This is a genomic window from Streptomyces sp. NBC_00207 (genome assembly GCF_045160965.1).
GTDB lineage: Bacteria > Actinomycetota > Actinomycetes > Streptomycetales > Streptomycetaceae > Streptomyces.
On record NZ_CP130715.1, the window covers coordinates 1,231,149 to 1,286,812 of the forward strand.

At 72.3% G+C, this 55,664-nt stretch carries 52 protein-coding genes and 1 pseudogene (2 of these 53 cut by a window edge); 21 read left to right on the plus strand and 32 right to left on the minus strand.

Features of this window, described 5'->3' with window-relative positions; genetic code table 11:
• From OG472_RS06240 to OG472_RS06250, 3 genes are all read left to right on the plus strand, one after another.
• A protein-coding gene (locus OG472_RS06240) for a YhjD/YihY/BrkB family envelope integrity protein (protein WP_401603462.1) crosses the window boundary here: on the plus strand, window positions 1-226 show its end. Its footprint begins 647 nt before the window's first position; only the last 226 of its 873 coding nucleotides appear in the window; its start codon lies beyond the left edge, outside the window; it ends in the stop codon at window positions 224-226.
• 72 nt (window positions 227-298) lie between these two features.
• The gene (locus OG472_RS06245; protein WP_405828341.1) at window positions 299-685 is read left to right on the plus strand and encodes a DUF4440 domain-containing protein; all 387 of its coding nucleotides are present in this window, start codon (window positions 299-301) and stop codon (window positions 683-685) included.
• Window positions 686-848: 163 nt separating this feature from the next.
• Window positions 849-1,463 (plus strand): hypothetical protein, encoded by a 615-nt coding sequence (locus OG472_RS06250; protein WP_405941082.1) that lies wholly within the window; start codon window positions 849-851, stop codon window positions 1,461-1,463.
• A gap of 49 nt (window positions 1,464-1,512) precedes the next feature.
• Here the strand turns inward: OG472_RS06250 and OG472_RS06255 are convergent, their stop codons facing one another.
• Window positions 1,513-3,075: a fatty acyl-CoA synthetase gene (locus OG472_RS06255; protein WP_405941083.1), complete on the minus strand. Its 1,563-nt coding sequence runs from the start codon at window positions 3,073-3,075 to the stop codon at window positions 1,513-1,515.
• 157 nt (window positions 3,076-3,232) lie between these two features.
• Between OG472_RS06255 and OG472_RS06260 the strand changes: the two genes are divergently transcribed.
• The gene (locus OG472_RS06260) at window positions 3,233-5,707 is read left to right on the plus strand and encodes a penicillin acylase family protein (protein WP_405941084.1); all 2,475 of its coding nucleotides are present in this window, start codon (window positions 3,233-3,235) and stop codon (window positions 5,705-5,707) included.
• A gap of 27 nt (window positions 5,708-5,734) precedes the next feature.
• On the opposite strand, the gene OG472_RS06265 is transcribed toward OG472_RS06260, so the two are convergent.
• The gene (locus OG472_RS06265; RefSeq protein WP_401603475.1) at window positions 5,735-6,865 is read right to left on the minus strand and encodes a calcium:proton antiporter; all 1,131 of its coding nucleotides are present in this window, start codon (window positions 6,863-6,865) and stop codon (window positions 5,735-5,737) included.
• Between the two features lie 130 nt (window positions 6,866-6,995).
• On the opposite strand from OG472_RS06265, the gene OG472_RS06270 reads away from it, so the two are divergent.
• Window positions 6,996-7,745, plus strand: a complete 750-nt coding sequence (locus OG472_RS06270) for a hypothetical protein (RefSeq protein ID WP_405941085.1) — start codon at window positions 6,996-6,998, stop codon at window positions 7,743-7,745.
• 70 nt (window positions 7,746-7,815) lie between these two features.
• On the opposite strand, the gene OG472_RS06275 is transcribed toward OG472_RS06270, so the two are convergent.
• Window positions 7,816-9,369 carry an acyl-CoA synthetase gene (locus tag OG472_RS06275; RefSeq protein ID WP_405941086.1) on the minus strand — a complete coding sequence of 518 codons (1,554 nt, stop codon included), beginning with the start codon at window positions 9,367-9,369 and terminating at the stop codon, window positions 7,816-7,818.
• 14 nt (window positions 9,370-9,383) lie between these two features.
• Complete coding sequence (locus OG472_RS06280) at window positions 9,384-10,490, minus strand: NAD(P)H-dependent flavin oxidoreductase (RefSeq protein ID WP_405941087.1); 1,107 nt, start codon at window positions 10,488-10,490, stop codon at window positions 9,384-9,386.
• A gap of 324 nt (window positions 10,491-10,814) precedes the next feature.
• On the opposite strand from OG472_RS06280, the gene OG472_RS06285 reads away from it, so the two are divergent.
• Entirely contained in the window at window positions 10,815-12,803 is a 1,989-nt protein-coding gene (locus OG472_RS06285; protein WP_405941088.1) for a serine hydrolase, read from the plus strand.
• A 71-nt stretch (window positions 12,804-12,874) separates the two neighbouring features.
• Here the strand turns inward: OG472_RS06285 and OG472_RS06290 are convergent, their stop codons facing one another.
• On the minus strand, window positions 12,875-13,774 hold the full coding sequence (locus OG472_RS06290; RefSeq protein ID WP_405941089.1) for an RNA polymerase sigma-70 factor: 900 nt from the start codon (window positions 13,772-13,774) through the stop codon (window positions 12,875-12,877).
• Window positions 13,775-13,969: 195 nt separating this feature from the next.
• Between OG472_RS06290 and OG472_RS06295 the strand changes: the two genes are divergently transcribed.
• Window positions 13,970-15,028: an NAD(P)/FAD-dependent oxidoreductase gene (locus OG472_RS06295; RefSeq protein ID WP_405941090.1), complete on the plus strand. Its 1,059-nt coding sequence runs from the start codon at window positions 13,970-13,972 to the stop codon at window positions 15,026-15,028.
• Window positions 15,029-15,035: 7 nt separating this feature from the next.
• Here the strand turns inward: OG472_RS06295 and OG472_RS06300 are convergent, their stop codons facing one another.
• The 4 genes from OG472_RS06300 to OG472_RS06315 form a co-directional block, all read right to left on the minus strand.
• Window positions 15,036-15,737 carry a DNA alkylation repair protein gene (locus OG472_RS06300; RefSeq protein ID WP_405941091.1) on the minus strand — a complete coding sequence of 234 codons (702 nt, stop codon included), beginning with the start codon at window positions 15,735-15,737 and terminating at the stop codon, window positions 15,036-15,038.
• 163 nt (window positions 15,738-15,900) lie between these two features.
• The gene (locus tag OG472_RS06305) at window positions 15,901-16,518 is read right to left on the minus strand and encodes a GNAT family N-acetyltransferase (RefSeq protein WP_401603495.1); all 618 of its coding nucleotides are present in this window, start codon (window positions 16,516-16,518) and stop codon (window positions 15,901-15,903) included.
• A gap of 108 nt (window positions 16,519-16,626) precedes the next feature.
• On the minus strand, window positions 16,627-17,004 hold the full coding sequence (locus OG472_RS06310) for a VOC family protein (protein WP_401603497.1): 378 nt from the start codon (window positions 17,002-17,004) through the stop codon (window positions 16,627-16,629).
• A gap of 9 nt (window positions 17,005-17,013) precedes the next feature.
• A complete protein-coding gene (locus OG472_RS06315; protein WP_405828360.1) occupies window positions 17,014-17,673 on the minus strand; it encodes a TetR/AcrR family transcriptional regulator in 660 nt (219 codons plus the stop codon).
• Window positions 17,674-17,758: 85 nt separating this feature from the next.
• Between OG472_RS06315 and OG472_RS06320 the strand changes: the two genes are divergently transcribed.
• Both OG472_RS06320 and OG472_RS06325 read left to right on the plus strand, forming a co-directional pair.
• Window positions 17,759-18,967, plus strand: a complete 1,209-nt coding sequence (locus tag OG472_RS06320) for an FAD-dependent monooxygenase (RefSeq protein ID WP_405941092.1) — start codon at window positions 17,759-17,761, stop codon at window positions 18,965-18,967.
• Between the two features lie 38 nt (window positions 18,968-19,005).
• Complete coding sequence (locus OG472_RS06325; RefSeq protein ID WP_401603504.1) at window positions 19,006-19,455, plus strand: nitroreductase family deazaflavin-dependent oxidoreductase; 450 nt, start codon at window positions 19,006-19,008, stop codon at window positions 19,453-19,455.
• Window positions 19,456-19,546: 91 nt separating this feature from the next.
• Here the strand turns inward: OG472_RS06325 and OG472_RS06330 are convergent, their stop codons facing one another.
• The 5 genes from OG472_RS06330 to OG472_RS06350 form a co-directional block, all read right to left on the minus strand.
• Window positions 19,547-20,560: an alpha/beta fold hydrolase gene (locus OG472_RS06330; RefSeq protein WP_405941093.1), complete on the minus strand. Its 1,014-nt coding sequence runs from the start codon at window positions 20,558-20,560 to the stop codon at window positions 19,547-19,549.
• Between the two features lie 113 nt (window positions 20,561-20,673).
• On the minus strand, window positions 20,674-22,236 hold the full coding sequence (locus OG472_RS06335) for a phytoene desaturase family protein (RefSeq protein WP_405941094.1): 1,563 nt from the start codon (window positions 22,234-22,236) through the stop codon (window positions 20,674-20,676).
• Entirely contained in the window at window positions 22,233-24,368 is a 2,136-nt protein-coding gene (locus OG472_RS06340) for a protein kinase domain-containing protein (protein WP_405828365.1), read from the minus strand. Before OG472_RS06340 ends, OG472_RS06335 begins: the two co-directional genes overlap by 4 nt.
• Window positions 24,369-24,394: 26 nt before the next feature.
• Window positions 24,395-25,426 (minus strand): oxygenase MpaB family protein, encoded by a 1,032-nt coding sequence (locus OG472_RS06345; RefSeq protein WP_405941095.1) that lies wholly within the window; start codon window positions 25,424-25,426, stop codon window positions 24,395-24,397.
• 394 nt (window positions 25,427-25,820) lie between these two features.
• Window positions 25,821-27,236 (minus strand): hypothetical protein, encoded by a 1,416-nt coding sequence (locus OG472_RS06350; protein ID WP_405941096.1) that lies wholly within the window; start codon window positions 27,234-27,236, stop codon window positions 25,821-25,823.
• A 445-nt stretch (window positions 27,237-27,681) separates the two neighbouring features.
• Here OG472_RS06350 and nadE point away from each other — a divergent pair, with 445 nt between their 5' ends.
• Window positions 27,682-28,512 (plus strand): ammonia-dependent NAD(+) synthetase, encoded by an 831-nt coding sequence (gene nadE / locus OG472_RS06355; protein ID WP_401603512.1) that lies wholly within the window; start codon window positions 27,682-27,684, stop codon window positions 28,510-28,512.
• A gap of 46 nt (window positions 28,513-28,558) precedes the next feature.
• On the opposite strand, the gene OG472_RS06360 is transcribed toward nadE, so the two are convergent.
• From OG472_RS06360 to OG472_RS06400, 9 genes are all read right to left on the minus strand, one after another.
• On the minus strand, window positions 28,559-29,953 hold the full coding sequence (locus tag OG472_RS06360) for a carotenoid oxygenase family protein (protein WP_405828369.1): 1,395 nt from the start codon (window positions 29,951-29,953) through the stop codon (window positions 28,559-28,561).
• A 95-nt stretch (window positions 29,954-30,048) separates the two neighbouring features.
• Window positions 30,049-30,489 (minus strand): SRPBCC family protein, encoded by a 441-nt coding sequence (locus OG472_RS06365; RefSeq protein ID WP_401603515.1) that lies wholly within the window; start codon window positions 30,487-30,489, stop codon window positions 30,049-30,051.
• Window positions 30,438-32,015 carry an MFS transporter gene (locus tag OG472_RS06370; RefSeq protein ID WP_405941097.1) on the minus strand — a complete coding sequence of 526 codons (1,578 nt, stop codon included), beginning with the start codon at window positions 32,013-32,015 and terminating at the stop codon, window positions 30,438-30,440. The genes OG472_RS06365 and OG472_RS06370 overlap by 52 nt, the downstream gene beginning before the upstream one ends.
• A gap of 97 nt (window positions 32,016-32,112) precedes the next feature.
• Window positions 32,113-32,679, minus strand: coding sequence for a TetR/AcrR family transcriptional regulator (locus OG472_RS06375; RefSeq protein WP_401603518.1), 567 nt, complete (start codon window positions 32,677-32,679; stop codon window positions 32,113-32,115).
• A gap of 62 nt (window positions 32,680-32,741) precedes the next feature.
• The gene (locus OG472_RS06380) at window positions 32,742-33,056 is read right to left on the minus strand and encodes a hypothetical protein (RefSeq protein WP_401603519.1); all 315 of its coding nucleotides are present in this window, start codon (window positions 33,054-33,056) and stop codon (window positions 32,742-32,744) included.
• Between the two features lie 8 nt (window positions 33,057-33,064).
• Complete coding sequence (locus tag OG472_RS06385) at window positions 33,065-33,931, minus strand: hypothetical protein (RefSeq protein ID WP_405941098.1); 867 nt, start codon at window positions 33,929-33,931, stop codon at window positions 33,065-33,067.
• On the minus strand, window positions 33,931-35,469 hold the full coding sequence (locus tag OG472_RS06390) for a PrsW family intramembrane metalloprotease (RefSeq protein ID WP_405941099.1): 1,539 nt from the start codon (window positions 35,467-35,469) through the stop codon (window positions 33,931-33,933). The genes OG472_RS06385 and OG472_RS06390 overlap by 1 nt, the downstream gene beginning before the upstream one ends.
• Window positions 35,470-35,473: 4 nt before the next feature.
• The gene (locus tag OG472_RS06395) at window positions 35,474-35,863 is read right to left on the minus strand and encodes a hypothetical protein (RefSeq protein ID WP_405941100.1); all 390 of its coding nucleotides are present in this window, start codon (window positions 35,861-35,863) and stop codon (window positions 35,474-35,476) included.
• A 9-nt stretch (window positions 35,864-35,872) separates the two neighbouring features.
• The gene (locus OG472_RS06400) at window positions 35,873-36,439 is read right to left on the minus strand and encodes a DUF3558 family protein (protein WP_405941101.1); all 567 of its coding nucleotides are present in this window, start codon (window positions 36,437-36,439) and stop codon (window positions 35,873-35,875) included.
• Window positions 36,440-36,688: 249 nt separating this feature from the next.
• On the opposite strand from OG472_RS06400, the gene OG472_RS06405 reads away from it, so the two are divergent.
• Both OG472_RS06405 and OG472_RS06410 read left to right on the plus strand, forming a co-directional pair.
• The gene (locus OG472_RS06405; RefSeq protein ID WP_405828384.1) at window positions 36,689-37,291 is read left to right on the plus strand and encodes a hypothetical protein; all 603 of its coding nucleotides are present in this window, start codon (window positions 36,689-36,691) and stop codon (window positions 37,289-37,291) included.
• A gap of 307 nt (window positions 37,292-37,598) precedes the next feature.
• Complete coding sequence (locus OG472_RS06410) at window positions 37,599-38,297, plus strand: response regulator (RefSeq protein WP_405941102.1); 699 nt, start codon at window positions 37,599-37,601, stop codon at window positions 38,295-38,297.
• 43 nt (window positions 38,298-38,340) lie between these two features.
• Here the strand turns inward: OG472_RS06410 and OG472_RS06415 are convergent, their stop codons facing one another.
• The 3 genes from OG472_RS06415 to OG472_RS06425 all read right to left on the minus strand — a co-directional run bounded on the left by OG472_RS06415 (window position 38,341) and on the right by OG472_RS06425 (window position 41,927).
• On the minus strand, window positions 38,341-40,071 hold the full coding sequence (locus OG472_RS06415; protein ID WP_405943145.1) for a GAF domain-containing protein: 1,731 nt from the start codon (window positions 40,069-40,071) through the stop codon (window positions 38,341-38,343).
• A gap of 87 nt (window positions 40,072-40,158) precedes the next feature.
• Complete coding sequence (locus OG472_RS06420; protein WP_405941103.1) at window positions 40,159-41,022, minus strand: universal stress protein; 864 nt, start codon at window positions 41,020-41,022, stop codon at window positions 40,159-40,161.
• Complete coding sequence (locus OG472_RS06425; RefSeq protein ID WP_405828389.1) at window positions 41,019-41,927, minus strand: universal stress protein; 909 nt, start codon at window positions 41,925-41,927, stop codon at window positions 41,019-41,021. The genes OG472_RS06420 and OG472_RS06425 overlap by 4 nt, the downstream gene beginning before the upstream one ends.
• A 252-nt stretch (window positions 41,928-42,179) precedes the next feature.
• Between OG472_RS06425 and OG472_RS06430 the strand changes: the two genes are divergently transcribed.
• The 3 genes from OG472_RS06430 to OG472_RS06440 all read left to right on the plus strand — a co-directional run bounded on the left by OG472_RS06430 (window position 42,180) and on the right by OG472_RS06440 (window position 44,963).
• Window positions 42,180-42,848: a CBS domain-containing protein gene (locus tag OG472_RS06430; RefSeq protein ID WP_405828391.1), complete on the plus strand. Its 669-nt coding sequence runs from the start codon at window positions 42,180-42,182 to the stop codon at window positions 42,846-42,848.
• A 35-nt stretch (window positions 42,849-42,883) separates the two neighbouring features.
• On the plus strand, window positions 42,884-43,753 hold the full coding sequence (locus OG472_RS06435; protein ID WP_405941104.1) for a universal stress protein: 870 nt from the start codon (window positions 42,884-42,886) through the stop codon (window positions 43,751-43,753).
• 217 nt (window positions 43,754-43,970) lie between these two features.
• Window positions 43,971-44,963 carry an Acg family FMN-binding oxidoreductase gene (locus OG472_RS06440; protein WP_401603542.1) on the plus strand — a complete coding sequence of 331 codons (993 nt, stop codon included), beginning with the start codon at window positions 43,971-43,973 and terminating at the stop codon, window positions 44,961-44,963.
• Between the two features lie 254 nt (window positions 44,964-45,217).
• Here OG472_RS06440 and OG472_RS06445 read toward each other — a convergent pair whose 3' ends face one another.
• Together OG472_RS06445 and OG472_RS06450 are read right to left on the minus strand one after the other, a co-directional pair.
• Window positions 45,218-45,901 carry a helix-turn-helix domain-containing protein gene (locus OG472_RS06445; protein WP_405941105.1) on the minus strand — a complete coding sequence of 228 codons (684 nt, stop codon included), beginning with the start codon at window positions 45,899-45,901 and terminating at the stop codon, window positions 45,218-45,220.
• Window positions 45,902-45,906: 5 nt separating this feature from the next.
• Window positions 45,907-46,983 carry a zinc-dependent alcohol dehydrogenase family protein gene (locus OG472_RS06450; protein ID WP_401603546.1) on the minus strand — a complete coding sequence of 359 codons (1,077 nt, stop codon included), beginning with the start codon at window positions 46,981-46,983 and terminating at the stop codon, window positions 45,907-45,909.
• A 183-nt stretch (window positions 46,984-47,166) separates the two neighbouring features.
• Between OG472_RS06450 and OG472_RS06455 the strand changes: the two genes are divergently transcribed.
• Window positions 47,167-48,588: an MBL fold metallo-hydrolase RNA specificity domain-containing protein gene (locus OG472_RS06455; protein ID WP_405828394.1), complete on the plus strand. Its 1,422-nt coding sequence runs from the start codon at window positions 47,167-47,169 to the stop codon at window positions 48,586-48,588.
• A gap of 38 nt (window positions 48,589-48,626) precedes the next feature.
• On the opposite strand, the gene OG472_RS06460 is transcribed toward OG472_RS06455, so the two are convergent.
• Window positions 48,627-49,898, minus strand: a complete 1,272-nt coding sequence (locus OG472_RS06460; protein ID WP_405828396.1) for an MFS transporter — start codon at window positions 49,896-49,898, stop codon at window positions 48,627-48,629.
• A gap of 190 nt (window positions 49,899-50,088) precedes the next feature.
• On the minus strand, window positions 50,089-50,610 hold the full coding sequence (locus OG472_RS06465) for a hypothetical protein (protein WP_405835049.1): 522 nt from the start codon (window positions 50,608-50,610) through the stop codon (window positions 50,089-50,091).
• Window positions 50,611-50,726: 116 nt separating this feature from the next.
• Between OG472_RS06465 and OG472_RS06470 the strand changes: the two genes are divergently transcribed.
• A protein-coding gene (locus OG472_RS06470; RefSeq protein WP_405941106.1) for an IS5 family transposase occupies window positions 50,727-51,562 on the plus strand; the annotation gives its coding sequence in 2 pieces (ribosomal slippage) (window positions 50,727-51,074 and window positions 51,077-51,562; 834 coding nt in all).
• Window positions 51,563-51,580: 18 nt separating this feature from the next.
• Here the strand turns inward: OG472_RS06470 and OG472_RS06475 are convergent.
• Window positions 51,581-51,739, minus strand: a pseudogene (locus OG472_RS06475) (transposase); the annotation flags it as partial.
• A gap of 234 nt (window positions 51,740-51,973) precedes the next feature.
• Here OG472_RS06475 and OG472_RS06480 point away from each other — a divergent pair.
• Window positions 51,974-52,381: a hypothetical protein gene (locus OG472_RS06480; RefSeq protein WP_405941107.1), complete on the plus strand. Its 408-nt coding sequence runs from the start codon at window positions 51,974-51,976 to the stop codon at window positions 52,379-52,381.
• A 639-nt stretch (window positions 52,382-53,020) separates the two neighbouring features.
• A complete protein-coding gene (locus tag OG472_RS06485) occupies window positions 53,021-53,368 on the plus strand; it encodes a hypothetical protein (RefSeq protein ID WP_405941108.1) in 348 nt (115 codons plus the stop codon).
• Window positions 53,369-53,624: 256 nt separating this feature from the next.
• Here the strand turns inward: OG472_RS06485 and OG472_RS06490 are convergent, their stop codons facing one another.
• Window positions 53,625-54,569: a LysR substrate-binding domain-containing protein gene (locus tag OG472_RS06490; protein WP_401603553.1), complete on the minus strand. Its 945-nt coding sequence runs from the start codon at window positions 54,567-54,569 to the stop codon at window positions 53,625-53,627.
• A gap of 116 nt (window positions 54,570-54,685) precedes the next feature.
• On the opposite strand from OG472_RS06490, the gene OG472_RS06495 reads away from it, so the two are divergent.
• Window positions 54,686-55,498, plus strand: a complete 813-nt coding sequence (locus OG472_RS06495; RefSeq protein ID WP_405941109.1) for an inositol monophosphatase family protein — start codon at window positions 54,686-54,688, stop codon at window positions 55,496-55,498.
• A gap of 49 nt (window positions 55,499-55,547) precedes the next feature.
• Window positions 55,548-55,664, plus strand: the 5' portion of a protein-coding gene (locus tag OG472_RS06500; protein WP_405941110.1) for an NADPH-dependent F420 reductase. 528 nt of this gene lie beyond the right edge of the window; only the first 117 of its 645 coding nucleotides appear in the window; its start codon is at window positions 55,548-55,550; the stop codon falls past the right edge of the window.

Consider the following 55,664-nt stretch of genomic DNA (forward strand, 5'->3'; position numbering starts at 1 on the left):
CCCGCTCATCGCGTCCAATGCGGTGACGTACGGCCCCTTCGGCACCCTGCTGGTCGTCCAGTCCTGGCTGGTCGGCGTCGGCTTCGTGGTCTACGGCGGCGCGCTCGTCGGCCGCCTCGTCCACGAACACCTCACCCTGCGGCGCCTGCGCAACAGCGGGCTCCTGCCCCCCGAGGCCTTCCCGCCCCACGCCCCGCACCCCCACTGGCCGCGCCCGCCGCACTGACCGCGCCGGCCGGGTCCCGGGCGCGTTCAACCCGGTTGCGGTGGACTCGGCCACCTGGGCGAGGATGCGCACATGAGCAGAGAAACCGACGGGGTGGATGAAGCGATCGCAGGTGAGCTGCGCCTGATGGACCCCACCGTGCGCATGTCGAAGTCGCTGGCCCGGCAACTCCTTGACCCGGAGTTCGTGGAGGTCGGCGCCTCGGGCCGGCGGTGGACGTATGAGGAAATGCTCGCCGCGTTGCCCGAGATGGACGGCGCAGCGGAAGACGGCCCGCGCTATGAGCCCTCGGAGATGATCGGCGTCATGCTGGCGCCCGGGCTGGTGCACCTCACCTACGAGACCGTGATCGGCGGGGATCGGGCACGACGGAGTTCGCTCTGGCGCAAGCGGGGTGCGGGAGCCGGGTGGCAGATGTACTACCACCAGGCCACGCCCGTTCCGCCCGAGGCCAGGTGAGCGCGCGGCTGCGGGAGACCCTTCAAAGGCGCCCGGCGGCGTCATCCTGTGGTCGCCCCCGGCTTCCGTCGCAGGGATGATCACCGGTCAACCCGGCGGCGGACGCTGAGCACCCACCCCGCACGCGAAGGTTGACGACGTCGGATCTCGCCGGGGGGCACGTATGACCACGCATGCCAGGGACACAGCAGAATCAACGGCAGCCAAGGTGCCCATCGGCGTGCCGGCCGGCCGCGAGCCCGTCGAGCCCGTTCCCCGCTGGGCGGTCCGGGTGGCCCATGCCATCCCGCTGTGTGTCCTGCCGTCCGGGTTATGGCGTGTCGCGCTGGTGCTGGGCCTGGCCGGCTACGACGCGGACTACCAGTGGGCGGTGTGGGAACGCCCGTACGTGATCGGGCTGTCCCTGGTCTCCGAAGGACTCGCGCTGCTCGCCCTCGGGCTGGTGCGGCCGTGGGGCGAAGTCGTCCCGCGCTGGGTGCCGGGGCTGCGCGGCAGACGGATCCCGATCCCGGTGGCGGTCGTTCCGGCCGCACTCGGGGCAACGCTGATCATGATGTTCTGCGCGTACGCCGTGCTGAACCAGATCTTCGGTTTCGTGGAGCCGATGAACGAGAACGGCGAGGGTTCCCCCACCAGCGGTCCGGCCGCCTGGGCGCTGTGGACGGCGTACGCCCCGCTCCTCGCCTGGGGCCCGCTCCTGGCGATCCTCACCGTCGCGTACCACCGACGCCGCCGGGCGAACGAGACATCGGCTGCCGCTCCGCCCTCAGCCGGATAGGGGCCCGGCGGTGGCCGGGCGCGGGCCGGGCCCGAGCCGGGAGAGCGGCCTAGGAGTCGGAGGTGTCCGCGAAGCGGTCGCGGAGTTCCCGCTTGAGGATCTTGCCGCTGGCGTTGCGCGGGAGGGCGTCCACGAAGAGCACCCGCTTCGGGGCCTTGAAGTGGGCGAGCCTCTCCCGTGCGTACGTCATCAGCTCCGCCTCGGTCACTTCCCCGCGCGGGACCACCACCGCCGTGACCGCCTCGATCCACCGCTCGTCCGGCAGCCCGACCACCGCAGCCTCCGCCACCCCCGGGTGCGTGTAGAGCACGTCCTCCACCTGGCGCGAGGCGACCAGTACCCCGCCCGAGTTGATGACGTCCTTCACCCGGTCCACGACCGTGAAGTATCCCTGCGCATCGCGCACCGCGAGGTCGCCCGAGCGGAACCAGCCGTCCCGGAAGGCCTTCTCCGTGGCCGCCGGGTCGTTCCAGTAGCCGAGGCACAGCTGTGGCGAGCGGTAGACCACCTCGCCCGCCGTTCCGTCCGGCACGTCCTTGCCGTCCTCGTCGACGACCTTCGCCTCGACGTGGCGCACCGGCCGCCCGCAGGAGTCCATGCGCCCCTCGTGTTCGTCCGGCCCGAGCACGGTGGCCAGCGGGCCGATCTCGCTCTGGCCGAAGCAGTTGTAGAAGCCGAGGCCGGGCAGCCGCTCGCGCAGCCGTTCCAGGACCGGAACCGGCATGATCGAGGCCCCGTAGTACGCCTTCCTCAGCGCGCCCAGCTCACGCACCGCGAACTCCGGGTGGTTGGCCAGGCCGATCCACACGGTGGGTGGGGCGAAGAGACTGTCCGCCTCCCCCGCCTCCACCAGGTCGAAGACCTGCTCCGCGACCGGTGCGTCCAGGATGGTGTTGCGCGCCCCCACCGCGAGGTACGGCAGCAGGAAGACGTGCATCTGCGCCGAGTGGTAGAGCGGCAGCGAGTGCACCGGCCGGTCTTCCTCGGCCAGGTCCAGCGCCTCGATCGCGCTCTCGTACTCGTGGGCGAGGGCCCGGTGGGTCATCATCGCGCCCTTGGGCAGGGCGGTGGTCCCCGAGGTGTAGAGCAGCTGCGCCACCCGGCCCGGGTCCGCGTCGTGTTCAAAGGCCAGCGGCTCGGCCAGTGCCGCGAGGAAGGAGCCGGGTTCGTCGCGCAGCGCCCGTAGGGGATGTCCGCCGGGGACCCGCCCGGCCAGGTCCGGGTCGGCGAGGACCAGGGCGCTCGCGGAGTCGTCCAGGATGTGCGCGAGGTCCTCGCCGGTGAGGTTCTGGTTCACCGGGACGTGGGTGAGTCCGGCCCGGGCGCAGGCGAGGAAGGCCAGGAGATAGGCGTCGCTGTTGTGGGCGAAGGTGGCGACGCGGTCGCCCTCGGCCAGCCCGAACCGCTCCCGCAGGACGGCGGCGCCGGTGGTGACGGCCGCGTCGAGTTCCGCGTACGTCCAGCTCCGGTCGCGGTAGCGGACGGCGAGGCGGTCGGGAACCCGTCGTGCGGTGTCGCGCACCAGCCCGTCGACCGTGTTGCACCGCACGGCCTGCTCCGCCCGCCCTTCCCGCACGGTCTGCTCCGCCCGTCCTGCTCGCGATGCCGTCATGGCGCGATCCTCGTCCTCCGCACTCCCAAGGTCAATAACCGGGATACCAAACAGGATGTTGACAGATCATCGGACCGGCTGCATGAGTGTGAGGGCACGGACGCACCGCCTGTCCCACGGGCAACCATGCCCATCCGCAGGCTACTTGGGAGGCACTTTGCACCTCAGCACCCGTCCGATACTCCGCCGCGTCGCCCTCACCGGCGCCGCGCTGCTCGCGGCCACGGCCGCGGTGCCGCAGGCCTCGGCGGCGACCGGTGACCGGATACCGGCCGGCGGCGGTCTGTCCGCCGTCATCCGGTACACCGAGAACGGCATCCCCCACATCCTCGCCCGCGATTACGCCCAGCTCGGCTTCGGCACCGGCTGGGCTCAGGCGGCCGACCAGGTCTGTGTCCTCGCCGACGGGTTCGTGACCGTCGCCGGTGAGCGTTCGCGCTGGTTCGGGCCCGATGCCGCACCCGACGGATCCCTCTCCTCCGCGACCCGGAACCTCTCCAGCGATCTGTACTTCAAGGGCGTCCGCGAGTCCGGCACGGTGGAGAAGCTGCTGGCGACCCCCGCCCCGGCCGGTCCCACGAAGGACCTCAAGGAGCTGATGCGCGGCTGGGCCGCCGGGTACAACGCCTGGCTCGCCCAGAACAGGACCAGCGACCCCGCCTGCAAGGGCGCCGCCTGGGTCCGCCCGGTCACCACCACCGACGTGGCCGCCCGCGGCTTCGCGGTCTCCGTCCTCGGCGGCCAGGGGCGCGGCATCGACGGCATCACGACCGCCCAGCCGCCCGCCACCCAGCCCCCGGGCGCACAGCCACCCGCCGCGCCGGCGCCGGGCGCGCCGGCGCAGGCCCGCGGCCCGGCCTCCGAGCCCGATCCGGCGAAGGCGGCCGAGGCGGCGCGCGAGTTCTTCGACACCAGCCGGTACGACATGGGCTCCAACGCAGTGGCCTTCGCCGGTTCCACCACGGCGAGCGGCAGCGGGCTGCTGCTCGGCAACCCGCACTATCCGTGGCAGGGCGGGCGCCGCTTCTGGCAGTCGCAGCAGACCATCCCGGGCAGGCTGAACGTCTCGGGCGGCTCCCTCCTCGGCACCGCCGTGGTCAACATCGGTTTCAACGAGAAGGTGGCGTGGAGCCACACCGTGGCCACCGGCACGCCCGTCAGCCTGCACCAGCTCGTCCTCGACCCGGCCGATCCGACCGCCTACCTGGTCGACGGCAAGCCGGAGAGGATGACCCGGCGGACCGTCACCGTCCCGGTGTCCGGCGGTGATCCGGTCACCCGTACCCAGTGGTGGACGCGCTACGGACCGGTCGTCTCGAACCTCGGCCCGGGCCTCCCGCTGCCCTGGACGGCCGGCACGGCGTACGCGCTGAACGATCCCAACGCGGCGAACCTGCGCGGCTCCGACACCGCCCTGGCGATGGGCAAGGCCCGCTCGGTCGCCGGGATCCAGGATGCGCTGGCCCGCACGCAAGGCCTGCCCTGGGTCAACACGATGGCGGCCGACTCGGCGGGCGGCACCCTCTTCACCCAGTCCCAGGTGCTCCCCCGGATCACCGACGAGCTCGCGGCCCGCTGCTCCACGCCGCTGGGCCGGGCCACGTACCCGGCCTCGGGGCTTGCGGTGCTGGACGGCGCGCGCGGCGACTGCGCGCTCGGCTCGGACCCGGACGCGGTGCAGCCGGGCGTCTTCGGCCCCGCGAAAGCGCCGACGCTGCGCGACGCGCCGTACGCCGAGAACTCCAACGACAGCGCCTGGCTGGCCCATGCCGACCGGCCGCTGACCGGCTACGAGCGGGTCTGGGGCAACATCGCCACCCCGCGGTCCCTGCGCACGCGCGGCGCCGTCGAGGACGTGGCGGCGATGGCCGCGAAGGGCGGGCTGACGGTGGCGGACCTCCAGAAGCAGCAGTTCGCCAACCGGGTCCCGGCCGGTGATCTGGCGGCGTCGGACGCGGCGAAGGCCTGCGCCGCCCTGCCCGGCGGCACGGCCGCCGGCAGCGACGGGAGCGCGGTGGACGTCTCGGCCGCCTGTCCGGTCCTGGCGGGCTGGGACCGTACGGCCGACACCTCCAGCCGCGGCGCGCTCCTCTTCGACCGGTTCTGGCGCAGGCTGACGGCTTCGACCGCGGCCAAGGACCTGTGGCTGGTGCCGTTCTCGGCGGCCGATCCCGTCCGCACCCCCCGTACGCTCAACCAGGCGGCGCCCGGCCTCGGGCGGGCGCTCGCGGACGCGGTGGCCGAGCTGAGGGCGGCCGGGATCGCGCTGGACGCCCCGCTGGGCGAGCACCAGTTCGTGGTGCGGGGCGGGCAGAAACTGCCGGTGGGCGGCGGCACCGAGGCGCTCGGCGTCTGGAACAAGATCGAGGCTCCGTGGGACGCGGCGGCCGGCGGGTACCCGGAGGTCAGGCACGGCTCCAGCCACATCCAGGCGGTTGGCTGGGACCGCGGCCCCTGCCCGGTGGCGCGCACCCTGCTGACGTACGGGCAGTCCTCGGACCCCGGCTCGCCGTACTCCGCGGACCAGACCAGGCTGTTCTCCCAGGAGCGCTGGGTCACGGCCCGGTTCTGCGAGCGGGACATCCTCACCTCGCCGCAGCTGAAGGTGGTCTGGGCCCGCGAGCGGCGCTGACCACGGCCTCTTCCCGGCCGCCGGCCCTCAGGGGCTGACGGCCAGGAAGAGGTACGCGGCCAGCAGCACGATGTGCACACCGCCCTGGAGCAGGGTGGCGCGGCCGGGGGCGATGGTGAGGGCGCTGACCACGACGGTCAGGGCGAGCAGCACCATGTGGACCGGACCGAGGCCGAGCAGGAGCGGGCCGGAGAGCCAGATCGAGGCCAGGGCAATGGCCGGGATGGTCAGGCCGATGCTGGCGATGGCGGAGCCGTAGGCCAGGTTGAGGCTGGTCTGGACGCGGCCGCGGCGGGCGGCGCGGACGGCGGCCAGGGTCTCGGGCAGCAGGACGAGCAGGGCGATGATCACGCCGACGACGGCGTTGGGCAGGCCGGCGTCGGCGACGCCCTTCTCGATGGTCGGGGAGACGGCCTTGGCGTCGCCGACCACCGCGACGAGCGCGACCACCAGCAGGCCGAGGCTGATCAGGGCGGCGCGGGCGGTGGGCGGGACGGCGTGGTCCTCGTTCTCGCCTTGGCCGCCTTGGCCGTCGGGCTCGTCGGCCGGCCGCTCGGTTTCCACGGGCAGGAAGTAGTCCCGGTGGCGGACGGTCTGGACGGCGACGAACAGGCCGTACAGGGCGAGCGAGGCGACGGCGGCGAAGGTCAGCTGGGCGGTGGAGAACTCCGGGCCGGGCTTGCTCGTGGTGAAGGTGGGCAGCACCAGGCTGAGGACGGCGAGGGTCGCGACGGTGGCGAGGGCCGCGCCGGAACCCTCGGGGTTGAAGACCGCGACCCGGTTGCGCAGGGCTCTGACGAACAGGGACAGGCCGACGATGCCGTTACAGGTGATCATGACGGCGGCGAAGACCGTGTCCCGGGCGAGCGAGGCGGTCTTGTCCCCGCCGTCGGCCATCAGGGTGACGATGAGGGCCACTTCGATGACGGTGACCGCGACGGCGAGCACGAGGGAGCCGAAGGGCTCCCCGACCCGGTGGGCGACGACCTCGGCATGGTGGACGGCCGCCAGCACCGCGCCCGCGAGGCAGAGCGCGACCAGCACCACCCCGAGCGCGGGCAGGTCGCGTCCCCAGCTGAGGACGAGCGCGACGAGCGCCACCAGGGGGACCACGAGGGTCCAGTCGGTCAGGGCGGATCTGCGGGTAGCCGTACTCATATAAGCAAACTTGCCAGAAATGCCCCTCAAGTGTGGTGTCGTCCGCGTCACGCGTGGCGGGAGTGTCGGGCGTGGCGGGGCGTCAGGTGCGGTGTCCCGGAAACCCGGGCACGGCACCGCAGAATGGGGCATGACCTCAGCGGACGCACCCTCGCCCTGGACCGAGGAGGACCTGAACCGCCTGCACCGCGTCGTGGTCCGGGCTTTGCAGCGCCACGTCTCCCCGGCGCCCGGGGCCGAGGGCGCCGCCGGGGGCGCGGGCCGGCCCGTACGCGGGGTGGTGCAGCCGCCGGGACGCCCGGACACCACCCGCGTGGTCCTGTGGGACGGCCGCGACCTGGACAGTTCGGTCGCCTACGACCTGCCCCTGGTCGAAGACTTCCACGACGGCAACGTCCCGTGGAGCGTCATCGCCGCGGTGCTGCGGCAGCTGGCCGCCGCCGGCCCGGACCCGGCCGCCGCCACGTCCGTGGACGGCTTGGGCATCCCCGTCGTCGACGCCCGCCCCGCGACCTGGCGGTTCATGGAGGAGCCCGTGTACGACCTCACCGATGCGCTCCACGCCGCCGTCTCCATGATCGGGTACTACGGCGGGGATCCGGACCCCGAGCCGGAGCTGCTGCTCGGCGGCTTCCTGCTGGTCGGCCCCGACACGGTACGGCTGTACGTCGACCGGACGGCCGGCGCCGCCGCGGCTGCCCGGCCGGCCCCGCGGATCGGCGTGGACATCTCCCTGCGGTACGAGGGGGGAGCCGTACGAGGGGGGTTCACCGGGACGATGGCGGCGCTGCCCTCCCTCGTACGCGACGAGCTCGACTCGAACGCCTCGGAGGCCGAGGACCCCTACTGCTCGGCGGTCTACGACTTCACCCGCTGGTGACGCGGGATCAGCGGGACGGGCAGGACGAGCGGGACCGGCGGATCGGCCCGGTCAGCCGGGTCCCGCGCGATCACATGGCCCGGTCGTGGCCCTCCCAGTACGGGTCGCGCAGCCGCCGCTTGTAGAGCTTGCCGTTGGGATCGCGCGGCATCGTCTCGATGAAGTCGACCGTCTTGGGGCGCTTGTAGCCGGCGAGGTGGCGTTCGCAGTGGTGCAGGATCTCCGCGGCGAGCGCGTCGCCCGCGACGAAGCCCTCGGCCGGTTCGATGACCGCCTTGACCTCTTCGCCCCAGTCGGCGTGCGGGATGCCGAAGGCGGCGGCGTCCGCGACGGCCGGGTGGGTGAGCAGGGCCGACTCGATCTCGGCCGGGTAGATGTTCACCCCGCCGGAGATGATCATGTCGATCTTGCGGTCGCGGAGGAAGAGGTACCCCTCCTCGTCCATCAGGCCGAGGTCGCCGACGGTGAAGAAGTCGCCGATGCGGTTCTTCTTCGTCTTGCCCTCGTCCTTGTGGTAGCTGAAGCCGCCGGTGTTCATCTTGATGTAGACGGTGCCCAGTTCCCCGGCGGGCAGCCGGTTGCCGTCGTCGTCGAAGACGGCCAGTTCGCTGATCGGCCAGGCCTTGCCCACGGTTCCCGGTTTCTTCAGCCAGTCCTCGGCGGTCGCGAAGGCGCCGCCGCCCTCGCTCGCCGCGTAGTACTCCTCCACGCAGCCGCCCCACCAGTCGATCATCGCCCGTTTGACGTGGTCGGGGCAGGGCGCGGCGCCGTGGATGGCGTGCCGCATCGAGGAGACGTCGTACGCGTCCTTCGTCTCCTGCGGGAGCGCGAGCAGCCGGTGGAACTGCGTGGGGACCATGTGGGTGTGCGTGCAGGCGTGCCGGTCGATCAGGCGCAGCATGTCCTGCGGGGTCCACTTGTCCATCAGGACCAGCGGGTGCCCGATGTGCAGGGCGGCGCCGGCGAACTGGAGGACGGCCGTGTGGTAGAGCGGCGAGCAGACCAGGTGGACGTTGCCGTCGAAGGGGCGGATGCCGAAGATGCCGAGGAAGCCCCCGAGGTACGTCTCTTCCGGGAGCTTGCCGGGCAGCGGGCGGCGGATCCCGCGCGGGCGGCCGGTGGTGCCGGAGGTGTAGTTCATGACCCAGCCGAGGGTGCGCTCCCGGGGGGCCGTCCCGGGCTGCCCGGCGAGGAGGTCCCCGTACGGGCGGAAGCCCGCGACCGCTCCGACGGCGTAGCGGTGGCTCGCGGGGAGGGCCGCCTCGTCGGCCGCGGCGGTGGCGGCGTCGGCGAAGCGTTCGTGGGCTATGAGCACCTTGGCCCCGGAGTCGGAGACGATCCAGGCGATCTCGGGGCCGACGAGGTGGTGGTTGACGGGGACGAGGTAGAAGCCGGCCTGGGAGGCGGCGAGGTAGGCGGTGAGGAACTCGACGCCGTTGGGGAGGACGACGGCGAAGACGTCCCCCTTCTGCAGGCCTGCGGCGCGCAGGCCGTGGACGAGGCGGTTGACGTCGGCGTGCAGCCGGCCGGCGGTCCACTCCTCGCCTTCGGGGGTGACGAGGACGGTGCGCTCGGGATCGGCGGCCGCCTGGGCCCAAAAGCCGTTGGGGGGCTGGTCACTCATGCTGATCACACCTCTCAGGCCCGGCCGGCGATGCGGTTGATGCGGTCGATGGCGCGCTCGAAGCCGCTGGTGAGGTCGTCGAAGACGGCCTGGACGCTGCGTTCGCTGTTCATCCGCCCGACGATCTGGCCGACGGGGGTGCCGAGCAGCGGCTGGACCTCGTACTTCTGGATCCGGGAGACGGCCTCGGCGACGAGCAGGCCCTGGAGGGGCATGGGGAGCGCGCCCGGGCCTTCCGGGTCGTCCCAGGCGTCGGTCCACTCGGTACGGAGCTGGCGGGCGGGCTTGCCGGTGAGCGCGCGGGAGCGGACCGTGTCGCCGGAGCCCGCGGCGAGCAGCTTCGCGGTGAGGGCGCGCGAGTGGAGGTCGGCCTCGGTGGTGGTGAGCCAGAGGGAGCCGAGCCAGGCGCCCTGGGCGCCGAGGGCGAGTCCGGCGGCGATCTGCTCGCCGCTGCCGATGCCGCCGGCGGCCAGGACCGGGAGCGGGGCAACGGCCTCGACGATCTCGGGGACCAGGACCATGGTGGCGATGTCGCCGGTGTGGCCGCCGGCCTCGTAGCCCTGGGCGACGACGATGTCGATGCCGGCTTCCGCGTGGCGGCGGGCGTGCTTGGCGCTGCCGGCGAGGGCGGCGACGAGGACGCCGTGGTCGTGGGCGCGGGCGATGACGTCGGCGGGCGGGGAACCGAGGGCGTTTGCCAGGAGTTTGATGGGGTAGTCGAAGGCGACGTCGAGCTGGTTGCGGGCGACCTGCTCCATCCAGCCGGTGATCCGCCAGCCGGAGGCCTCGCCTTCGGCGAGCTCGGGCACGTGGTGCTTGGCGAGGGTGTCGCGGACGAATGCGCGGTGCCCGGCCGGGATCATCGCCTCGATGTCGGCTTCGCTGATGCCGTCGACGGCCTTCTTGGCGGGCATGACGACGTCGAGGCCGTAGGGCTTGTCGTCGGTGTGCGCCTGCATCCAGTCGAGGTCGCGTTTGAGGTCGTCGGGAGCGGTGTAGCGGACCGCACCGAGTACGCCGAACCCACCCGCGCGGGTGATGGCCGCGGCGACCGCCGGGAAGGGCGTGAAGCCGAAGATGGCGTGCTCGACTCCCAGTTTCTTGCTCAGCTCCGTCTCCATGGGCGGCAGGATGCCGCAGCCCGGCATGTGAGGGAAGAGATTTTCTGATGCTGTGTCAGATTCTTTGCGGGCCGGTCGGTGCGGAGGGTGCCCGACGGGCGGGCAGATACCCACTAGCGTGCGGATCGCCTGCGGCGCGCTCGGCGGATCCGCGGGGGCCCGAGGCCCGTTCGCCTGCGGCGCACCCGGCACCTGCCGGGTCCGGCCCGGTGGCGCGGGGCGGGCGCCGGGAGCGGCGGCCCGGCCGATGCGGGCGGGGGACGGCGCGCGGTCGGCATCGGACAGCGGGCGCGGGATGCGGAATGCGGATGAGGAGGGCCGGACATGGCAGCGGACACGGGGGCCGAAGCGGTGGCGGAGGCCGGCACGGAACGGACGGGCGGCACCGGCCGCGAGCAACCGCACGAGCACGGGCCTGCGCACGGGCACGCGCCTGCACTCGGGCACGGGCACGACGGCGGGGACGCTGCGGAGGTTCCGCCCCGACAGGGCTGCGGGCGTGAGCGCGAAGGCGGGGGCGAGCCGGGGCGAGTGCTGAGCCGCCGCCGGCTCGGGGCGCGGCTGCTCGCGCTCGGCGGGGTGCTCGTCCTGCACGCCGCGCTGCCCGGCGCCGCTGCCGGGGCCTCGGGCAACCCGGCCGAGCGACGCGCGCTCCAGGGACTGCGGCTGCGGTACGGCTCCGCCCGCCAGGCCGGGCTGCTGGAGAAGCACCTCGAAGGGGTCGCGGACGAAGCCCGGCGGTTCCTCGGCCCCTCCCCCGAACACCCCTACTACGCCGGTGCGGTGGTCCTCGCGGGCCGGGGCCGCACCATCGCCCTGCACCGGGCCATGGGCGAGGCCGTGCGCTACGCGGACTACGACGGGCGGACCGACCGGGTACGGGAGTTCCCGGCGGCCGAGCGGATCGCGATGGCCGAGGACACCGTCTTCGATCTGGCCTCGCTGACCAAGCTGTTCACCTCCATCCTGGCCGTGCAGCAGATGGAGCGGGGGCGCTTGGAGCTGGAGGCTCCGGTACGCCGGTACCTGCCGGAGTTCACCGGGGGCGGCAAGGAGGTGATCACCGTCCGTCAACTGCTCACGCACACCTCGGGGCTGCGCTCCTGGGCACCCTTCTACAAGGAGTCCACACGGGAGGGTCGCCTGAGGCTGCTGTGGTCGGTGAGGCCTCAGGAGACCCCTGGAACGGTCTACCGGTACTCCGACCTGAACCTGATCACCCTCCAGCTGCTCTTGGAACAGATCACCGGTCGCACTCTGGATGTACTGCTCCACGACGAGATCACTGCTCCACTCGGGATGCACCGCACTCGTTACAACCCACCGCTCTCCTGGCGCCGGGTCACCGCCGCCACCGAGGTGCAGCGCCCGCCCTGGTCCGGCCTGGACCGCGGACTGGTGTGGGGCGAGGTCCACGACGAGAACGCGTACGCGCTCGGCGGCGTCGCGGGCCACGCCGGCGTCTTCGGCACCGCCTGGGACCTGGCGGTCCTCGCCCGCACCCTCCTCGACGGCGGCGTCTACGCGGGCAAGCGCATCCTGCGCCCGTCCTCCGTCGAGCTGCTCTTCACGGACTACAACACCGCCTTCCCCGGCGACGACCACGGCCTCGGCTTCGAGCTCTACCAGCACTGGTACATGGGCGCCATGGCCACCCCGCACTCCGCCGGCCACACCGGCTTCACCGGCACCTCCCTCGTCCTCGACCCCTCCACCGACTCCTTCCTGATCCTGCTCGGCAACTCCGTCCACCCCGTGCGCACCTGGCGGGCCGGCAGCGCGCCGCGCGTCGCCGCCGGCAACCGCTTCGCCCGCGCCGTCCCGGTCCGTACCCGGCACGGCGGCACGGCCTGGTTCTCCGGGATCGAGCCGGGCGCCTCCGGCACGCTCACCCTTCCCCCGCTCACCCCGGCCACGGCCGCCGCCCGGCTGCGCTGCGCCGTGTGGTGGGACACCGTGCCCGGCGAGGGCGCCCTGCACCTGGAGGTCTCATCCGACGGGGAGCACTGGGAACCGCTGCCCTTCAGCACCCTCCGGTCCACAGGCGGCACGCCCGAGCCATGGCCCCGCGGATCGGTTAGCGGCTGGTCCGGCCGCATCTGGCACCGCCTCGAGGCCCCCCTCACCACCACCGGGCCGGGCCGGGAGGTACACCTGCGCTTCCGCCACACCGCGACCGGCCGCTACGTCGGCCGCGGGATCTACGTGGACGTCATCCGCGTGTCGGAACCGGCCCGCCTCCTCTTCTCGGAAGACCGCCCCGCCGACGCCATCCGCCTCGAGGCCGCCGGCTGGACCCGCTCCGCGGACTAGGGCGAGGTGACGTGGTCGAGGTGACGTGGGTGCGGTGACCTGGGTGCGGTCGTCGACGGGGTCCATCGGACTCAGCGGCTCACAGCGGTTTCCCGGTCCATGCGCGTCAGCTTCTCCGGGTTGCGCACCGTGTAGATGCCGGTGATGACCCCGTCGTCGACCCGCAGGGCCACGACCAGGTCGATCTCCCCGTCGATCCGCACGATCAGAGCCGGATGGCCGTTGATCTGCGCCGGCTCCAGCGTCGACACGGGTCCCCACGCCGCCACGCCGGCGGCCAGCAGGCGGGCGACCTTCTCGGCCCCCACGGTGGGCCGCGGCATGGCTTGCTTGATGCCCCCGCCGTCGCTCAGGGCGACGACGTCCGGCGCGAGGAGGTCGACCAGGTTCTGCAGGTCTCCGGTCTCGACGGCCCGCTGGAAGGCCCCGAGCGCGGCCCGGGTCTCGGCCGCGGAGGCGACGCCGCGCCGGCGGCGCGCGGCCACGTGCGCCCGCGCCCGGTGGGCGATCTGGCGGACCGCGGCCGGGGTCTTGTCGACGGCCTCCGCGATCTCCTCGTACCCGAGGTCGAAGACGCCGCGCAGCACGAACACCGCCCGCTCGGTCGGTGCGAGCGTCTCGAGGACCAGCATCATCGCCATCGAGATGCTGTCGGCCAGCTCGACGTCCTCGGCCACGTCCGGCGCGGTGAGCAGCGGCTCGGGCAGCCAGGGGCCGACGTACGACTCCTTGCGCCGGCCGAGCGTGCGCAGCCGGCCGAGCGCCTGCCGGGTGGCGATCCGGACCAGGTACGCCCGCTGCTCGCGCACCGTGTCGAGATCGACGGCCGCCCAGCGCAGCCAGGTCTCCTGGAGGACGTCCTCGGCGTCCACCGCCGACCTGAGCATCTCGTAGGCGACGGTGAAGAGCAGGTTGCGGTGGGTGACGAACGCCTCGGTGGCGGGGTCGGGACGGCGATCGTCCTCACTCATGCCGTGTCTCCTGCTTCCTTCGGTTCCTGCTGCTTGTTCTGTCTCTTGGCCGTCGACCGTGTCACCCACAAGACACCGAAACCCGCCGTCCTGTGACACCTCGTTCCCTTTGACGCGCGACACCTGGGAGGGGTGTCACAGGACCCGGCCCGCCGGCATCTCATGTCCGACCAGTCACCGAGGCAGGAGGCCGACATGAAGGTGGTAGTGGTGGGCGCCGGATACGCGGGGATGCTCGCGGCGAACCGGATCGCCAGGAAGGTGAGGACCGCCGAGATCACGGTGGTCAACCCGCGCCCCGACTTCGTGGAGCGCGTGCGGCTGCACCAGCAGATCGCGGGGACCGCCGCCGCCGCGACGCCGCTCGCGTCGATGCTGCGCGACGGGATCGCTCTTCGGGTCGCCGCGGTCGACAAGGTCGGCGACGGCAGTGTCGTCCTCGACGACGGCGCGAGCGTCGGCTTCGACTGCGCGTTCCTCGCCGTGGGCAGCACGGTGCGGCCGATGCCGGGCACCGTCCCCGTGGGCACGTGGGAGGGCGCCGAGCAGGCCCGGGTGGCACTCGCCGCGCTTCCTGCGGGCTGCACGGTCACGGTGATCGGGGGCGGCTCGACGGGCGTGGAGACGGCGGCGGAGGTGGCCGAGGCGAGGCCGGACCTCCAGGTGCGGATCGTCGGGTCGTCGGTCGGCCGGGACTTCTCCCACCGGGCGTTCCAGCGGGTCCGGTCCGGACTGGAGCGGCTGAAGGTCGCCGTCGTGGACGACGGCGTCACGGAGGTCGCCGACGGCGTGGTGCGCCTTCGGTCGGGAGGGGAGTTCGTCTCCGGCCTGACCCTGTGGGCGATCGTGTCCGGCGTCCCCGACCTCGCGGCACGCAGCGGTCTGAAGGTCGATGCCGGGGGCCGTGCGCTCGTGGACCCGTACCTGCGGAGCGTCGACGACGAACAGATCTTCGTCGTGGGCGACTGCGCGGCCGTGCCCGGAGGCCGTTTCGCCTGCGCCCTCGCCACGCCGCAGGCGGCTCACGCGGCCGACACACTGGCCCGCCTGAGCGAGGGCCGCACGCCCGAGCCGTACTCCCTGCGTTACGTCGCGCGGGCCGTCACCCTCGGACGCAGGGACGCGGTGGGCCAGTTCACCCGCCCCGACGACTCCCTCCGGCGCGCCTGCGTCACCGGACGCACCGCCGCCGTGGTCAAGGAGATGGCGTCCCGCGGCGGGAAGTACGGCGTCCGCACGGGAACCGGCGCCTAGGGAGTCGTCACTTGTCCTGCTGCCGGCTCACCATCTCGGTGATCCAGACGGGGGCGAACGGAGAGGTGCAGCCCGGTGAGGTCGGGTAGTCCTTGAGCACTTCCAGGCGCTCGCCGATGTCGAGGGCGCGGGCGCGGTACTCGGGGTGCTCGATCCCGATCTGGGCCAGGCAGTGGTTCATCGCCCACTGCAGGCGCCCGGGGGCGTCCTTCATCTGGGTCTCGATGACGTCGAGCAGTCCGGCGAGGTCGAGGCCCTCGGGCTTCTTCGCCACGCGTTCGGTGGTGAGCGCCCAGCCGGCACTCGCGACCACCGGGTCGGGATCGGCGCACCAGGCCGCGCGCAGCTCTTCGTGGTGCGGGTTCTTCTTCACCACGTAGTTCACGAGCCAGTCGTGCACCTTGGGGGTGCGGGCCCCGCGCAGCATGGCGTCCAGCTCGTCGCGTCCGAAGGCCTTCGGGCGGCAGATCAGGGTCGCCAGCAGTCTCGCCGCGGTGTCGTCCGTCGCCCAGAGCCCGGCCGCGAGTTCCTGCTGTGTCTTCAGCCGCTTGGCGAGCGCGCGCAGCCTGCCGAGGTTGACGCCGTGGTCGACACCGTGTTTTTCGTTGACCGCGCGGGCCTTCGGGTCCTCGAGCGCGGCCAGTTCGGCCATCACCTCGGCCACCGTCGCCCCGGCCACCACCGTCTCGGCCACCACCGTCTCGGCCATCTCAGCCTCCCGTCCGTCCCGTGCGGGATGCAGCCTACGACGGAAGGCGGCCCCTCCCGAACAGGCGCCGGCGCCGTGGTCGAGCGGACGACGCGGGGCGCGCGGCCGGCTGGGGCGGGCGGTCGTCCGTAGGCAGTCGGACGGGTCCGCCCGCCCCGGTGCGTCACACCGCCCGGGTGCCGGCCGGAGGCTGCGGTTCGCGGCGCATCGCCCACAGGGTCGGGCCGCCTCCGGGCAGCCGGACCTCCTCGCGCACGGTGAAGCCGAAGTGCTCGTAGAAGGGAAGGTTGGCCGCCTTGGAGGACTCCAGACAGGCGGGCAGGCCCGCCGCGTCGGCCTTGGCCAGGCCCGAGCGCAGCAGGGCCGCCCCCTGGCCCGTGCCCTGGGCGGCGGGGTCGGCGCCGATCACCGCGAGGTACCAGTGCGGTTCCCGGGGCGTGTGCTGGGCTGCCGCCTCGACAGCGGCCCCGAACAGCTCGGCCCGGTCGCCGAGGATGGTGCGCAGCTGCTGGATGGTTTCGGCGTCGGGAACGGCCTTGGCCTGCGCCTCCGGCGGCACCCAGAAGGCCGCCGCGGCCTCGGTGAACTCGCACACGGCGTTGGAGACGTACTGCCGGGTGAAGAGCGTCGTGAAGTAACTGCCCAGTGACGCCTCGCGCGAGGAGTCGTCGGGGAAGAACCAGCGCATCATCGGGTCGTCGTCGAAGGCCCGGGCCAGGGAGCGGCTGATCAGCGCTGCATCGTCGATCGCTGCCGTCTTCGGCGTGTTCGGTATCAGCATACGGACATTCTGCATCTGATGATCTTGAACGGTTCGGGCGGGGTCCGACTTGTCGGACACCCGACACCCCGACCCCCCGACACCCGGGACCCGGACACGCGACACCCGCTAGTGGCGGACCAGACAGAAGGGATGACCCGCCGGGTCCGCGAAGATCCGCCAGCTGCGCCCGCCCTCGCCCCCGTCGAGCAGCGCCGCTCCGGCCGCCAGCACCTGCTCCTGCGCACGGTCGAGGTCCGGGACGCCGAGGTCCAGGTGGAACTGCTGCGGCCGGGTGGGGTCCGGCCAGCGCGGGGGCTGGTGGTCCGCCGCGCGCTGGAAGGCCAGGACCTGACCCGACGGCGCGTGGAGCGTCGCCCAGTCCTCGCCGACCGCCCAGCGCCGGTCCGGCTGGTTGACGTTCCCGCCGAGCAGGGACTGGTAGAACTCGGCCAGCTTCTGCGGGTCGGGGCAGTCCAGGACCACGCACTGCAGTTCAGCGATCATGACCGGATCCTATCCACCGTGCGCGAGGGCCGCGTCGATCATCCGGCGGGCGACGGAGGCGAGTTCGGCCGGGTCCGGGGCCACGCGGGAGCGGGCGAGGGCGCCGGCCAGCCGGTCGTAGAGGAGCCCGTCCGTCCAGGCGACGAGCAGCTCGGCGGCCTCCTCGGGCCGGTCGGACCCGAGTGCGGCGAGGATGCCCGCGGCCCGGGCCCGGGGCCCCTGCCCCGCCCGGAGGAAGTCCGCCTCCAGAGCGGGGTTGCGGGCCGCCTCCAGGCTGAGTTCGAAGCGGGCCAGCTGGCGCTCGCGCCCCACCGTCAGCCAGCGGTACAGCAGTCCGGCCAGCGCGCCCGCGGCCGCCTCCCGGTCCAGCACCGGGGGCGCGGACGGGCTCTCACCGCCGTGGTCACCGAGCTCCAGGTCACCGAGGTCCAGCTCGCCGAGGTCCAGGTCACCGAGGTCCAGATCGGCCAGCCGCTGATAGCAGGCGCCGATCAGGGCCGTCCTCGTACGGAAGTAGTACGAGGTGCTGCCCGCCGGCAGCCCTGCCGCGCCGTCGACCGCGCGGTGGGTCAGGCCGCGGAGGCCGGTGGCGGCCACGAGGCCGATCGCGGTGTCGGCGATCAGCGTCCTGCGGTCCGTGACGTGTGCGCTCTGACGAGGGGTGGACATCCCCTCACTCTACAGCTGTAGAGTGAACTCCATCGGACTCTACAGATGTAGAGGACGGGGCAGAGTGAGGGGAAGGGGACTCGTCATGTCGGCACTTCAGCGTCACGCGGTCGTGGCAGGCGCGGGGATCGGCGGACTCACCGCGGCCGTGGCCCTGCACCGGCGGGGCTGGCGGGTCACCGTGTGCGAGCGGGCGCCCGGGCCGAGCGCCGTCGGCGCCGGGATCGTCCTGGCGCCCAACGCCCTGCGCGCCTTCGACGCCATCGGCTTCGACATCACCCGCGCGGTGGGCCGTGCCGTGCCCGCCGCGATGGGCCTGCGCCGCGCGGACGGCCGCTGGCTGAGCCGCGCCGACACCGCCGCGCTGGCCGCCCGTTACGGCGGACCGCCGCTCGCCGTGCACCGCTCGGCCCTCGCCGACGCCCTGGCCGGAGCCCTCCCCGAAGGCTCGGTACGGTACGGCGTCGCGGTCGGCCCGGTGGACGATCCGGACGGCTCGCCCGTGGTCCGCACCTCGGCCGGCGATCTCGCGGGCGCCGACCTGGTGCTGGCCGCCGACGGCATCAACAGCCCGCTGCGGCGCCGGTACTTCCCGGACCACCCCGGCCTCCGCTACAGCGGGGAGACCGCCTGGCGCACCGTCCTGCCCGCCGCCGCGGGCCGCGCCGAGGCGGCCACCGCCGAGACCTGGGGCCGCGGTGAGCGCTTCGGCGTCGTCCCGCTCGCCGACGGCCGGGTCTATGTCTACGCCACCGCCGTCGTCCCCGAGGGCTACCGCCCCGCCGACGTCCGCACCGAGCTCCTGCGCCGCTACGGCACCTGGCACGACCCGATCCCGGCCCTGCTGGAGCGGATCGACCCGGCGGCCGTGCTCCAGCACGACCTGTACGACCTGGCGGCTCCGCTCCCCCGCTTCCACCAGGGGCGCCTCGCCTGGCTCGGCGACGCCGCCCACGCCATGACCCCCAACCTGGGCCAGGGCGGCTGCCAGGCCATCGAGGACGCCGCGGTCCTCGCCCATCTCCTGGACGGGGCCGGCGCCGCGGACGTTCCGGCCGCCCTCACCGCCTACAGCGCGGCCCGCTGCGCACGCACCGACGCCATCCGCGTCCGCGCCCGCCGTGCGGGCCGGATCGCCGCCCTCACCCATCCGCTCGCCGTGGCCGCCCGCGATCTCGCCGTCCGGGCCACCCCCGCCCGCGCCACGCACCGGGCGATGGACGCCCTCTTCGACGGATTCACCGTTCCGGGTGGAATGGACACCGTGCCCGCGGGCGTTGGCACTCGTTGGTGAGGTTCGTTGACCGTTCAACCCGAAGGCAGGCGGATCCCGTGACCACCGACATCGACTGGGACAACCCGACCGACCCCAGGCCGGGGAGCTGGCAGCTGGACCACGTCAAGGAGTACGTGGCTTCCAACGGCGCCGAGGGTCAGTACTGGAAGGGCACCCAGACCCTCCTGCTGACCACCGTGGGCCGGGTCTCCGGCAACCCCGTGCGCACTCCCCTGATCTACGGCGAAGCCGACGGCCGCTACCTGCTCGTCGCCTCCAAGGGCGGCGACCCCCAGCACCCGCTCTGGTTCCGGAACCTGACCGAGCACCCCGAGGTCCGCATTCAGGTCGGCGCCGAGATCCTCCAGGGCGTGGCCCGCACCGCGAGCGCCGAGGAGCGCGCCGCCTACTGGCCGCTGATGGTGAAGCACTGGCCCGCGTACGACGAGTACCAGGCCAAGACGGACCGCGAGATCCCGATCGTGATCATCGAGCCGGTCGCATAGGCCCCGTCGGACGGACCGTCCCCGCCGGAGAGACCCGTCGGACGACACCCTCCCCGGGCAGGGCCCTTCCCCGCCCGGGGACTCCGTCACCTCAGCGGCACATCCGCGCCACCTGCTCCAGCTCGTCCCCCCACACGGCCACGTCCCGGGGGCCGATGTGCGGCGCGGCCAGGGACCGTACGCGGAAGGGGTTGCGCGGTGTCGTCGCGTCCGCCTCGCGGATCATCAGGTCCTGCAGCGCCGGCGGGATGGAGCGGTCCTCGGTGAAGCGCAGGAACGTGCGCGGCACCCGCCCCCACTTCTCCGGCAGCCCCCGGGCGTCGGCGGCCCCGATGGCGGCGGACTCGTCCGGCTCCAGGGTGTTGAGCAGCGCGCGCACCTCGGCGTCCGGCAGGTCACTGCCCAGCGCATCCTTGGCCGCCGCGAAGAAGGCGGGGTCGCCCGAGCGCCAGTTGACCCGGTTGACGCCGAGTTCCGGCGGGGTCTGGACGGCGGTGAGCCGGAACAGGGAGCTGGTGGACGCCTCCGGTGTCGTCATCAGCTGCATCACCGAGGCGTGCCGGGTCGGGCAGAAGGCGGACGCGTACACCAGGTGCGAGATCAGCTCGGGCACTTGGTTGGCGACCGCGTTCACCGTCACCCCGCCGAGGCTCTGGCCGACCAGGACCACGGGGCCGTTGCGGCGCACGGCGCGCACGACGTCCACGACGTGCGCCGCGAAGTCCGCCAGCGTCACCCCGGCGATCGGGGAGGGCTCGGTGCGCAGCCGCTCCAGGTCCTGGGGAGTCTGGTAGGAGAGCGGGAAGTACGCGCCCGCCCCGTGCCCGGGCAGATCCACCGCGACCGCCCGGTGCCCGCGCACGCCGAGTTCGCGCAGGACGGGCGACCATCCGTAGGAGTTGCTCCCGGAGCCGTGGACGAGGACGAAGGTGGGCGCGCCGCGGCTGCTCCCGTTCGCATGCGCGGCGGAGGTGGCCGCCCCCACTGCGGCGACCGCCCCCGCGCCGGCCACGGCCGCCTTCAGGACCCCGCGCCGCGACTGCCCGTCGGTGCGCACGCTGTCGCTCATGGCCTTCATGTCACTCCCGCCGCTCACGTTACCCATGAGTTCGACCCTACGAGCAGGCGCGCTCACGACCGGCTGATTCCGGCCAGGCGCCGGCGCCTCCACGAGCCGGGCGGCATCCCGGCCCTCCGGGCGGCGACGACACCCTGCTCTCAGTGCCCGAGCACCGCCATCGCCGCGTTGTGCCCGGGGACCCCGCTGACCCCGCCGCCCCGGACCGCCCCCGCGCCGCACAGCAGGACGTTGCGGTGGGCGGTCTCCACGCCCCACCGCCCGCCCCCGTCCGATTCGGCGAAGGGCCAGGACAGGTCGCGGTGGAAGATGTGCCCGCCGGGCAGGCCGAGTTCGCGTTCCAGGTCGAGCGGGGTCTTCGCCTCGATGCACGGGCGGCCGTCCGCGTCGAAGGCGAGGCAGTCGGTGAGCGGCTCGGCCAGGTGCGCGTCGAGCTGCGCGAGGGTGGCGGTCAGCAGTACCTCGCGGGCCTGGTGGTTGTCGTGTGCGAACAGCCGGGCCGGGGTGTGCAGGCCGAAGAGGGTGAGCGTCTGGTAGCCCTGCTCCACCAGCTCCGGCCCGAGGATCGTCGGATCCGTCAGCGAGTGGCAGTAGATCTCCGAGGGCGGTACGGACGGCAGTTCCCCGGTGGCGGCCTCCGCGTGGGCCCGGGCGAGCTCGGCGTACCCCTCGGCGATGTGGAAGGTGCCGCCGAAGGCCTCGCGCGGGTCCACCGCGGTGTCCCTCAACCGGGGCAGCCGGCGCAGCAGCATGTTGACCTTGAGCTGGGCGCCCTCGGGCACCTCCTGCGGCGGTGCCTCGCCGAGGAGTTCGGCCAGGGCCCGCGGCGAGGCGTTCACCAGCACCGTGCGGCCCACGACCCGGCCCTCGCCCGTGGCGGTACGGAACACCACCTCGGCCGGAGCGGTCCCGTCCGTGTCGATCCGCAGCACCTGGTGGCCGGTGGCGATCTCCGCGCCGGCGGCCCGCGCGGCGGCCGCGAGGGCGTCCGTCAGGGCGCCCATGCCGCCGACCGGGACGTCCCAGTCCCCGGTCCCGCCGCCGATGACGTGGTAGAGGAAGCAGCGGTTCTGCGCCAGGGAGGGGTCGTGCGCGTCCGCGAAGGTGCCGATCAGCCCGTCCGTGAGGACCACCCCGCGGACCAGGTCGTCCGTGAAGTGCCGCTCCACCGCCTGCCCGAGCGGCTCCTCGAACAGCATCCGCCACGCGGCCTCGTCGTCGATCCGGGCCCGCAGCTCGGCCCGGGTGGGCAGCGGCTCGGTCAGGGTGGGGAACACCTTCCGGGCGACCTGCCCTGTGGTCCCGTAGAAGGCGCGCCAGCTCTCGTACTCGCGGTCCGAGCCGGTCAGCCGGGCGAAGGAGTCCCGGGTGCGCTCCTCGCCGCCGACGAGCAGTCCGCCGGGCCGCCCGTCCCGTTCGACGGGCGTGTACGAGGAGATCGTCCGCCGGCGCACTGCGAACCGCAGGTCCAGGTCGCGCACGATCTTCGCCGGGAGCAGTGAGACGAGGTACGAGTACCGCGAGAGGCGGGCGTCTACGCCCGTGAAGGGGCGGCTGGAGATCGCGGCCCCGCCCGTGCTGCCGAGCCGTTCCAGGACGAGGACCGATCTGCCCGCCCGTGCCAGGTACGCGGCGGCAACGAGGCCGTTGTGCCCGCCGCCCACGATCACGTCGTCGTACACGTCCCGCCCGAAGGTCGTCATGGCTCTTGGTAACACACCTGGCCGAGCTGCTCCAGACAGTGGGCTTCGTCGGCGTGGGCCAGCGCCGTGTCGGGATGCTCGTCGCCCAGGGACCGCTCGCGGATGCCCGAGAGCTCCCGGTAGATGGGCAGAGCCTCCTCCCAGCGGCCCAGCCGGCCGAGCCCGACGGCGAGTTCCCGGCGGCTGACCAGGGTGTCCGGGTGCTCGACGCCGAGCACCTCGGCCCGTACCGCGCCGACCTGCCGGGCCTCGGCCACCGCCTCCTCCCAGCGTTCCAGCCGGCCCAGGTTGACCCCGAGGACGTGCCGGGCGCGCAGGGTCTCGGGGTCGGCGGCCCCGTAGGCGCGGGTGCGGTCGCGGACCAGGGCCCGGAACAGGTCGAGGGCCTGGGCGCTGTTCCCGGTGCGGCCGAGCGCGATGCCGACCTCGTAGCGTGCGGCCAGGGTGTCGGGGTGGTCGCGGCCGAGCACCCGTTCCCGTACGGCGGCGACCTCTCGGAAGCCGGCCAGGGCTTCCTGCCAGCGCTCCAGCCGGCCGAGCGCGTACGCCGCCTCGTACCGGGTCAGCAGGGTGTCCGCGTGCTCGGGGCCCAGGACGGCGGCCCGGTCGGCGGCGACCGCGACGGCGGTGGCGTGGGCGTCGGCGAACCGGCCCAGCGCACCCAGGGCGCAGGCCAGGTTGTGGCGGCAGCGCAGCGTGTCGGGGTGGAGCGGGCCCGTGGCCCGCTCGCGGGCGACGAGCACCGCGCGGTAGGTGTCGTGCGCCTCCTGGTGGCGTCCGAGCCGCCCCAGCTCGTACGCCGTCTCCTGGCGCGCGGCGAGGGTGTCGGCGTGGTCCGGGCCGAGTTCCCGCGCGCGTCCGTCGGCCACGGCCGCGTACACGGCGAGCGCCTCCTCGGGGCGGCCCGCGCGGCTCAGGGCGTAGGCGCGCGCGTGGCCCGCGGCGAGCGCGTCGGGGCCGGTCTCCCGGGGGCCGGCCCCGCGCGGGAGGCCGTACGCCGCGGTGAGCCGCGGGTCCTCGGCGGGCTCGGGGCGGACGATGGGCGCGGCGGGGCCCACGAGGGGCTGCCCGCCGCTCGGGCGGACGACGGGCTGCGCGCCGCTCGCGCGGGCGACGGACCGTACGCCGCCGGGGCGGGCGGCCGTCCAGGAGCCGGTGAGCACGGCCCATTCGCCGCTCGCGGGGCGGGCGTCGATCCCGGCCTTGCGCCCGGCGGTCATCCCGCGGGCCCACGCCGGGAGCGGGGCCTGGGCGCCGGGCAGGCCGCCCGGTCCCAGCCGGGCCTCGACGAGCCGGCGGTGCACGTGGCGGGCGTCGCCGGGCCGGTCCTCGGGGCGCTTGGCGAGCAGGTCCAGCACCACCCGCTCGAAGGAGGCGGGCAGTTCGGGCCGGTGCTCGCGCAGCGGCACGGGCGGGGTGTCGCGGTGGCCGACCAGCACCGACCAGGAGTCGCCGAGGTCGAAGGGAGGGGCTCCGGTGGCGATCTCGTAGAGGACGCAGCCGAGGGAGTAGAGGTCGCTGCGGTGGTCGACCTCGCCGCCGGCGATCTGCTCGGGCGACATGTAGTGCGGGGTGCCCATGGCCATGCCGCCGCCGGTCAGCTTGGCGGTGAAGCCGATGTCGTGGGCGAGGCGGGCGATGCCGAAGTCGCAGATCTTCACGGTGCCGTCGGTGAGCCGCATGATGTTGGCTGGCTTCAGGTCGCGGTGCACGACGCCCTGGTCGTGGGTGTAGCCGAGGGCGGCGGCCATCTGCTCGGCGATGTCGACGACCACGTCCACGGGGAGCGGGCGGGTCTCGTTGTCCTCCATGAGCTGGCTGAGGTTGCGGCCTTCGAGGAGCTCCATGACCAGGTAGAGGGGACCGCCCGCGGCGCTGTCGTCGCCGAAGTCGTGGACGACCGTGACACCGCGGTGCTGGAGGGACGCGGCCACGCGCGCCTCGCGCCGGAACCGCTCGCGCAGCACCTGGGTGAAGTGGGCGTCCTGCTCGGCGCCGATCGGCTTGAGGCACTTCACCGCGACGTGCCGGCCCAGCGATTCGTCGCGGGCGCGCCACACCTCGCCCATGCCGCCGCGCCCGATCAGATCGAGCGACCGGTACCGGCCCTGGATCAGTCTGGACTCCGCCATGTCTTAAAGCCGCCCCCGTTGTCGCGCTACGCCCTCCCCGGCCGGTCCAGTATGGCCGCTGATGTACGCAGTGTGTACGGCGAGGGGCGGCTCCCGGGGCCCATGCGACGCATCGCTTTCAAGATGTGACCTGGAGGCAGCTTCCAGCGCAGACCTGCGGGAATGCTGCGCAACACGCGTCCGGTGAGGCGCAGGCGCCGGGTGATGCTGCGCGGCGCCGGTGCGGGTCGCCCGTACAGCTGGTGCGCCCAGCCGGGGAGGGAACCGTACGCGAGGCCGGCGAGCGGGCGCCACAGCAGGTTTCGGCCAGGCACGAGGAGGGCAGGGACGGGCGGGCCGCGCAGGAAGTCGTCCACGGAGTGCGCGTCGGGACCGGCGGCCAGCTCCGGGCGGATCCGCTCGAAGTAGGCGGCGAGCCCGGCGGTGTCGGCGGGAACTCCGGCCGGGTCGAGGCCGACGAGGCTGGCGTTGACGCGGTTCTCGTCGACGTAGCGGTCGGCCTGGGCGGCGGTGAGGCGGACGCCGGAGCGGCGCAGGACGTGCAGGAAGCTGTCGATCTGCGCGCAGTGGATCCACAGCAGCAGCTCGGGGTCGTCGACGGGGAAGCGTTCGCCGGTGTCCGGATCGGTGGCGGAGAGCTTGCGGTGGATCGCGCGGACCCGGCCGCCGGCGCGTTCGGCGGCCTCGCTGGTGCCGTAGGTGAGGGTGCCGACGAAATCGGCCGTGCGCAGCAGTCGGCCCCAGGCGTCCCGGCGGAAGTCGGAGTTCTCCATGACGCCGCGGACGGCGCGGGGGTGGAGTGCCTGGAGGTAGAGCGCCCGGACGCCGGCGATCCACATCATCGGGTCGCCGTGGCACTGCCAGGTGACGGACTCCGGGCCGTACAGCCCCGGATCGGCGCCGGGTCCGGATCCCGGCCCGGGTCCTGGCGCTGCCTCTGGGCCTGGCCTTCGCGTCGGCCCGTGCCCGTGCCCGGGTCCTGGCCCTTGTCCTCGCCCTGGCCCGGGTCCTGCCGCGGGTCCCGGTTCCGGTTCTGGTGCGGTCGCGGTGTTCCCCATCCCGTACCTCCCCGTCGCAGGCCCCGGCGGTCCCAGCCTACCGATCCGGGGCGGCCGTCAGCGATGCGTATGAAAGGGGCCGACTGCCGTCGAGGCCCCGTCTCTGGCCATCGAGCCCGGGCGCGGCTGTTCGTGGCCGTGGACGGCGGCACGTACGACACCCCGCGGCCGGCTCGGTACGGGGCACGCTGCGCGCCCCGCCTCGCCGACCGCGGCTCGGCGGCGGATTTTCACGGGGCCTGGCCCGGCTGCCGGTCCGGCGCGGGAAGCCGGACGGTCTCCGCAGCCGGGACCTCGGCGGATGGCCGCCCCGGGTGGGGGCCGGTGGCGCCGATCGGGAGGCGGTCGGCGCCACCGGGCGCGTACGCCCCACGGGGCCCGGAGGCGGCGGGGCTCAGCGGCCGAAGACCCGGGTGGTGGCCGTGTCGGTGTTGTTCCTCCTGTTCCGGTCCGGGGTACGGGAGGTGACGGCGGCCTTCGCGATGATCGCGGGCCGCTGGTCGGCCCGTACCGTGACATGGAAGACGCGCAGCTGTCCGGCGCCCAGGGCGTCGACGTGCCAGGTCAGCGGGGTGGGAGTGCGGCGGTCGGCGCCGGGGGGCGCCTCCGTGACCGCCACCCCGCGCGGCAGGGTCAGGGTGACGGCCAGGTCCGCGGCGGCGAAGGGCCCCTTGTTGGTCACCGTGACGGCATAGGTGTACTCGGCGCCGCGGCGCACGGAGGACGGAGCGCTCAGGTGGACCGCCAGGTCGGCCCGGGGCGGACCGGCGTCGAGCTCCAGCCGGCCGACGCGGTCGCCGCCGATCTCGGTGAACCACATGTTGGCGTCCGGCCCCGCGGTGATGCGGACGGGGAGGCTGCCCGCGTTGGGCAGCGGGTAGCGCGCGAAGTCCCCGTCGGGGGTGATCCGCCCGATCCCGTCGGTGAGCTGCTCGGTGAACCACAGGTTCCCGTCGGGCCCGGCGGCGATCCCGTCCGGGCCGCTGCTGCCGGCCGGCAGGGGGTACTCGGTGATCTTGCCCTTGGGGGTGATCTTCCCGATCCGGTCGGCGAAGAGCTCCGTGAACCACACGTTCCCGTCGGGCCCGGCGGTGATGACGTCCGGGCCGCTGTCGGCGTTGGGCAGGGGGTACTCGGTGATCTTGCCCTTGGGGGTGATCTTCCCGATCCGGTTGCCGGAGATCTCCGTGAACCACAGGTTCCCGTCGGGCTTGGTCACGATGGACTCCGGGGCGCTGCCGGGGTGGGGCAGGGGGTACTCGGTGATCTTCCCGCTGGGGGTGATCTTTCCGATCCGGTCACCGGGGTCCTCGGTGAACCAGAGGTTCCCGTCGGGCCCCGTGGTGATGGCGAACGGTGTGCCGCTGTCGGCGGGCAGGTCGTACTCGGTGATGAGACCCGCCGTGGTGATGTTCCCGATCCGGCGGCTGATGTCGGTGAACCACACCTTGCCGTCGGGCCCGGCGGCGATCCCGAAGGGGCTGTGGTCGTCGCCGGGCAGCTGGTACTCCGTCAGGGCCCCGGTGGGCGTGATCCGGGCGATCTTCCTGATGCCCACCTCCGTGAACCAGAGGTTGCCGTCGGAGCCCGTGGTGATCTCGCCGGGAAAGCTGCCGGCCGTGGGGAGGGGGTACTCGGTGATGTCCCCGACGTCGGCACGGGCGGGAGCGGGGGTGGGTGCGGGGGCGGCCGAGGCCACGGGCAGGCTGATCAGAGTGAGGAGCAGTGCGGCGGCCAGCTGGAACGTCCAGCTCGGGCGGCGGCTTCGGGTTGTCCGGGGCGGGGACCCGCACAGGGCGCGTGGGGACATCGGGAGGCAGACCTTTCGGCCGGAGGTCGGGGGCAGGCCCGCCACCGGGGCGAGACCTCGCCGGCGGGTCTGGGCACTGTCGGGCGGCGCTCGAGGTCGCGACAGCGGTGCGCTGCTGGATGCCCGGGGGCATGCGCACTGCGCAGCGTAGGACCTCGGGTGACGGCCTGTCAGGCGACGGTGGGCCAACAGGCTGACGGCCGGACGAGCAAGCCGTGCGCCGGGGCGCCCGCACGGGGACGGCGCGGGGACCGCACGGGGATTGCACGCGGACCGCACGCGGACCGCACCGACCTGGCCCGATGCCTTGGCCGACCTGGCCGGATGCCTTGCGCGGGCGGTCCCGGCCGTCCTCTAGAGTGCTTCCGTCCCCCATCCACGCGCCCGTGGCCCCGGCCCTGCGGCGCGCCCCGAACCCGCCCACGGGCCCGACCGAGGAGCAACCGTGACCGACCTGGCGTCCATACCCCTGCAGCAGGAGATCGCCCGGGATCTCCAGGTGAGCGCGTCCTTCGACGCACAGCAGGAGATCGAACGCCGGGTGGCCTTCCTCGCCGGCCAGCTGACCTCCACGGGCCTGCGCTCCCTGGTGCTGGGCATCAGCGGCGGCGTGGACTCCACCACCGCCGGCCGACTGTGCCAGCTCGCGGTCGAGCGGGTCCGCGCCACGGGGCAGGACGCGACGTTCTTCGCGATGCGGCTGCCGTACGGCACCCAGGCCGACGAGGCGGACGCGCAGCTGGCCCTGGAGTTCATCCGGCCCGACCGGGTCCTGACCGTCGACGTGAAGTCCGCCAGCGATTCGGCGCTGGAGGCGGTGCTGGCCGGCGGTACGGTCTTCCGCGACGCGCACCACCAGGACTTCGTGCACGGCAACATCAAGGCCCGGCAGCGCATGATCGCCCAGTACGCGGTGGCGGGCGCACACGAGGGCCTGGTGGTCGGCACCGACCACGCCGCCGAGGCGGTCTCCGGGTTCTTCACCAAGTTCGGCGACGGCGCGGCCGACGTGGTGCCGCTCACCGGACTCACCAAGCGGCGCGTACGGGCCCTGTCCCAGGCCTTGGGCGCGCCCGCCGCCCTGACCGTGAAGACCCCGACGGCGGACCTGGAGACGCTGAAGCCGGGCCGGCCCGACGAGGAGGCGCTCGGCGTCACCTATGACGACATCGACGACCTGCTGGAAGGCAAGCCCGTCGGCGAGGCCGCCTTCGCGGCCATCACCCACCGCTACCGGCTGACCGAGCACAAGCGACAGCTCCCGATCGCCCCCTGAGCCGGCGCCGGGCCCCGGGGTGGAGTCCCCCGGGGCCCGCCTGCGTTCAGCCGTCGGAGCCGGCGACGTCGAGGTCGACGTCGACGTCGCGGTCCAGGTCGCTGTCGGGGATCCAGGAGCCGTGGATGCCGCCGGTGACCCGGCGCGGCAGGTGGACCGTGGCGATCCGCCCGAGGGTGGAGGCGTCCAGGACCAGGAGCTGGGAGGCGTTCTGCTTGAGGTCGGAGACGACGGTGAGCAGGTAGCCGTCGTCCTCGCGGGTGGCCCCGGCGGCGGGGACGAACACGGCCTCGCTGGGCAGGCGGGCGTCCCCGGCCTCGTGGATGTGACGGGCGCCGGTGCTGCGGTCGTACTTGACGATGCCGTAGCCGCCCCGGCCCTCCTGGTCGGGGAAGGAGACCGCGTACTGGTAGCGGTGCTCGGCGCCGAGGAACTCCTCGTTGAGCGTGGGGAATTCGATGGCGAGGTCGTCGATGATCTGCTCGTCCACGCGACCGGCGGCCAGGTCGACGATCCAACGGCGGTTGTAGGAGCAGGTGTTGGGCTCAGCACCACGGCCGGGTGCGCCGACCCACCAGTTCCAGGAGAGCTCGAACCCCTCCCGGTCCACCGTCGGGCCCTCCAGCACGATCCGGCCCCGGGCGTCCTCGTAGGCGTTGGCGGCGTGCAGCATGCTGCCCGGCTCGATGGGGAACCAGCGGATCTGCGCCGCGCCTTGCGGGCCCCGGGGCATGACACCGATCCGCGCCGGCTGCGCGTCGTTCCAGCCGTACGGGATGCCGGAGTGCTCGGCGGGGGCGAAGGTGACGGTGCCCTCGTAGAAGACCACGTAGTGGCGGGTGACGGCGAAGTCGTGCTTGAGGGCGGCGGTCGCTCCCGGCACCTCGACGCTGCGGCTGATCTGCCCCTTGGCGTCGGCGACGTAATACGTGAGGAACGGCGGGAACGGCGAGGAGCCGAAGAAGTGCAGCTCGCCGGTGAGCGGGTCGGTCTTCGGGTGCGCGGTCATCGCGGTGCGCAGCTTGCCGCCGAAGTCGTGGGCGCCGACCGTGTCGAGGTCCCGGGTGAGCTCGAAGGGGAGGTTGGCCTCGCACAGGGCGAGCAGGCGTCCGGCGTGCTCGATGACGTGCGTGCCGGCGGTGCTGGCCGTCAGGTCCGGGCCGCGGTCGGTCATGTAGGGCGCGCCGTCCAGTGCGGGGGTGTGCACCCAGCGGTTGCGGTACCACTCGGCGCGGCCGTCGCGCAGCCGGATGCCGTGGACCATGCCGCTGCCCTTGAACCAGTGGGTGGGGGTGACGCCGGGCTTGGGGTTGTGGCTGTTGCGGATCAGGCGGCCGGTCAGCTCCGGGGGAAGGGCCCCCTCGACGGCCAGCCCGGTGGCGGTGATCTCGTCGACGGCCGGGGTGTAGTGGCCGGTCAGGTAGGGCTTGTCGGCGGTCATGGCAGGAACCTCGCTTTGCGTGACGGTGACGGTGTGGGCGCGGGCGTGGGTGTGGGGCGTGGGGGCGTGAGGGGGCGAGGAGTGGTGACCGACAGTCAGTCGCCCTGCTCGGCACGGTTCTTGAGGGCGGCGAGCCAGGCCGTCAGGGAGTCGTGCAGGGCCCGGCCGAGCTCGGCGGGGGCGGCGTCGACGGGGGCGCCGCTCCAGGACTCCTCGGTGCGGACGGTCACCTGGCCGCCGGTCTGCTCGAAGGTCCACACGTGGATGCCCTCGATGCCGTTGGCCGGGCCGCCCCAGACGAGCCGCTCACCGGGCACGATCTCGCGGAGGGTGGAGGTGATGTCCAGCCCGTGCGTCTTCCAGCGGAAGGAGTGGCCCGGCAGCAGCGGGCCGTCGAGCTGCGCCTGGTCGACGTGGGCGTTCCAGCTCGGCCAGGCGTCGATGTCGGTGTGCAGCGCCCAGACCCGCTCCAGCGGGGCGTCGATCACGGTGGACAGGCGGACGATGGCGGGAGCGGTCTCGTCGATGGTGAACATGGCTGCTCTTCCTCTCGGTTGGGGTACGGGCGGTGACACGTTCGGTCGGTGGAGCAGGTCTCGGCCGGCCAGTGACGGCGGTCGGCGGTGGGCTGCGGAGCCGGGCTCGGGCTTGCACCGGAGGGGCCGGTCGCCGTGCGGCGGGTGAGGAGCGCGGCGAGGGCGGCAGTGGCCAGGAGGACGGCGGCGCAGACGCCGAAGGCGATGCGGTAGCCGGCGGTGAGCGCTTCCGGCTGCGGCTGGTGGACGGCCGCACGGGCGGTGGCGGTACCCGCGAGGGTGGCCAGGACGGCGAGGCCGATCGCTCCGCCGACCTGGCGGGAGGTGTTCACCAGTCCGCCGGCCAGCCCGGCGTCCTGGCGGGCCACGCCCTCCACGGACAGGGTGGTGAGCTGGACGAAGGCGATGCTCAGGCCCAGACCGATGAGGATGCCCGGGCCGAGGAGGTCGGCGGCGTAGCTGCCGTGGGCGCCGATCCGGGACAGCCACAGCAGTCCCGCGGCCTCGGTCAGCAGGGCGGCGGTCACCGTCGCGGTGGCGCCGATGCGGCGGGAGATCCGCGGGGCGAGGGTTGAGCCGAGCATGTTGGCTGCGGCGAGCGGGAGTTGACCGAGGCCGGTGACCAGCGGGCTGGAGCCGAGCACCTGTTGCTGGTGGAGCGGCAGGAAGAAGAACAGGGCGATCCACACCGAGCCGAGCAGCGCCATGAGAGCGTTGCCGACGGTGACGCGCCCGGCGCGGAACAGGCGCGGCGGCAGCAGCGGATTCGGGTGGCGTCGCTCGACGAGGACGAACCCGGTCAGCAGCACGGCGGTGACGGCGAAGGCCCCGAGGACGGTGGTGTCCGTCCAGCCCGAACGGCGGGCGGTGGTCAGGCCCCACACCAGGGCGGTCAGCGCGAGGGTGACGGTGGTGGTGCCGGGCAGGTCGAAGCGGCCGCTGCCGGTGACCGGGGCCGGCGGCACGCCGACCACGGCGCCCACCAGGACCGGCAGCGTGCCGATGGCGACGGCGAAGAAGATCCACTGCCAGCCCAAAGCCTCGGTGAGGGCGCCACCGAGCAGGACCCCGGCCGCGCCTCCCGCGCCGGACACCGCACCCCACACGCCGAGCGCCCTCCCCCGCCCGGGTCCCGGCGGGAACAGGTCCATCACCAGGGCCAGGGCCGCCGGGGCGATCGCCGCCGTGCCCATGCCCTGCAGTGCGCGGGCGGCGATCAGGACCGGGGACGAGGTGGCCAGCCCGGCCGCCAGCGAGGCGGCACCGAACACCGCGAGCCCGGCCAGCAGTACCCGGCGCCGGCCGAGGAGGTCGGCCGCCCTTCCGCCGGCGAGCAGCAGCGCGCCGAAGGCCAGGCCGTAGGCGTTGACCACCCAGGTCGTGCCGCTGTCCGACAGGCCGACGCCGTCGCGGATCTGCGGGAGGGCCACGTTCACGATCGAGGTGGCGAGCATGACGGTGAACTGCGCCCCCGCCAGAACTGCGAGCGCCGCTCCCGGACTCCGGGTGGTGGCGGTGATCCTCACGAGATCCTCCTTGAGTGGTTAACCACTCACACTTGATGCCTGAAAAAGGGCGGGGCTAGTGCCCCGCCGAGATTCCGGCTCTACGGTGACTCCGGACTCAGTAGTGCGTGATGCCCGCGGACAGCGTCCGCATCCAGGGAGCATCCACGTCACCGGCGCCCATGGAGACGATGAGGTGGCACAGCATGCCGCGCGCGAAGAACTGCTGGACCTGCTCCTCGGCGCCACCGGAGGCGCCGCGGACGTACTCGACCAGCCGGGCGTAGCCCTGCTGGACCACCTCGCGCACGGCCCGCTCGGAGACGGCCGCCGCCTGGGCGTGCAGCTGGATCAGCATCAGGTCGTTGTCACTGATCAGCAGCGCGTATGCATCCCCCATGGCCTCCAGCACCACCTCGGCGGAGCTGCCCTTGGCCTCGGCCGCCGCCCGCTCCAGAGCGGCCCGGACCTGGACGAAGCAATGCTCGACCACCGCGGTGAACAGCAGCTCCTTGCTGGGGAACAAGCGGTAGACGTACGCCTGCGAGATGCCGGCCGCCTTCGCCACCTCGGTCGTGGTGGTGCCCCAGTAGCCGCGCGCCGCGAAGGCGCCGATGGCGGTGCGCAACACCGTCTCGCGGCGCTCTTCGGCGGTGGACAGCTTTCGGGGTCGCTCGTTCTTCATGTGAGTACTCAACCACTCACACCCTTCGGTGTCAACGCCGCTCCCCCGGCCCTCTGCTCCCTTCACTCCTGCGCGGGCAGCGGCGGCGGCGTCTCGGCGTCGCCGAAGAAGTAGGCATGGGCGTGCTGGAGGTAGGCGTACAGCTCGTCCTCGCCGGGGAACTCGACCACCCCCTGGGTGAGCATCTCCCACTCGGTGAGCGACATCCCGCGGGTGCGGATCACCTCGGCGAGACCGTCCCGCTGGAGCTCGTAACTCCGCGCGAACGGTCCTCGGAGGTGGAAGCTGTTGCGGATGCTCTCCTTGAGGTCCTCCGGCTCGTTGAGGCAGTCGGGCCCGAAGGCACGCTTGATGAAGGTGCCCGTCAAATCGTCCACGTCGTCTCCTAGGGGTGCCGTTCGTCCTGCGGTGAAGGGTGCATCGTGCGCAGCCAGATGCTGTCCGGGGTCTGTTTGTAGAGCGCAGAGATGTATCCGCCACGGAAGTCCACGGGGAGCAGGTTGATCGACCCGTCGTCGCTCTTCGGGTTGGCCGGGTCGATGTAGTACCCCTCGAACCTCGCCGTGTGGTCCCCGGGGCCGAAGATCTCCTCGATGGTTGCCTCGACAAGGTCCGGACTGCCCTTCAGGACCTTCGCGCGCAGGTGGGCCTCGGCGCGCACGAAGTCCGCCGGGTCGTGGAACTTCGTCGCGTAGTCGCCGCAGTAGTGGTCCGGCAGCGTCGACTTGTTGGGCTTGACCTCCCTCGTGCACGTCCCCCTGTCGCACGCCGGGTCGACGTGGTCCATGGTTCTGACGTGGCCGCTGGGCTTCAGTTTCAGACTGCCGTCCTTGTAGATCGGCCGCCCCTTGCGGGCCTTGAGCGCCGCGGTGTCCGGGAAGAGGTGGCGCTGCGGGGCATGCCCTTGGAGTGCGAGGGCTCTGATCACGCGTTCGGTGTCGGGACCGGCCGTGCCGGCGGTGGCCGTGTCGGGGGTGGCACCGCTGCGGTAGAGCCTGATCCCGTGCGCCGTGGCCACGGCCAGCGCCGCCGCGACGGATGCGGTGTCCGGGAGCGTGGATACGCAGACGTGGGACGGGAGTTCCGGAAGGCCCGGCGGTTCGGCCCGGGCGGGGGCCGGGGCGGGAGCACCCTCGTAGGTGATGCTGCCGCACGATGCCGCGGCCGTCGGGGCGTTCAGCAACCAGAACAGCAGGGTGCCCACGAGGGGCACCAGCCACCGGTCGGTCAGCCGAGTGGTCCGTCCTGGCATCACACGTCCTTTCCGCCCGCCGGAGCGGGCATCGGCACAGAAGGTTGCGGAACCCTCGGCGCGGGCGGTGACGGGCAGACGTGAGGGCCCGCCGGGTGCCCCTTCAACGCGAGGATCCGCTCGCACAGGACGGCGTCGTCGGGGGCGGCGGGATCTCTCTCGCCGCGCAGGTGGTGCCACCGCTCGGTCGCGAGGTCGAGCTGGGCCGCGTGCAGCCGGACCAGCCGGCGGTGGGCGGCGAGCCGCTGCCGGAGGCTGCCGCGGGTACGCAGGGCGTCCACCTTGAGTCGGAACCGACGGGCCGGCGACAGCAGCAGCGCGGCTTCGTCGGTGGTGATCGCCTGCCTGGCCCGCGGGGGAAGGCTGCCCAGCGCCGCCTCGAGTCCGCCCGCCTGGCTGCGCAGGCCCCGCCGCAGGAGGAGGACGTACAGCACGACGAGGGGGCCCTGCAGCAGGAGGATCTGGGCCGGGAGGACGATCAGGATGCCGGCCGCCTCCCCCGCCGGAAGCCACCGGGGCGACCCCTTGGCGAGGTAGTCGATCACGCTGTTGTTGCAGAAGTGTGCACCGGCCGCGGTGAGGAAACCGGTGCCGACGGCGGTCAGTTGCCGTGGCCGCCCGCGCAACTGCCGGGCGAGCCCGATACCGGCCCCGGCGACGGCCGTGAACGCGGTGTGGGCGGCCATGAGTCCGAGCGCCTGCCTGCCCCAGTGGTGGAAGTTCGCGGCCGCCCCGCCCCACTCGGACATGTAGACGACGCTTTCGGTGAAGTTGAAGCCGATCCCGGTGGCCGCGCCGATGACGATGCCGGAGACGACGCCGTCGAAGTGGCGCCGGTGCAGCAGGAAGAGGACCGCCACGCCCGCCGCCTTGCCGAACTCCTCGAAGAACCCGGCGACCATGGGCGCGCCGATCGTCTTGCGGTACGTCGCGTCCAGGGGGTTCTCCGGGAGGGGGAAGTGCAGCGTGGAGAACCCGGACCACCAGTCGTTCATCGTCCCGCCGAAACCGGCGGCGATGACCGCACCCCAGCCGAAGGCGGCCAGCAGGAGCGGCACCGGAATCCGCCGGAACCGCTGCGCGCAGTGCACCAGCGTCAGTGCGTACGCGGTCGTCGGCAGGCAGAGCAGGACCGTCGCCGCCCATGCCCCCGGCCACGCCAGCAGGGGGATGACGGGCAGGGACAGCACCGCGAACGGCAGCAACAGCATCACGACGAGCGCTCTGCGGTAGCGCCGGGCCACCCCGCTCGGGAGTCCGGCCGGGTCGCGCGCGCACCACAGGTGGAGCCGGGCGACGGCTGCCAGCACGGCCGTCAGCAGCCAGCACGGAAGGTAGATCCAGTAGGGCAGGGACTGCACGGCGCTCACCAGCTCGTCCAGCGCCTCCATCTCCGGGGGCACCTCGATCCGGCGGGGCAGGACGAGCTTGAGGACCATGCCCAGCGCGACCGCCGCGTGCAGGGAAAGGACGACGAGGAGTGCCGCCGGCTGCCGCCCGGGCCCGGTCAGTACGCCGACGGGTCGTCCCTCGGTCATGTGGTCATCCTCCTGACGGTCCGGGATAACGGGGCAGTTCCGGCAGGCCCGGCAGCCGGGGCGGTGCCTGCGTGGGCCAGGCGGTGGGGAAGGGGAGGACGGGCGGCTCGTCCCACGGGTCGGCGGACGGCGGCCGGGTCCCCGGGCCGGGACGCGGCGGGGCCGGGGGCGCCGACGGCATGCCCGGAAGGCGCTGCACGTCCTCCAAGGTGGTGTGCCGGTCGACTCCGAAGCTCACGAACGCCCCGAGTGCGATCAGGAGACCGCCTGCGACGAGGCCGAACGTCCGGAAGAACCGCAGGTGCGGCTGCGACTCGAAGCCGGGCGGTTCCCGTCCTGTCCGGGAGGTCCCGGCAGCGTGCGAACCGGCCGCGGCTGCGCGTTGCACGTGCATCGGGGCGGCTCAGCGGGCGGGCATGTTGCGAAGGGCCTCCTGCGCCGCCCGTACGCCCAGCGCGCAGGCCCCGGCCCGGTTCCTCGACTGGACCTGGAAGGTGAGGTAGTGGGTGTCGGAGACGCCTACGGAGACGGTGCAGGTATAGGAGCTGATGGGCAGCATGCTCGCCGGGTACCCCATGATCAGGTCGACGTGCTCGTCCATCAGGGCGAAGCGGATGGCGCTGCCCTTGTCGTTGTCCGGCTTCCGGTGCACCCGGAGGTCCACCGACTCGCTCACGCGGTTCGCCCAGAAGCAACTGGTCGGCGTCTGGGCCGTGCCCCCGCGCGACGCCCAGGGCATCGAGGCGGGCGGGACCAGCCCGAGCTCTTCCTCGGCCTGCGGCCGGATCAGGTCACACGGTTTGGCCTTCTCCACGGGCAGCGGCGCGACGTCGAACTGCGCGATGCTCGTCCGCTTCTTCAGCGGAACGTCCCGGTTGGCTCCCTCGCCGCCGCTCGCCCCTCCGCTCCCGCAGCCCGACAGGACCACCGTCGAGGCGATGGCCAGCCCGACCGCCGACGCCACCCGCATCTCCCACCACTCCCCGTAACAGACTAGTGAGGGAAAACTACCGAACGTCACCACAGGCGGAAGAGGTCCGGCCGATCTGCCACTCCGAAGGGTGAACGCCCGGCGGGGCCAGGGCAGGGCATCGGCCGTTGTACGCCCCGGGGTTCCTACGCGATCATCGGCACAGGGAGCAAGGGCGATCCCCGTCTCCCCTTCACCGGTTGCCCACAGACAAGGGACCAGAAAGTGAATCTTCCGCACGCTCGCATCGTGCCCGTGTTGGCAACCCTCGGAGCGGGTGTGGCGATTGGCACGGTCGGCGCACTCGCGGCCAAGGTCGACAACCCGATGTTCCAGGTCTTGAGCCTCATATTCTCCGGGGGTTGGTCGTGGGCGTGTTTCGCCTTCCTGGTCGGCTATTTCCGTCCATCGAAGTCCGAGGCGGCTTGGCTGGCCCCTTCGGCACTGGCCGTTGGCGTGGTCGTCTACTACCTGCTCAAGGCTTGGAGCCCGGTCGCACCCATCGGACTGGCCGATTCGGGCGAGCCGATCGAGGGGAACGTTTCGTCAGGGCTGCTGTTCTGGGTCATAGCCGCCTTCCTCTTCGGCGCGCCGCTGGGACTCTTCGGAAACCTGGCACGCACCCCCGGTATCGCCGGCCTTCCGCTCCGCCTGCTTGTTCCGCTGATCGCTCATTTCGAGACCTCCGAGCGTCTGAACGTGGAAGCAGCCAGTGCAGGGCCGGCTGCCGAAGCCACGTGGAGCACGATTCGCGTGCTTGCCGTCCTGGCCGCCGTGGCCCTTGTGGGGCACACGGCGTGGAGGTGGCGCCGTCGGGACAACAGCCTGAAGGCCGGGGCTGATTCGGACTGAGGAGAAGCCAGGACAGGTCCAACGGCCCCACGAAGCCCAGCGAACGGGCGGCGAAACCATCCAGGGGCACCGACACTCCTCGATCCTCCAGGATGCGGCCCTGCCGTAGTCGGTCAGCGGCCACAGGTAGACCCTTGACCAGCCTGTCCATGGCCGACGGGGTACTGGCCGAGGAACTCATGACGAGCCCGGCGGTCACCGTGCACCCCGACGCACCCAGCGTTTCGCACGGCCCCGGGGTGCATTGTGCGCCTTCCTGAGACAATTCGAAGGGAAATGCCTCATAGGGACCGAACCAGGGGCGATCATGTCCGATGATCCGAACACCTCAGCCACCGCGCCGATCAAGGTGTTCCTCCTCGACGACCACGAAGTGGTCCGGCGCGGGCTGCACGACCTCCTGGACGCCGAGCCGGACATCACCGTCGTGGGCGAGGCGGGCACGGCCGAGCAGGCACTGGCCCGCGGGCCGGCGCTGCGCCCGGACGTGGCCGTGCTCGACGTGCGGCTGCCCGACGGTGACGGCATCACCGTATGCCGCGAGCTGCGCTCTCACATGCCCGGCCTGGCCTGTCTGATGCTGACCTCCTTCGATGACGAGGACGCGCTGCTGGACGCGATCATGGCGGGTGCCGCCGGGTACGTGCTGAAGCAGATCAAGGGCTCCGACCTGGTCTCCGCCGTGAGGACGGTCGCGACCGGGCAGTCCATGCTGGACCCGGCCACCACCGCCCGTCTCATGCACTCCCTGCGGGATCCCGAGGCCGCGAAGGAACCGGAGGACTCGCGGCTGGCGGCGCTGTCCGAACGTGAGCGGGCCGTGCTGGAACTCATCGGTGAGGGACTCACCAACCGGCAGATCGCCAAGCGGCTGTACTTGTCCGAGAAGACGGTCAAGAACCACATCTCGCGGCTGCTGGGGAAGCTCGGCGTGGAGCGGCGGGTCCAAGCGGCCGTGATCGCCGCCCAGGTGCACGAGCACGACGCCGGGACGGCGAAGCAGTGACAGCGAAGCAGTGACGGCGAAGCAGTAGGGACGCCGGTGCCGCTCACCGCGGTGGTGGGACCAAGGGGACCTGCCACTCCAGGCGCGTGCCTCCCTCACCGTCGCCGCGCGCTGCGACGTCCATGCGGCCGCCCAGCCTTTCGGCGCGATCTGCCAGGTTGCGCAGCCCGCTGCGCCGACCGCCCTCGCGCAGGCCGACGCCGTTGTCGGTCACAGTGATCGTCAGGATCCCGTCGGCCGCGGCGACCGAGACCTCTGCCCGCGTGGCCTCGGCATGGCGGGCGACGTTGGTGAGTGCCTCCCCCACCACGGCGAGGGCCTCGTCCGCGACGGCCGACGGTACGTCGGTGTCGATCAGCCCCTCCATTCCGAGAGCCGGGGCGAAGCCGAGGGCTGCAGCGGCCTCGTCCACGGCCCGTACCAGGCGGGAGCGCAGCTTGGACGCCTCGCCGGGGGCCCCGTGCTCGCGGAGTCCGAAGATGGTGGATCGGATGATCTTGATGGTGGCGTCCAGGTCGTCCACCGCGCGGGCGAGCCGTTCGGACGCCTCGGGGTGGTCGACGAAGCGCTGGGCGCTCTGGAGGGTCATGCCGGTGGCGAAGAGCCGCTGGATGGCGAGGTCGTGCAGGTCGCGGGCGATGCGGTCGTGGTCCTCCAGCAGGCTCATCTGCTCGGCGTCGCGACGCCGGTCGGCCAGCTCCAGTGCGAGGGCGGCCTGGCCCGCGAACCCCGGCAGCGCGGCGGTCTCGGCGGTGGCGAACACGGGGCGACCGCGCCGCCGGGCGAGCATCAGGACGCCGCTGAGCTTCTCCTTGGTGCCGACGGTGACGGCCACGGCCGGGCCGAAGCCCGTCCACCGCTCCGGTTGTACGGTGACGCGCTCGTCGGTCTCCACGTCGGGGACCGTGACGAGGCCGTCTCGGGCCAGCGCGGCCTCGGCGAGAGTGCCCCGGGTACTGGGCAGGACGATCCCGCGGTGCGCCTCGGCTCCCTCTCCGAGGGCGAGGGAGCCCCGCAGTTCCCCGGCGGAGCCGAGGAGGTACAAGACGCCCACATCGGCGCCCGTGATGTCCTTGGCCCGCTCCAGCATGCCCTCGAACACCGCGTCCTCGGGGGCTCCGGAGAGCAGGGCGCTGGTGATGTCGGAGCCGGCCTCCAGCCAGCGCTCGCGCAGTCGGGCTCCCTCGAAGAGCCTGGCGTTCTCGATGGCGATGCCGGCCGCCACGGCGAGGGTGGAAAGGACCGCCTCGTCCTCGGCGTCGAACTCGGCTCCACCGCGCTTCTCGGTCAGATAGAGGTTGCCGAAGACCTCCTCCCGGATCCGGATCGGGACACCTAGGAAGGAGTGCATCGGCGGGTGATGGGCCGGGAATCCGTACGAGGCGGGGTGCTCGGACAGCTCCGACAGCCGCAGGGGCTCGGGGTGGCGGATCAGCTCGCCGAGAATGCCGTGGCCCGCAGGCAGGTCTCCGATCTGCCCGCGGAGTTCGTCACTGATGCCGACGGGATGGAACTCGGCCAGCTTCTTGTCGGTCCCGATGACTCCGAGGGCCCCGTACTCGGCGTCCACGAGCACCACGGCGGCCTCGACGATGCCGCGCAGCACCTGCGGCAGGTCGAGTTCCCGGCCAACGGACATGACGGCCTCGAGCAGACCGTTCAGCCGGTCCCGGGTGCCCCTGACCTCGTCGATCCGTACCTGCAGCTCGTCCAGCAGTTCGTCGAGCCGCAGCCGGGGAACCCCGCTCCGAGTGGGCTGCCCGCCTGCGCCCATGCCCACCTCCGGCTGGAAGCGATGGCGAGAGACGGCCATCGCTTCCACGGTATCTCCGGCCGCGACGCTCGGCCGGGCGTGGCGGGCTCATCCGGTGGGGACGGTGATCACCGGGCAGTGCGCGCGGTGCAGGAGGCCGTGGACGACGGATCCGATCCGCATGCCGGTGTATCCGCCGCTGCCGCGGCGGCCCACGACGACGGACAGGGCGTGCTCGGCGGCCCGGGCCAGTTCCTCGACCGGGTGGCCGGTGAGGACCTCGTGCCTCACGTGCACGTCCGGGTACTTCTCGGACAGGCCGGCGGTGGCCTCGGAGAGCAGCGTGCGCTGGGCGCGCAGCGCCACCTCTTCGTCGTCGAGCATGAACAGCGGGGGCTGCCACACGCAGACGACCCGCAGGGCCGCCCCCCGGAGGTCGGCCTCGTCGAAGGCGAAGGCCAGAGCTGCCGTGGCCGAGGCGCTGCCGTCGATGCCCGCGACGACGCAGGGCGGCTGCTGGCTGATGTGCTCGGCATCGCCCACGACGACGACCGGGCAACGGGCCTGGGCGGTGACGGGGACCACGAGTGAGCCGGCGCTGAAGAACTCGGCGGTTCGGCTCAGGTGCCGGGACCTGAGGACGATCATGCGGGCCTCTCGCGCCGCGCCGCCCAGGACGGGAGCGGGGAAGCCGCCGAGCAGATCACCGGTGACGCCCACCTCGGGGTGGCGGCCACGCACCCAATTGCATGCTTGTTCGAGTCTGTCGGATCCGGCCTGCCGCAGGGCCGTCTCGCCGGGGGTGCCGTCGACGTGACGGGTGTCGTGCGGGGGCGGTACCGCGAGCACCAGGCGCAGCGGGAGCCGGCGCCGTTGTGCCTCGTCGGCGGCCCAGGCCAGGGCGAGGTGCCAGTCCCTGTCCGGGTCGACGCCCACGACGATGTCACGGCCTCCTGCCTGCCGGCTGGTCATGACCGGCTTCCGAAGTCGCCGCCGGTCCGGGGGATGAGGAGGACGGGGCAGTGGGCGTGGTGCAGCAGGCTGTGCGTGGCCCTGCCCAGGTTGGGGGCGAGTCCGAGGGGCCCGGGCACCCGGCGGCCGCCCATGACGAGCAGGTCGGCCTGGCGGGACGCCTCGACCAGCACACCGGCCACGGAGATGCTCTTCTCCGCATCGGCCTGCACCTCCAGGTCGGGGAACTCCTCGCAGATCGCGTCCGTGACGGCCCGCAGGGTCTCTGCGTGTCCGCCCGCGATCTCGTCGACGCCGTCGAGCATGGTGACCACCTCACCGACGGACTGGAGGACGTTCCACACGTGCAGCAGCCGCAGGGAGGCCTTGTGCAGCTCGGCTTCCCGGGCGGCGTACCGGGCGATCAGCAGGTCGTGCTCATCGCGGACCGCCGCGAGGACGGTTCCCGTCTCCTCGGCCCCGTCGATGCCCCGGACGACGATGACGGGGGTCCTGGCGATGGCCGCGGTGCCCAGCCCGACCGAGCCGAGCATGAGGGAGCTGAACCCGCCCAGGCCGCGGTTGCCCACCACGACCGTGCCGTGGAGCCCGCCGGCTCGGTGCAGGCTGTCGACGGCGTCCGCGCGGCTGAACTCGGTGGTCACGTTCAGCCCGGGATACTGGGCCGACACGGCCTTCGCCGTGTCGGCCAGGAGCGCCCGGCCGTTGACGCTGACCCGTTCGATGGTCTCCGCCGACAGGTACAAGGCCCTGCCGTCGGTGTCGGCGCCGTGGACGATGTGCAGGGGACGGTCACGGCGTACGGCCTCCTTGGCCGCCCACAGAGCAGCGACGCGCGCCGACTCCGAGCCGTCCACGCCGACGGTGACCGAGCTGGTGTCCGGGGTGCGGAATGTGCTTTCCACGATTCCTCCCAACCGAGAAGCCGATGAGGGACACCCCTCACGCTGGCACCATCGACGCCTCGGGAGGAGGGCCGCCCGGGACCGCTGACGGGGCCAAAGGTCCCCCATCGTCCCGGCCCGGCGCCCCGGGCCCTTGCGGGCCCTTGGACGGGACCGTTCGGCCCTTGATCACCAGCGGTCGCCGGCGGATGGTTGGAGCACACCCGACACCGGATATCAGCCTCGCGTGACACGGCGGACCAGGAGGGCCTCATGAAGCAGCTCAAGGTGGCGGACCTGATGACCGACGAGGTCGTCTCCGTGGCCCCGGCCACCGCCTTCAAGGACGTCGCCAAGCTCCTCGCCCAGTACGACATCTCGGGAATCCCCGTTCTGGACGACGAGGACCGCGTGGTGGGCGTCGTTTCGCAGACGGACCTGCTGGCCCACAGGGCCCGGGGCTCCGCTCCCTCCGAGCAGGGCAGCACAGAGGCCGGGCCGCCCACCGCGGGCGACGTCATGTCCGCGCCCGCCGTCACCGTCCACGCCGAAGAGGCAGCGGCCGACGCCGCCCGGCTGATGACCCGCCGGGGCATCGAACGCCTCCCCGTCGTGGACGTGGAGGACCGGCTCGTCGGCATCGTCACCCGCCGGGACCTGCTCCGCATGTTCCTGCGCCCGGACTCCGAGATACGCCGACGTGTCACCGACGAGGTCCTCACGGAGGTGCTCGGTGTGCCGGCCGGTGACGTCGACGTCCACGTGGTGGACGGCATCGTCACCCTGGACGGCCGTGTCGAGCGCCAAAGTCAGCTCCCTGCACTTCTCAGCCTCGTCGAACGACTCGACGGGGTCATCGCCGTGGCAGCGCACGTCACCGCCCGCACCGACGACACCGCAACCACTCACGCGAACCACGCCCGGCACGCAATGCCGTGGTGATGAGCGCCGGACCGCACGAAGGAAAAATCGCAGCCATGACGAACCACGTGACCGTAGGGGTCGATGGCTCCCCGGAGAGCCGGGCAGCAGCACACTGGGCCGCGCAGGAGGCCGTCCTGCGGCAGGTGCCGCTGCGCCTCGTGCACGCCGTCGACTGGCCCCTGGACCCGATGTTCCCCGGGCTGGGCCGCCAGGACGTGGACGCCTGGGCGGACCAGGCTCTGACCGAGGCGGCGCAGGAGCTGCACGGGCGCCACCCGCGCCTGGAGATCACGACCCGCTGCCTGACGGCACGGCCGGCAGCCGCCCTCGCGGCCGAGGCAGCCGACGCCGGTCTGCTGGTCCTGGGATCGCGCGGCTCGGGCGGCCTGGTCGGTTTCATCGTCGGCTCGGTGGCGATGTCCACCGTGGTCGCAACCGACATCCCGGTTGTCCTCGTTCGCGTCGCCGACGACCCGGACGGCCCGGGTACCGGCTCCGGCGCCGAGGTCGTCGTGGGTGTCGACATCCACGAAGCGTGCGACCGGGTCCTCGCCTTCGCCTTCGAAGAGGCGGCCCGGCGTGACTGCCCCTTGCGGGCCGTGCACGGCTGGAAGATGCCGGCTGCCTACAGCTACGTCCCCTTCCTCGACCCGGACGACGAACGGGACATCGTCAGGAGCCTCACCCACATGGTGGACGACATGCTGCTGCCCTGGCAGCACAAGTTCCCCGGCGTGGACGTCCACCACCACGTGTTCACGGGTTCCGCGGGCGAGCACCTCGTCCGGGCCTCGCGGGGCGCGGGACTCGTCGTCGTGGGACGCCGTGTGCACCGCTCCCCCCTCGGCGCGCACCTGGGCTCGGTCGCCCACGCGGTCCTGCACCACGCAGCGGCCCCCGTGGCCGTCATCGCCCACGACTGAAGGAGCGCTACCGGTGAACCGGCCGTGTGACCCACGCGAAGAGGCGCCGAGGCCGAACCGAGCCGACCCGACGAGGAGGGCCGACCGGTCCCCGGTTGGGCCGATCGGTCCTTGCCAGGGGCCCAGCACGAGGAAGAGTCTGGAAACAGCCGACCATCCGGCCCCGCCGATCGCCGTCCTGACGCCCGCCTGAGGCCGCACAGACAGGACCAGTCCCATGACCGCAACACACGTCGACCCCGACACCGTGGCCCGGCTCGTCGGCGACGCCGTCACCGCCCCGTCCATGCACAACGCCCAGCCTTGGAAGTTCGTGTTCCGCACGGGCAGCGGCACCCTCTCCCTGTACGGCGATCCGGAACGCGCCATGACGCGAACCGACCCGAATCACCGCGCCCTCCACCTCGGTTGTGCTGCGGCGCTGTTCAACCTGCGCGTATCCGCGGCCTGGAGCGGTCTCCCGCTCCGCGTGCACCTGTTGCCCGACGACCGCGAACCATGGCTGCTCGCCACGGCGACCATCGGCGAAACCGCGGATGAGGAGTACCAGGTGGCCTCGCTGCACGACGCTGTCCGGCGCCGGCACACCAGCCGGTACCCCTTCAGCGACGAGCCGGTGCCGACAGCACTGCTGGACGGCCTGGAGGCCGCGGCCCGCTTGGAGGGCTGCCGGCTGACCGTCCCGGACACGTGGCACATCGAGACCGTGCTCGGGCTGGTACGGGATGCAGAACACCGCGAGGGAATCGATCCGCAGGTCCAGGCGGAGACCGCGGCCTGGACCTTCCACGAGGAGGACGCCACGGGCACGCGCCGCGACGGCATTCCGGCCGCCGCATTCGGCCCGCAGAGTTCCGGTGGCCCCGCCCCCGTACGCGACTTCGGTCGGGCCCGGCCGGTTCCGGACCGGGGCTGGGCCGTGTTCGAGAAGCGGCCCCAGCTGGCCCTGCTCAGTACCTCCGGGGACACGAGGGCCGACTGGCTGCGCGCCGGCCAGGCGTTGGAGCGAGTCCTCCTCCAGGCCACTGCCGACGGCCTTGCCACCTCGATGACGTCCCAGCCCCTGGAATGGCCGGAGCTGCGGTGGACGGTCCGCGACCCGGTCGCGGCCATGGGCCAGGTGCAGATGGTCCTCCGCCTCGGCTACGGCCCGGCCGGCCCCGCCACGCCCCGCCGCCCGTTGACCGAGGTACTGGAGATCCGGGAGTAGAACCGGTGGAGGAGGCGTAGACCCTCCGTAGCGGCTCGGCTCAGGGCGCAAGGTCTCGGCGTTGGAGCACCGGATGTGCCTGATGCCTGATCAGGCATCAGGCACAGGGCGAAGCCGAGGTGTATGACCCCGGCGGCTGCGACGGCTGACACTCGACGGCTGCCACTCGCGGTGGCAGCCGTCGAAGGCGTTCCGGTCCCCCGTGGCGAGGAGCACTCCGTCGGCGTCGAGGACGACCGCGCGCAGGCGATGGATCAGTCGTGCACCACGCGGCGGCCGGTGATCCGGACGGGGGTGAGCTTCATCCACTGGTTGCGGGGGCCACCGGCCCAGGGCTGCGACCGGGCCGTGGTGTCGAGGCGGTGTATTTCGTGCGGGTCCGTGACGGCTGCCAGTGCACCCACGGCAAGGAGGCTCCAGCCGCCGGCGGTCACGTCGTCGATGTGGTCGATCTCGAAGGCGACCTCTGTTCCGACCGCTCTGGCCGTCTCGGTTTCCGCGGCGGTGCGGAAGGCGATGTCGGGACCTGCGACGAGGTAGTTGACGGGGAGGACGGCCGGGCCCCGGCGGGTGAAGACGGCGATGCGGCCCACACCGTGCGTGCTCAGCAGCCGCCGGCATTCGGTCTCGTCCAGCGGTACGAGCGCGGTGTCGCGCCGGGCGGTGGACCGGCCGGCGACACGGTGGGCGCTCGCGCCGGTCAGGTCGTCGACGGTGACGCCGAGGGCGTCGGCCACCCGCAGAAGGGTGCCGATGGCGGGACTGGCGGCGTGCTCCTCGAGGTAGGCGATGTAGTTGCCGTCGGCGCCGCACAGGCGCCCCAGCTCCTCGCGGCTCAGGCCGAGGGCTGTTCGGCGGGCCGCCAGGCGGTGGCCCAGGTCGGTGCGTCCGGTCATCTCGCCGGACTGCTGTGGAGGGGTGCTCGGCGTGCTCTTCACGGCACTCACTGCTCCTGGGGCGGCACGGCGACCGTGTCGTGCTGCGGTCCGCCGAGTACGACCTTGAGGGCGCCGGTGTCACCGGCGCGGGAGAAGACGTCGTACGCCTCTTCCATCTGGTCCAGCGCGAAGCGGTGGGTGACCATTTCGGCCCCGGGGAGGCGGCCTGCGGCCATCATGCGCAGCAGCATGGGGGTGGAGTGCGTGTCGACGAGGCCGGTGGTGATGGTGACGTCCTTGATCCAGAGGTCTTCGAGGTGGAGGACGGCGGGCTTTCCGTGGACGCCGATGTTGGCGACGTGTCCGCCCGGTCGGACCATGCGGGTGCACATCTCGAACGCCTCGGGCACGCCGACGGCCTCGATGACCACGTCGGCCCCGAGCCCGTCGGTGAGGTCCTCCACCAGCCGCTCTGGCTCTTCGTCCGCGCTCGCCGTGGCATCGGCGCCGAGCTCGCGCGCGGCAGCGAGCCGGGAGGCGGCGAGGTCGACGGCGACGATCCGTCCCGGGCTGTAGAGCTGCGCTGTGGCGATGGCTGCCAGGCCGATGGGTCCGGCACCGACCACGACGACCGTGTCGCCCGGGCGCACGTTGCCGTTGAGCACGCCGACCTCGTAGGAGGTCGGGAAGATGTCGGCGAGCAGTACGGCGTCGTGGCTGTCCAGGGCGGTGGGCAGCGGGTGGACGGAGAGGTCGGCGAAGGGGACGCGGACGTATTCGGCCTGGGTGCCGTCGATGGTGTGGCCGAGGACCCAGCCGCCGCCTCCCCGGCACTGGCCGTAGTGCCCTTCGCGGCAGAAGCGGCAGCGGCCGCAGGCGGAGATGCAGGAGATCAGGACGCGGTCGCCGGGGCGGACGCCGCGGACGTCGCCGCCGGTCTCGACGACGGTGCCGACGGCCTCGTGGCCGAGTATCCGTCCGGGTGTCACTTCGGGGACGTCGCCCTTGATGATGTGCAGGTCGGTGCCGCAGATGGTGACGGCGTCGACCCGGACGATCGCGTCGGCGGCGTCCTTGATCGAGGGGTCCGGGACGTCCTGCCAGGAGGTCTGTCCGGGCCCGTGGAAGACGAGTGCCCTCATGGCGCGGCCTTCTCTCTGTGAGCTGTGCGGGAGGGGGTCACCATCAGGCTGTGCCCGTGTCCTTCCGGCCCGCTTGGGCCGGTCGGCCCCTACCCGGGACCGGTCGGTCCCCGGCGGACAGGCCGTTCCGGTGCGACGGTGGAGAGGCGGAGAGGCGTCCGTCCCGAAAGGAGGGCTGCTGCCATGTCCCAGTCAGTCCCGTCCCCCGCTTCCGCCCGCCCGGCCCTGCTGAGGTTCCTCGGCGGAGTGCGGACGGTCACGGGCAGCAAGTTCCTGGTCGAGAGCGACCGCGCCCGGATCCTCGTCGACTGCGGGCTCTTCCAGGGTGTCGCGGACCTGCGCCGGCGCAACTGGGACAAACTGCCGTGCGACGCCGCGGACATCCACGCCGTCGTCGTGACCCACGCCCACCTTGACCACTGCGGGTACCTGCCGCGCCTGGTCCGGCACGGCTTCCGCGGACCGATCCTGACCAGCGCCACCACCGCCCGTCTCGCCGAGATCGTGCTCCGCGACAGCGCCCGCCTGCAGATGGAGGCCGCCGAGCACGCCAACCAGCACGGCTGGTCCAAGCACCGGCCCGCCAAGCCGCTCTACGACGATGACGACGTCGACCACACGGTCAGCTTCTTCGACCCGGTACCGGTGGGCAGCGAGATCGAGATCATGGCCGGTACGAAGCTGCTGCTGCACCACGGCGGGCACATCCTCGGCTCCGCCTGGGCGCACCTGACCCTGGAGGACGGCCACACCCTCGCCGTCAGCGGCGACCTCGGCCGGCCCGGCCACCCGCTCCTGCTGCCGCCCGAGCCGTTCTCCGGCGCCGACGTGCTGCTGATGGAGTCGACGTACGGCAACCGCCGCCACGACCGCGAAGGCGCGCACCGCGCATTCGCCTCGGTGATCACCCGCGCGCTGGCCCGTGGCGGGACCGTGGTCATCCCGGCCTTCGCGATCGACCGCACCGAGGTCGTCCTGCACGAGCTGGCCACCCTGCGCAGCGACGGCACCCTGCCCCGCCACGTACCCGTCTACGTCGACAGCCCGATGGCCCTGGCCGCACTGGACGTCTACCGCGACGCCGTACGGGCCCACTCGCCCGAGCTGCGCCCCGAGATCCTCGCCCGGGGCGAGTCGGCGATCAGCCCCGAGCCCTTCCTGGCCGCCCGGACCGTCCAGGAGTCGATCGACATCAACGACTCCACCGGGCCGGCGATCATCGTCTCGTCCGCCGGCATGGCCACCGGCGGCCGCGTGCTGCACCACCTCCACCGGATCCTGCCCGACCCCCGCAACGCCGTGGTCATCGTCGGCTTCGCCGCCGCAGGCACCCGCTCCCGCGACCTCGTGGACGGCGCCCGCACGCTCAAGATGTTCGGCGAGTACGTCCCCGTACGCGCCGAGGTCGCCGACGTCCCGCACTTCTCCGCGCACGCCGACGCCGGCCAGATCATCGACTGGCTGCGCGACGCCCCGGCCCCGCACACCACCTACCTCGTCCACGGGGAGGAGAGCGCCGCCGAAACCCTGCGGGACCGCATCGATCACGAGCTGGGCTGGACGGCCGTCGTACCCAGGTCCGGGGAGGCCGTCCTGGTCCGCTGACCGGGGCCGGGCGTTGCTAGAGATGGTCTGTTTCAGGTTCAGGATGCCTTTTGGTCGGTGGGCTTCTCGATCTCGGTGGTCACCCGTGCCCCTCGGAAGAGCACCGGGAGCCACAGGAGACATGCCAGCAGGGGGACCGCGGCGTAGGTGGCCATGCCCGCACTGGAGCCCAGCCCGTCCATGAGCGCGCCGAGGACGAGATAGCCGATGCCGATGAGCGCCGACTCCACGAATGCGATCATCGACAGCAGGCTCGCCCGGTGGCGCGACGGCACGGCCTCGTTGAACACGTTGTCCACGATCACGGCGGTGATCTCGGGAATCCCGACCAGGGCCAGGAACGCGGCGATGGTTACCCAGACGAGGCCGAGGCCGCTCAGGCCGAGTGCCGCGGCGAGCGTCAGGAGAGACACCGGAACTATGACCCGATACCCGATGCGCCGGTCCGCGCGGTCCGAAAGCAGCGGAGTGAGCCCGCCGGCGAAGAATCCCGCCGATATGATCACGCTGACCAATGCGGTGCCCGCTCCCTGATCGGAGAGGGTCTTCTGCGTAAAGATGATGTACGGCGTCAGAGTCGCATGCATCAATCCGGACACCACGACAAGCGTCACGAGCGCCGGCGTGGCGACCCGAAGCATCGCCCGCCATGCTGTGGCGTCGCCGTGCCCGTCCTCGGCTCCGTCCTGCTCGTCCACCGCGTCCGCGCCGCGGATCTCGGGCACCCGTGACATCAGCACCACCACGGCCAGGGCGAGGCACGCCGCCGAACCGATGTAGACGACTCCCCAGGAAATCTGCTGCAGTTGGCCGCCGAGAACGATGGCGGCCCCCGAGGTGACCGTCCCGAGCGTGGTGAACCGAGACTTGATCTTGACGTAGCCGGCCGTTGCACCACGACGCACGAGCAGGTCGTACAGCAGGGCGGTTTCCGAGCCGGACACACATGCCATGCCCACGCCCTGCGCGATGAACAGCGCCAGGAACACCCAGTAGTTGGAGAACGCCACCTGACCGAGCAGACATCCGGCTATCAGCATCTGGCCGATCACGATGCTGGCACGCCTGCCGATTCGGTCGGCGATGACTCCCGTCGGCAACTCCGCAAGTCCGCTGACCAGGTAGAGCAAGGTCTGCAGCAGGGCCACTTGCCCGGCGGAGAAGCCTCGCTGCTGAAGGAAGAGGACGAATACGCCGCGCTGGAACAGCGTGTTGGTGAGCACGGCGTATACATGGAACGGGCGCGTGACACTTCGTGCTGCATGGTCGACTGCAGCCGACCCGCTCAGGGCCTCCGTGGCGCCGGTCATGCTGCGGGCTCCCTGGTGACTCCAGTGATCATTAGCGTTGGGCCTCCGCCGCCCACCGGAACCTCCGGCCTCGGTGTTTCAACGCGAGTTCCTGGGCTGGCGGCTGTCCGTCACCAGCTGGAAAAGGTGCCCTGCGATTTGCAACGATCCGGCTTGCCGAAGGCTGGGATCGGATGCGCGTGCGGGCACCTTACCCGTGCAGCGTAGCGAGTGGAGCCGGGGTCTGGCGATGCCCGAGGCGGGAGTCGCCGTGCCTGCGCAGCAGCGATGCCTTGCCGTCGATGCCGTACCGGGCGAGCTCTGCCAGCCGCCGGGGCAGTATCGCGAACACGTCCACCACGCCCATCCCCGTTCCCAGGACGAGTGCGGCAAAGACGGTCAGTCGTTGAAGGCCGGGCTGATCGGCGAGGCTGCTGTGCTGGATGCCGTAGACCGCATACCAGTTGGCGGCGAGATCGGTCGCCATGATGACGCAGGCAAGGTCGATTCCTCGGCGCTTGCCCCTGATCAGGAACACAGCAGCGAGCGCGTCGAACAGCGCCAGCGACGACCAGTAGAGGTTGAGCCACCCCGGCGCCCAGTCGTACGGGTGCAGGCCGTGGCTGAGGAGGTCGGTGACGTGCGAGGAAGCGCCGACGAAGAGCAGGATGGCTGCGATGACGCAGACCGCTATGACCGCCCGGCACGGGGTGTAGCGCATCCCTCCGATCACGCTGTGGATCGTCCCACCTGCGGGCGATCGGTGCCGCATCCCGCGTGAGCAGAGCCATCGGCCAACGGCCTAACAGGTCCTAACAGAAGCTGTTGATCATGTGACTTTCGGTCCGGATGGTCGTTGGTTTGAGCGTGGGGAAACGTCAGTCGCGGCCATGGATCGTGTCGGATGAACTGTGGTTGCTCATCGAGCCGTTGCTGCCTGAGCCGGCACAGAAACAGGTGGAGGGCCGTCCTCGGGTGCCCGACCGGCAGGCGCTCTGCGGGATCCTGTTCGTGCTGCATACCGGGATCCAGTGGGAGTACCTGCCGCAGGAGCTGGGCTTCGGATCGGGCATGACCTGCTGGCGGCGACTGGCCGCCTGGAACGACGCTGGCGTGTGGGATCAACTGCATCTGGTGCTGCTGAAGAAGCTGCGGATCGCGAAGAAGCTGGACTGGTCGCGGGCGGTGATCGACTCCTCCCACGTCAGGGCCGCTCGACGGGGCCCAAAAGCGGTCCCAGCCCGGTCGACCGAGCACGTCCGGGCAGCAAGCACCACCTCATCGTCGACGGCCAGGGCATCCCACTCGCCGTCTCCCTGACCGGCGGAAACCGCAACGACGTCACCCAGCTGATCCCCCTGCTGAAGAAGATCCCATCGGTCTCCGGCCTGGTCGGACGGCCACGCAACCGACCCGACAGCCTCCTCGGCGACCGAGGTTACGACCACGACAAATACCGCCGTCTCGTCTGGGCGACCGGCGTCAAACCCGTGATCGCCCGCCGCGGCATCCCACACGGATCCGGCCTCGGAATCCACCGCTGGGTTGTCGAGCGGACCATCGCCTGGCTCCACGGCTTCCGCCGACTACGGATCCGATGGGAACGACGCGACGACATCCACGAAGCCTTCCTCGGCCTCGCCACCTGCCTCATCACCCACCGCCACGTCCAACGCCTTTGTTAGGACCTCTAAGACGTCGCTTCATTTGGTGAGCCGGCGGTGGCAGATGAGGGCTGCGGCTATGCCGACGAAGGCGAGGGAATGTTCGGCCTTGCGCTCGTATCGGCGGTGAAGTCGGCGGCAGCCTGCGAGCCAGGACACGGTCCGTTCGACGACCCAGCGGTGACGGCCGAGCCGTTGCAGTACCACCCGCCGGAACAGCACCCACAACTCGTCCGGCACCAGCCGCTCAACCAGATCCGTCATGCACCGTTCAACGAACGATCACGCCGGAAGAAGCGACCTCCAAGCACCCCATCCCCACCCGAGCCGGTCCATCTGCCGCCCCGCGCACCGGCGTTGGTACAGTCCGCGATCACGGCGAGAAACACCTGGCTGACCAGGACTTCGGGTGGGGGCGCGCTGCTGTTCGCAGTGCTGGCGATTTGGACACTGCTGCTGCGGGCGGGCATGTCCGTGTACCGGCCGGACGTGGCCGTACTCGGGGCCGTGGCTCTGGTCCTGGGTGCCGTATGGGTGTGGTCGGGTTCCCGGCCGGTACGCGTTGCGGCCCCCCGGCAGGCCGATCCCACGCCACCGCCCGCACGCCTGCCCTTCGAGCCGCAGTGGATCCGCCGCATCACACCCTGGCTGCTGGGCGTGGCCGTGATACTGCCCGCCCTGTCCGTGGCGACCGAGCTGGCGATCCGGCCTGACGGCGACGACCTCAGGCGCATCGCCGCGATACAGAAGGCCGGCGCCGAAACCGCCGAGGGCACGGTCGTCGACGTTCACCGGCTGACGAGAGACGACCCGAAGTCGCGATGTTCAGCGGTGACGTGACGGTCGAAGTCCCCGTCCTCGCCCCGGACGGTCACCGGGTCACCGGGCGGGTCGCGGTGCGCAACGGCCACTTCGGGATGCAGGGAGGGGGAGCAGGCGCAGCTCGCCCAGACCCATGATCGTCCTGTACGCCCCCTCGGCACCCGAACTCGGCGGCGTGGTGGACTATTCCGGCCAGATCGGCCGGTACGCGGAGACGGACTCCCCGTTCGCGTTCTCCCTGCCGCCCTATCTCACGGTGGCCGCCTTCGTTCCCGGCGGCCTCCTGCTGTACATCTGGGTGCTGCGCGTGACCCGGTACGCCCCGAAGGCCGACGCTGCCGCCCGTTCCCTCCGCGAGGACGCGGCCGGCGGATCGGCCCTGCCCGCCGTCCGTGCACGGATCACCTCGGCCCGGCGCGGCGACCACGTGTCGCTCGGAGACGTCGACGGCACCGTCCGCGTGACCTCGGACCACAAGCTGCGCTTCGCACTGGAGGACGGCTCCGAGGTACTGGCCGCCAACCGCGGCGGCCCGCCCCACGCGCTCGCCCTGCTCGCGGCCACCATGGGCGAACGGCCGGGCTGGCTGTGCGGCGCCCGAAACTGGCGCCTGATCAGGAACAACCAGCGGTCGTCTTCGTCACCGACGAAGGCGAGGTGGCGTGGCTGGAAGTGGACCGAGCCGACTTCGAGCAAATCCTCGCCCCCGCGCCCCCCGTACAGCCCGACCCGAACCGCAGTACCGTCCTCGCCCCCACCCCCACCACCGTGCTGCCGGGCGCCCACTGGCCCTGGCTCGGCGGCCTGCTGCTGTCCTATGCCCTCGCCACCTACGTCCTGATGGTCCCGATGTCCTGGGGCGCCGCACTCTCCACGACCGCAGCCGCCGCAACCACCGCCGTCGCCGCCTTCGTCTTCCTGGCCCGCCGCCGAGCGGCCCTCACGGACCGCCTGGGCCACTGGGAAGTCCACGAAACCCGCGACCCGGAACTGGGCCCGGCCTAGTACTGCAACTGCGGTTGTGGTGACGAGGTCGCAGCTTCATGGGTTGTGGCCTCGTTGCTTGTAGTGGCTCTGGCGGGCCCTGTTTTGTTGGCGCCCCCTCACCAAATGAAACGACGTCCAAGTGCGCGGCTGTCGTGGAGGTTTGTGCCGGCGATCCCGCAGGAGATGGGCAGACCGGTCCGCTCGGCGATCAAGTGGATCTTCGACCTCTTCTTGCCCGGTCGTGCCTGCCGCCTCGCCTCCCGGGGATTACGCGTCACTGCCCAGTCCCGTTGGTGAGGGGCTGTCGAGAGGCTGTCGGTGGTGCGAACAGTGCCTGGACGGTTTCCGTGGCCAGGTCTCGCAGCCAGGTGTGGGCGCGGTCGTCGTCGTAGCGCTGGTGCCACAGCAGGTACAGGGGGACGTCGGGCAGCGGGAGTGGCGGCGGCAGTGTGGCCAGGCCGAGTTGCTTCCGAGCCGTGCGGGTGACCGCGTCGGGGAGGGTGACGACCAGGTCGGTGTCGAGGGCGAGTTGCAGGGCGAAGGCGGCGGTGGGCCCGGCGGCGACGACGCGTCGTTCGAGGCCGCGTGTGGTCAGGGCGTCGTCGATCGGGTCGCTCAGGCGTCCGCGCCGCGAGACGGTGAGGTGTTCGGCGGCTGCGTAGCGCTCGAGGCTCAGCGGGCCTTCGGTGAGCGGGTGGCCGGGTCGGACGGCGACGATCAGCCGGTCCCTGCCGACGAGGCGGTGGCGGATGTCGGGGAGCGTCGGAACGCTGGAGCTCGATTCGAGGTCGACCTCACCCCGGCGCAGCTCGGCGTCGTCCGTCCCGGGTTCGGCGGACAGGCGCAGCCGGACGCCGGGGGCCTGATGGTGGACGGCCGTGGTCAAGGCGGTGCCGCAAGCGGCGGTCAGGGCGTCGTGCCAGCGCACGGTGAACACCCGGTCCAGAGCCGCCAGGTCGAGTTCCTGCTGCGCGGAGAGAAGTTGGTGGGCCTGCTGCACGAGGGCGTGGACCTGGGCGCGCATGGCCAGCGCGCGGGTGGTGGGGACCATGCTGCGGCCGGTGCGGACCAGGATCTGGTCACCGGTGGCCTTGCGGATGCGGCCCAGGGAGCGGCTCATCGCCGGTGCGGTGACGTGGAGGCGCGCTGCCGCACCGGCGACGCTCCCCTCTTCCAGCAGGGCGTCCAGGGCCGTGAGCAGGTTCAAGTCCAGTTGCATGGCAGTAACTCTACAAGTGACAAGCATGCACTTGTTGTTAATGATCAGGCGGCCTACCTTCGAAGTGCGGGGGCGAGACAACCGCCCCGCTTCGACAGACCCCCAGGGAGCCCACCATGAGCACAGTCATGCCTTTCGACGCCGACGCGACGCTCCTGTCCGACGTGACCGCTGCGGTGCAGGCCGCCGGCGTCACGCTGCGCGACCGCTACACCTCGCACGCCCGGGGCGTGAGTCTGGACGAGGTCGTCGGCGAGATCCACGCCAACGACGACGCGGTGCTGGAGGTGCTGCGCGAACCGCTGCTGCGGGCCCGGCGAGGGTCGCAGTGGGCCGAGGACGAGCTGGCCGGCGGCGCGCTCCCGGCCGGGGAATGGTGGGTCGTCGACCCCGCCGAGGGCAACATCAACCACGTCCACGGCATGGATGACTGGGCCGTCACCGCCACCCTGGTCCGCGACAACCAGCCGGTCCTCACCGTCGTCCACCTGCCGCTGACCGGCGACACCTACACCGCCGTCGCCGGCGGCGGTGCCCGGCTCAACGACCGGCCCCTGACGGTGTCCGCCAAGACCGACCTGGGCGCCGCACTCATCGGCACCGGCCAGGCCAAGCCCGGCGAGGACGAGCGCACTTTCCGGCGGATCGGCGACTCCGTCACCGCCATGCTCATCAACGGCCTGGTCGTGCGCGTCTCCGTTCCCGCCACGATGCAGCTCATCCACGTCGCCGCCGGACGCATGGACGCGTTCTGGCAGTTCTCCGACGTCCGCTCCGGCCTGGTCGCCGGCGCCCTGTTGGTCTCCGAGGCCGGAGGCACCGTCACCGACCTCGCGGGCGACCCCTGGAACACCGGCAGCCGCGACTTCCTGGCCGCCGCCCCCGGCATCCACGGCGCCGCCCTCAAGGTCCTCTCGCCGATCGCCTGACCGGACGTCTCCGCTCTCCCCACCCCGATACCGCAAGGAGCATCACCTCATGACCAACATCGGCATCCTGGGCACCGGCCGCGTCGCCACCAACCTCGCCGGCAAGCTCTCCGCAGCCGGACACCGTGTCACCCTCGGCGGCCGGAGCCCCGAAGACACCGCCGCC

What these genes read in the sequence shown, in the direction of transcription:
- OG472_RS06300 (WP_405941091.1), bottom strand. Translation starts at nt 15,737, where the DNA reads ATGGCCGAGACGGTGGTGGCCGAGACGGTGGTGGCCGGGGCGACGGTG.
- OG472_RS06350 (WP_405941096.1), bottom strand. Translation starts at nt 27,236, where the DNA reads ATGTCCCCACGCGCCCTGTGCGGGTCCCCGCCCCGGACAACCCGAAGC.
- OG472_RS06460 (WP_405828396.1), bottom strand. Translation starts at nt 49,898, where the DNA reads ATGACCGGCGCCACGGAGGCCCTGAGCGGGTCGGCTGCAGTCGACCAT.
- OG472_RS06255 (WP_405941083.1), bottom strand. Translation starts at nt 3,075, where the DNA reads ATGACGGCATCGCGAGCAGGACGGGCGGAGCAGACCGTGCGGGAAGGG.
- OG472_RS06310 (WP_401603497.1), bottom strand. Translation starts at nt 17,004, where the DNA reads ATGATCGCTGAACTGCAGTGCGTGGTCCTGGACTGCCCCGACCCGCAG.
- OG472_RS06245 (WP_405828341.1), top strand. Translation starts at nt 299, where the DNA reads ATGAGCAGAGAAACCGACGGGGTGGATGAAGCGATCGCAGGTGAGCTG.
- OG472_RS06340 (WP_405828365.1), bottom strand. Translation starts at nt 24,368, where the DNA reads ATGGCGGAGTCCAGACTGATCCAGGGCCGGTACCGGTCGCTCGATCTG.
- OG472_RS06305 (WP_401603495.1), bottom strand. Translation starts at nt 16,518, where the DNA reads ATGCTGATACCGAACACGCCGAAGACGGCAGCGATCGACGATGCAGCG.
- OG472_RS06450 (WP_401603546.1), bottom strand. Translation starts at nt 46,983, where the DNA reads ATGAGGGCACTCGTCTTCCACGGGCCCGGACAGACCTCCTGGCAGGAC.
- OG472_RS06440 (WP_401603542.1), top strand. Translation starts at nt 43,971, where the DNA reads ATGACCGCAACACACGTCGACCCCGACACCGTGGCCCGGCTCGTCGGC.
- OG472_RS06400 (WP_405941101.1), bottom strand. Translation starts at nt 36,439, where the DNA reads ATGCGGGTGGCGTCGGCGGTCGGGCTGGCCATCGCCTCGACGGTGGTC.
- OG472_RS06270 (WP_405941085.1), top strand. Translation starts at nt 6,996, where the DNA reads ATGACCTCAGCGGACGCACCCTCGCCCTGGACCGAGGAGGACCTGAAC.
- OG472_RS06495 (WP_405941109.1), top strand. Translation starts at nt 54,686, where the DNA reads ATGAGCACAGTCATGCCTTTCGACGCCGACGCGACGCTCCTGTCCGAC.
- OG472_RS06335 (WP_405941094.1), bottom strand. Translation starts at nt 22,236, where the DNA reads ATGACGACCTTCGGGCGGGACGTGTACGACGACGTGATCGTGGGCGGC.
- OG472_RS06395 (WP_405941100.1), bottom strand. Translation starts at nt 35,863, where the DNA reads ATGCACGTGCAACGCGCAGCCGCGGCCGGTTCGCACGCTGCCGGGACC.
- OG472_RS06490 (WP_401603553.1), bottom strand. Translation starts at nt 54,569, where the DNA reads ATGCAACTGGACTTGAACCTGCTCACGGCCCTGGACGCCCTGCTGGAA.
- OG472_RS06415 (WP_405943145.1), bottom strand. Translation starts at nt 40,071, where the DNA reads ATGGGCGCAGGCGGGCAGCCCACTCGGAGCGGGGTTCCCCGGCTGCGG.
- OG472_RS06435 (WP_405941104.1), top strand. Translation starts at nt 42,884, where the DNA reads ATGACGAACCACGTGACCGTAGGGGTCGATGGCTCCCCGGAGAGCCGG.
- OG472_RS06365 (WP_401603515.1), bottom strand. Translation starts at nt 30,489, where the DNA reads ATGTTCACCATCGACGAGACCGCTCCCGCCATCGTCCGCCTGTCCACC.
- OG472_RS06295 (WP_405941090.1), top strand. Translation starts at nt 13,970, where the DNA reads ATGAAGGTGGTAGTGGTGGGCGCCGGATACGCGGGGATGCTCGCGGCG.
- OG472_RS06290 (WP_405941089.1), bottom strand. Translation starts at nt 13,774, where the DNA reads ATGAGTGAGGACGATCGCCGTCCCGACCCCGCCACCGAGGCGTTCGTC.
- OG472_RS06430 (WP_405828391.1), top strand. Translation starts at nt 42,180, where the DNA reads ATGAAGCAGCTCAAGGTGGCGGACCTGATGACCGACGAGGTCGTCTCC.
- OG472_RS06285 (WP_405941088.1), top strand. Translation starts at nt 10,815, where the DNA reads ATGGCAGCGGACACGGGGGCCGAAGCGGTGGCGGAGGCCGGCACGGAA.
- OG472_RS06315 (WP_405828360.1), bottom strand. Translation starts at nt 17,673, where the DNA reads ATGTCCACCCCTCGTCAGAGCGCACACGTCACGGACCGCAGGACGCTG.
- OG472_RS06375 (WP_401603518.1), bottom strand. Translation starts at nt 32,679, where the DNA reads ATGAAGAACGAGCGACCCCGAAAGCTGTCCACCGCCGAAGAGCGCCGC.
- OG472_RS06320 (WP_405941092.1), top strand. Translation starts at nt 17,759, where the DNA reads ATGTCGGCACTTCAGCGTCACGCGGTCGTGGCAGGCGCGGGGATCGGC.
- OG472_RS06420 (WP_405941103.1), bottom strand. Translation starts at nt 41,022, where the DNA reads ATGACCAGCCGGCAGGCAGGAGGCCGTGACATCGTCGTGGGCGTCGAC.
- OG472_RS06280 (WP_405941087.1), bottom strand. Translation starts at nt 10,490, where the DNA reads ATGGAGACGGAGCTGAGCAAGAAACTGGGAGTCGAGCACGCCATCTTC.
- OG472_RS06250 (WP_405941082.1), top strand. Translation starts at nt 849, where the DNA reads ATGACCACGCATGCCAGGGACACAGCAGAATCAACGGCAGCCAAGGTG.
- OG472_RS06385 (WP_405941098.1), bottom strand. Translation starts at nt 33,931, where the DNA reads ATGCCAGGACGGACCACTCGGCTGACCGACCGGTGGCTGGTGCCCCTC.
- OG472_RS06410 (WP_405941102.1), top strand. Translation starts at nt 37,599, where the DNA reads ATGTCCGATGATCCGAACACCTCAGCCACCGCGCCGATCAAGGTGTTC.
- OG472_RS06345 (WP_405941095.1), bottom strand. Translation starts at nt 25,426, where the DNA reads ATGGGGAACACCGCGACCGCACCAGAACCGGAACCGGGACCCGCGGCA.
- OG472_RS06360 (WP_405828369.1), bottom strand. Translation starts at nt 29,953, where the DNA reads ATGACCGCCGACAAGCCCTACCTGACCGGCCACTACACCCCGGCCGTC.
- OG472_RS06330 (WP_405941093.1), bottom strand. Translation starts at nt 20,560, where the DNA reads ATGGGTAACGTGAGCGGCGGGAGTGACATGAAGGCCATGAGCGACAGC.
- OG472_RS06265 (WP_401603475.1), bottom strand. Translation starts at nt 6,865, where the DNA reads ATGAGTACGGCTACCCGCAGATCCGCCCTGACCGACTGGACCCTCGTG.
- OG472_RS06455 (WP_405828394.1), top strand. Translation starts at nt 47,167, where the DNA reads ATGTCCCAGTCAGTCCCGTCCCCCGCTTCCGCCCGCCCGGCCCTGCTG.
- OG472_RS06275 (WP_405941086.1), bottom strand. Translation starts at nt 9,369, where the DNA reads ATGAGTGACCAGCCCCCCAACGGCTTTTGGGCCCAGGCGGCCGCCGAT.
- OG472_RS06390 (WP_405941099.1), bottom strand. Translation starts at nt 35,469, where the DNA reads ATGACCGAGGGACGACCCGTCGGCGTACTGACCGGGCCCGGGCGGCAG.